This window comes from Marinobacter sp. (assembly GCF_041984545.1).
GTDB lineage: Bacteria > Pseudomonadota > Gammaproteobacteria > Pseudomonadales > Oleiphilaceae > Marinobacter.
Map to the genome: position 1 here is coordinate 1 of NZ_JBHIXV010000011.1, position 57,671 is coordinate 57,671.

The window sequence follows — 57,671 nt, forward strand, 5'->3', positions numbered from 1 at the left end:
CCAGATTGCGATGGCATTCCTTCTCCAGTCGCCGGGTGCTGCTGGTCTGATTAAGGTAGGCGTAGATATAGAGCTTGAGCAGGTCGCCGGGATGATAAGGACGGCGGCCTGTGTGAGCGGTCTGCGCTTTCCTGAATCCCATGTCCGACAGATCCAGTGAATCCACAAAGGCATCAATTACGCGCACCGGGTGATCTTCGGGAACATAATCTTCAACGCTGGGTGGGAGCAGCAGCGTCTGATTGCGAGGAGTACCTTCCAGATGTCTCATAAAAAATAACCGCGAGCCATGTCGCGGTTATTTTGCCAACTTCGGAGGCTGTTTTCACACAGCCTCCCTATCCCGGCTTTTTTCATTTCAGCGGCTGCTTTTTCAATGCCGGCTCTTCGTCAGGGCGAGCTTCCAGCCACCAGACATTCTGATCCCAGTCACCCAGGACAATCCGTTGTGCAGGCTGCCCGTTGGCGATGAGTTCGTGCACCGCCGGCCGGTGGGTGTGGCCGTGGATCATTCGTTGAACACCATGGTGCTCCATGTCTTTGACCACCTCTTCGGGCGTGACATCCATGATGAATTCTTCCTTGCCCTGGTTCTTGGCCATGCTGATTTCCCGAAGCTGACGGGCCATCTGCTGGCGGTCCTTCAGAGGGCGCTGCAGAATCATCTGCTGCCACTGCGGATTGCGCATGTTGGCCCGGAACTTCTGGTATTCCACATCGGCGGTGCACAGGCTGTCACCGTGCATCAGCAGGGTGGGGGAGCCATAAAGGTCGATAACGGTCGGGTCGTCCAACAGGGTGGCACCGGCACGGGCACAGAAATCCTCGCCAATCAGAAAATCCCGGTTGCCATGCATGAGGAACACGCGGGTACCGCTGTCGCTGAGCTGGCGCAGGGCGCCCGCCACCTGCTCCTGAAGAGGGGTACGTTCATCATCGCCAATCCAGGCCTCGAAGAAATCGCCCAGGATGTAGAGGCTTTCAACGCCTGTCGCTTTCTCTTCCAGAAAGGCCAGGAAGGCCCGGGTAATGTCAGGGCGCGATTCTTCCAGGTGCAGGTCGGAAATAAACAGCGTGGTCACGCGTCCTCCAGAACCTCGGCTTTCTCGATGACCACATCGTCTGCCGGTACGTCCTGGTGGCCGGCGCGCATGGTGGTACGGACTGCGCGAATGGCGTTGACCGTATCCATGCCTTCCACCACTTTGCCGAATACGCAGTAGCCCCAGCCTTCGGCGTTCTTGGCGGTGTGGTCCAGGAAACCATTGTTCTCGACATTGATGAAGAACTGCGCCGTGGCGGAGTGCGGATCCATGGTCCGGGCCATGGCGATGGTGCCCTGCATGTTGCTCAGGCCGTTGTCGGCCTCGTTCTGGATGGGCTCGCGGGTTTTACGTGGGGTCATGCCCGGCTCGAAGCCGCCGCCCTGAATCATGAAGTTGCTGATGACGCGATGGAAAATGAGGCCGTCGTAAAAGCCGTCGCGGACGTACTGTTCAAAGTTTTTCGCGGTTTCCGGAGCCTTGTCGTAATCCAGTTCCAGCTTGATGTCGCCAAGATTGGTCGTCAGCAGAATCATCAGGGTTTCCTGTTCAGAGGTGTTTGGAAAGATGGGTTGTGTCAAAACCCGTATTGTACTGAAGAGTTTGCCCCGATGCATGAGTCCGGAAAGGATTTGTGAGTATAATAGGCGGTTTAAGATTCACCCCTTTTAACAGAGATTGTATGAGCGCCGAGTCGAAGAAAGCCCATAACTTCATCCAGAGCCTGATCGAGGACGCCATCGCCGGCGGTGAACATACCGGCAAGGTGGTGACCCGCTTCCCACCAGAGCCCAACGGCTATCTGCACATTGGCCATGCCAAATCGATCTGCCTCAATTTCGGAATTGCTGAAACCTTTTCGGGCGAGTGCAACCTGCGCTTCGACGACACCAACCCCGAGAAGGAAAACCAGGAATACATCGATGCGATCAAGCAGGACGTGGAGTGGCTCGGCTACGAGTGGGCCGGCGATGCGCGCTACGCCTCTGACTACTTTGACGCCCTCTACGATTTTGCTGAGGAGCTGATCGAGCGGGACAAGGCCTATGTTTGTGCCCTGTCTGCCGACGAGATGGCTGAATACCGCGGCAGCCTCAAGGAGCCGGGCCGGAACAGTCCCTACCGGGATCGTCCGGTGGAGGAGAGCCTGAAACTGTTCCGGGACATGCGCGATGGCAAGTTCCAGAACGGTGAGCTGGTGCTGCGGGCAAAGATTGACATGGCATCCCCGAACATCAACCTGCGCGATCCGATTCTCTACCGGATTCGCTACGCCGACCACCATCAGACCGGCAACAAGTGGTGCATCTACCCGATGTACGACTACACCCATCCGATTTCGGACGCGCTGGAGGGGATCACCCACTCCCTGTGTACGCTTGAGTTTGAGGATCATCGACCACTCTACGACTGGGTTCTGGACAACATTTCGGTGCCCTGTCACCCCAGGCAGATCGAGTTCGCGCGCCTTAACCTCAACTACACCATCACCTCCAAGCGCAAGCTCAAGCGCCTGGTGGATGAGGGCTTTGTGGATGGCTGGAACGATCCGCGTATGCCCACCATCTCCGGTATGCGCCGTCGCGGCTACACGCCTGAATCGATCCGCAATTTCTGCGACATGATTGGTGTGAACAAGGCCGGCGGCACGGTTGACGTGGGTATGCTCGAACACGCCATCCGTGAGGACCTGAACAACCGGGCGCCCCGTGCCATGTGCGTGATGCGTCCGCTCAAGGTCACGCTCACCAACTACCCCGAGGGCCAGACCGAAACCCTGAGCCTGCCGGTACATCCTCAAAACCCGGACATGGGCGAGCGGGAAGTCACCTGGAGCCAGACCCTGTTCATCGATCGGGAAGACTTTGAAGTAGATCCTCCCCGGAAATGGAAGCGGCTGGCGCCGGATCAGGCGGTGCGTCTGCGGGGCGGCTATGTAATGACCTGTCGGGAAATCATCCGGGACGACAGCGGCGAGATCGTGGAGCTCAAGTGCGAATACGATCCGGCCACCCTGGGCGTGAACCCGGAGGGCTACAAGCCCAACGGTGTGATTCACTGGGTATCCGCGACCGACAGCGTTGAGACCGATATCAACGTCTACGACCGTCTGTTCAACCACGAATCCCCGGACAGCGACAAGGACGGGGATTTCATGGACCACCTGAACCCGGAATCCCTGGTTGTCCTGCGTGGCGCCCGGGTGGAGAAGAGTCTGGCCCAGCCCCGCACGGATCTGCCGTATCAGTTCGAGCGGGAAGGCTATTTCTTCTGCGATCAGGAGCAGACGGCGGCTGCAGGTCGGCCGGTGTTCAATCGCACGGTGACGCTGCGTGACTCCTGGGGCAAGGGGGGCAAATGATCCGTATCCACAACACCCTGACCCAGCAGAAGGAAGAATTCCGACCCATCGAGCCTGGCAAGGTACGGATGTACGTGTGCGGCATGACCGTGTACGACTACTGCCACCTGGGCCATGCCCGGGTGCTGGTGGCGTTCGATGTGATCACCCGTTACCTGCGTCATCGCGGGTACGAGGTGCACTACGTTCGCAACATCACCGATATTGACGACAAGATCCTGCGCCGGGCCGACGAAAACGGCGAACCCTACACCGAGCTTACCGAGCGCATGATTCGCGCCATGCATGAGGATGAGGCACGCCTTGGTGTGCTGTCGCCTGATGAGGAGCCGCGGGCAACCGCGTATATCGACGAAATCATCGCCATGATCCACAAGCTGATCGCCACCGGCCATGCCTATGCGGCGGACAACGGCGACGTGTATTTTGCCGTGGATTCCTTCGAGGGCTATGGCAAGCTCAGCAAGAAAAAGCTGGAAGACCTGCTGGCCGGTGCCCGGGTCGATGTGCAGGAAGCCAAGCGCAGTCCTGCGGACTTTGCGTTGTGGAAGGCGGCGAAGGAAGGGGAGGTCAGCTGGCCCTCTCCCTGGGGCGACGGTCGTCCCGGTTGGCACATCGAGTGCTCTGCCATGTCCACCTGCTGCCTGGGCGACACCTTCGACATCCATGGCGGCGGTCCGGACCTGCTGTTTCCGCACCATGAGAACGAGATTGCGCAATCCGAGTGCGCCACCGGCCATACCTTTGTGAATACCTGGATGCACGCCGGCGCCATTCGCGTGAACAAGGAGAAGATGTCCAAGTCCCTGGGTAATTTCTTCACCATCCGGGAGATCATGGAGACCTATCCGGCGGAGGTGGTTCGCTACTTCCTGGTGTCGAGCCATTACCGCAGCCAGGTGGATTATTCCGAGGACAACCTGGCCGAAGCGGGTCGCACCCTGACCCGGCTCTACCATGCGCTGCGGGGTATCGTGCCGGCAAAGGCGGGCGACGTGCCCGAAGGCGAGCACGATGTGCGTTTCGCCGAGGCCATGGACGACGATTTCAACACCGCCGGCGCCATTGCCGTGCTCCATGCCGTGGCCAATGAGATCAACCAGTTCCGTCGTGATGGTCGGGAAGAAGACGCCAAGCGCAGCGCCGCGGTGCTCGTGCGCCTCGGTGGTGTGCTCGGGCTGCTGCAGCAGGACCCGGAGGCATTCTTCAAGGCCGGCGGCAGTGCTGAACTCTCCGCGGAGGAGATCGAGGCGATGATCCAGGCCCGGGCCGACGCCCGCAAGGCAAAAGATTTTGCCGAGGCGGATCGCATTCGGGATGCACTTGCGGAAAAGGGCATCATCCTGGATGACTCCCGGCAAGGCACGAGCTGGCGCAAGGCCTGACTGGCATGCCAGAGCGCTTGGTCTGACCAGTTTTATGCTCGCGGGCATGATCTTGTAAGGATTTTCCCTTACAATGCGGCGCTCAAATTAGAATGCCCTCTCGTTCGTGAGAAGAGGGAGTCGGGAAACAACCCACTGAGGCAGACAACGATGACAGAACGCGTACAAATCGGCGGCATTCAGGTCGCCAAGAATCTGTATGATTTCGTGAACAACGAGGCGATTCCGGGCACCGGAGTCGATGCCGACAAATTCTGGGCCGAGTTCGACAAGATCGTGAACGAGCTGGCGCCGCGTAACCGCGAACTGCTGGCCAAGCGCGACGCGATCCAGGAAAAGATGGACAGCTGGAACCGCGATCACAAGGGCCAGAAGATCGACATGGCCGAATACAAGGCGTTCCTCAAGGAAATCGGCTACCTGGTGGATGAGCCTGCGGAGTTCAAGATCTCCACGTCGAACGTGGATCCGGAAGTGGCCACCCAGGCCGGTCCGCAGCTGGTGGTGCCGATTATGAACGCGCGCTTCGCGCTGAACGCGGCCAACGCCCGCTGGGGTAGCCTGTACGATGCGCTCTACGGCACCGATGCCATCTCTGAAGAAGGCGGCGCTGACAAAGGCCCGGGCTACAACCCGGTTCGTGGCGCCAAGGTCATCGAGTGGGCCCGCAACCTGCTGGACAGCTCCGCGCCGCTGGCGTCCGGAAGCCACAAGGATGCCGCCAAATACCTGGTTGAGGGCGGCAAGCTCGTGGTCAAGCTGCAGAACGGTGAGACCACCGGCCTGAAAGATGAAGCCGGTTTTGTGGGCTATACCGGCGCCGCCGACGCCCCCACCGGTGTGCTGCTGGTCAAAAACGGCATGCATTTCGAGATCCAGATCGACGCCAGCCATCCCATCGGGAAGAGTGACGGCGCCAACGTCAAGGACGTGCTGATGGAGTCTGCCCTGACCACCATCATGGACTGCGAAGACTCGGTTGCAGCGGTCGATGCCGACGACAAGGCACTGGCCTACCGCAACTGGCTCGGCCTGATGAAGGGCGACCTGGAAGAGACCTTCGAGAAGGGCGGCAAGCAGCTGACCCGCAAGATGAACGCCGACCGCATCTACACGGCCGCTGACGGCAGCGAACTGGCGCTCAAGGGTCGCAGCCTGATGTTCATCCGTAACGTTGGTCACCTGATGACCAACCCGGCCATCCTGCTGAAAGACGGCAACGAGATCCCGGAAGGTTTGATGGACGGCCTGATCACCTCCCTGATTGCCATCCACGATCTCAAGGGCAACAGCCAGTTCCAGAACAGCACCAAGGGTTCAATGTATATCGTTAAGCCCAAGCAGCACGGTCCGGAGGAAGTGGCCTTCACCAACGAGTTCTTCGGACGTGTTGAGGATGCTCTTGGTCTGCCGCGCTTCACCCTGAAGGTCGGCATCATGGACGAGGAGCGTCGTACCACGGTCAACCTGAAGGCGTGCATCCATGCCGCGAAAGAGCGGGCGGTATTTATCAACACCGGCTTCCTCGATCGTACCGGCGACGAAATCCACACCTCCATGGAGCTCGGGCCGTTCATCCGCAAGGGCCCGATGAAGCAGGCGACCTGGATCAACGCTTACGAGCAGTGGAACGTGGATATCGGCCTTGAGACCGGTTTCTCCGGTGTTGCCCAGATTGGTAAGGGCATGTGGGCCATGCCCGACCTGATGGCCGGCATGCTGGAAGCCAAGATCGGTCATCCGAAATCCGGCGCCAACACCGCCTGGGTTCCGTCTCCGACTGCGGCTACGCTGCACGCCACCCATTACCACCAGGTGAACGTGTTTGATGTCCAGAAAGAGCTGTCCAAGCGTCAGCGTGCGGCCCTTGAGGACATCCTGACCGTGCCGGTGATGGACGATCCCTCTTCCCTGAGCGCTGAGGATATCCAGCAGGAGCTGGACAACAACGCGCAGGGCATCCTGGGCTACGTGGTGCGCTGGATCGACCAGGGCGTTGGTTGTTCCAAGGTTCCGGATATCAACAACGTTGGCCTGATGGAAGACCGCGCCACCCTGCGGATCTCCTCCCAGTTGCTGGCCAACTGGCTGCGTCATGGCATCTGCACCGAGGCGCAGATTGAAGAGACCATGAAGCGCATGGCCGCCGTTGTGGACAAGCAGAACGCCGGCGATCCGGCCTACCGCAACATGGCGCCGAACTTCGATGACAGCGTTGCCTTCGAAGCTGCCATGGCGCTGGTCCTGAAGGGCTGCGAGCAGCCAAATGGCTACACCGAGCCGCTGCTGCACGCCTACCGCCTGAAGGCCAAGGCTAAGTTCGGGCAGTAAACCGGACACATAAAAAACCCCGCTTCGGCGGGGTTTTTTATGCTTGTCGGATTACGGCTTTGCCTAATCCGACCTACCGGAAAACCTGCACTCTCTCGTAGGTTGGATTAGGCGAAGCCGTAATCCAACACTCGGTGAGTTCAGTCTTTGTGCAATACGTCAGCGGCGTACAGGGTATTCTGCAGCAGGGTGGCAATGGTCATCGGACCCACGCCGCCGGGCACCGGCGTGATGTAGGCCGCTCGTTCCGACGCCGTTGCGAAATCCACGTCGCCGTGCAGTTTGCCGTCGTCCATCCGGTTGATGCCGACATCAATCACCGTGGCCCCGGGCTTGACCCATTCTCCCCTGATCAGTCCCGGTTTGCCCGCAGCCGCCACAAGAATGTCCGCTTCTGATACGAACTTTGGCAGGTCCGGAGTAAAGCGATGGCAGACGGTCGTGGTAGCCCCCTTGAGCAGCAGCTCCATGCTCATGGGGCGGCCGACGATGTTGGAGGCGCCGACAATGACCGCGTGCTGGCCCTTGTAGGGCGTACCGATGCTGTCGAGCAGGGTGATGATACCCGCCGGTGTGCAGGGCCTCAGCGTTGGTTTGCGCTGCATCAGCCGGCCAATGTTGTAGGGGTGGAATCCGTCCACGTCCTTGTCGGGCCGTATCTTGACCAGAATGGGGTCGGCATCCAGATGGTGGGGCAGGGGCAACTGAACCAGAATGCCGTCGACGGAGGGATTCTCGTTCAGTTCATCAATCAGTGCTTCCAGTGCCTCCTGGGAGGTGTCTTCCGGCAGGTCGTAGGACAGGGACAGGATTCCGGCCTGCTCGCAGGCCTTGCGCTTGTTGCCCACGTATACCTGTGAGGCGGGATCGTTGCCGACCAGTACCACAGCCAGGCCGGGCGCGCGCAGCCCCTGCTGCCGACGGGCTTCCACGCCGGCGGCAACCTGCTGTCTCACCTCGGCGGCAATCTCTTTTCCGTTGATCAGTTTGGCGGTCATGTCTCGTCTTTTCGGTTGGACATCAAAAAATGAAGGCCGGGCATTGTCTCATGCTTCCGGCGTAACTCCAATTCGCAGGCCGGGGCCAGCGCCGGAACTTTCCTCGCCCCGACCGGTCAGCTTACATGCCCGCATAGGGGGAAATTGGAAATCCGTGTTGACGGAGCACGCCGGCGCCGGTAATATGCGCGCCAACTTTGCTGAGGCACTTGTTGTTCAGTTGCAACGGGGTATAGCGCAGTCTGGTAGCGCGCCTGCTTTGGGAGCAGGATGTCGGGAGTTCGAATCTCTCTACCCCGACCACTTACTGTACGAGTCCGGATTCCGGACACGTTCGAGCAGGAGTGGTGGACAGCCAGGTGGGCGAACGGTCAAGCGCCCGTAGCTCAGCTGGATAGAGCATCCGCCTTCTAAGCGGATGGTCGCAGGTTCGAGTCCTGCCGGGCGCGCCATTAAACGCTGGCACCCGCGCCGGAGCGACCGTAACCAGCAAAGTTGAAAGCTTCACGCTGTTGCGTGGTGCTTGAGGAAAGGCAAGTCCCTATGTGGTGGACGTAGCTCAGTTGGTAGAGCTCAGGATTGTGACTCCTGCGGTCGAGGGTTCGAACCCCTTCGTCCACCCCACTTTTCCCTCTTGTTTGATTCCGCGTGTGATGAATCCATTGATGGCAGGCTGGTCATCAGGCACTCTTCATCCTGTTGTGCGCGAGTGGCGGAACTGGTAGACGCGCTGGATTTAGGTTCCAGTGGGGCAACCCGTGAGAGTTCGAGTCTCTCCTCGCGCACCACCCCTTTCTTTTCCATGTTATGCCCCCATAAATCACACCAGACCTCAGGGTCGTCGCTGACGTTGGCCAATGCCGCGTAGAGTGATTCTCTCGGCGGGTCAAAGCATGATAAACTACCGGCTTTTAATTTTCGGTCCTTTTGCGGGCAGGCTCCCGTAACCGGACTTTTAGTATTAATTTCATTCACCTACAGAATCTGTAATTTGAGGATCTTCCATGCAAGTGTCTGTTGAAACGACCTCCAACATCGAGCGTCGCATGACGATTGGTGTGCCCGCCCAGGAAATCGACCAGGCGGTTCAGAAACGCCTGCAGGAAACCGCGCGTACCGTTCGTCTTAACGGTTTCCGTCCGGGTAAGGTGCCCATGAGCGTGGTGAAGCGTCGTTTCGGTGACAGTGTTCGTCAGGAAGTTGTGGGCGAGGTCATGCGCGACAACTACATCAAGGCACTGCAGGAGCAGGACATCAGCCCGGCGGGCTGGCCGAAGTTCGAGCCGAAAACCATGGAAGAGGGCAAGGATCTGGAGTTCGTTGCCACTTTCGAAGTGCTGCCGGAAATCGAGCTGGGCGACCTGAGCAAGATCTCCGTTGAGAAACTGACCTCCGAGATCACCGACAAAGACGTCGACAACATGATCGACAACCTGCGTCGGCAGCAGGCCACCATGAAGGAAGTCAAGCGCAAGTCCAAGAACAAGGACGTGCTGACCATTGACTTCAAAGGCTTCATCGATGGTGAGGAGTTCGAGGGCGGTGCCGCCGAAGGCCATCGTCTGACCCTCGGTTCCGGCCAGATGATTCCGGGCTTTGAGAAGGCCATTCAGGGCGGCAAGGCCGGCGAGGACATGGAAATCGAGGTAACCTTCCCGGAGGATTACCACAACGAAGAACTGGCGGGTAAGCCGGCCAAGTTCGAGATCAAGATCCACAAGGTGGAAGAGCCGCAGTTGCCGGAACTGGATTCCGAGTTCTTCAAGAAGTTCGGAATCGACGCCGAAGACGAAGCCGCTTTCCGCGAAGAAGTGAAGAAGAACATGGAGCGTGAGCTCAAGCAGGCCATCTCCAACAAGGTCAAGAACGACGTGGTCGACGGGCTGGTGGAGAACACCGAGCTGGACGTACCGGCCGCTCTGGTCGACCAGGAAATTGATCGTCTGCGCCAGGATGCGGTTCAGCGCTTCGGTGGCCAGGTTGACTTCCAGCAGCTGCCCAAGGAGATCTTCGAAGAGCAGGCCAAGCGCCGCGTGAAGACAGGCCTGCTGTTCCAGGAAGTGGTCAAGCAGAACGACCTGAAGGCCGACCCGGCGAAGGTAGATGAGAAGATCCAGGAAATCGCGTCTACGTATGAACAGCCGGAGGAAGTGATCGCGCACTTCAACAGCAACCCCGAGCAGAAGGCCCAGATCGAGTCCTCGGTGCTGGAAGATGCGGTGGTTGACCACGTGCTGGCCCAGGCCAAGGTCAAGGAAAAGAAGGTCAAGTACGAAGAGGCCGTACAGGCTGGTCAGCCGCAGCGCTGATTTGCCGCGGGGGCAGATTTTCCGCCCCCGAGCGCCGTCCCACGAAACAGCCGGCATGTCCGGCTGTTTTCATCTGGGGCCGCTGCTGGCAAAGTAACGGGTGCAACACCAATGAAACTGCCGTGGCCCATGGCCACGACCCATTGTCCATAAGGAGTTCAGGCGCATCATGACGCAGAAACCAATTGATGGTCCCGCAATGGTTACCAATTCCGGGCTGGTACCGATCGTTATCGAGCAGACGGCCCGTGGTGAGCGGTCTTTTGACATCTACTCCCGCCTGCTCAAGGAGCGGGTAATCTTTCTGGTGGGCCCGGTTGAGGACCACATGGCGAACCTGATCGTGGCGCAGCTCCTGTTCCTGGAATCAGAGAACCCGGACAAGGACATTCACCTGTACATCAATAGTCCGGGCGGTTCGGTGACGGCCGGCATGTCGATCTACGACACCATGCAGTTCATCAAGCCTGACGTGGCTACCCTGTGTGTTGGCCAGGCCGCCAGTATGGGCGCCTTCCTTCTGGCTGGTGGCGCTGCCGGCAAGCGGGCGTGTCTACCCAATTCACGGGTGATGATTCATCAGCCGCTGGGCGGCTATCAGGGGCAGGCCACGGATATCGAGATCCACACCCGTGAGATCCTTAAGATCCGTCACACCCTGAACTCCATCCTGGCCCACCACACCGGGCAGGATCTGGACACCATCGCCAAGGATACGGATCGGGATAACTTCATGGATCCGGCCCAGGCGAAAGAGTACGGGCTGATCGATTCAATACTTGATAAGCGCGTACCGAATAAATAATACTGGAAGTAATCGCATCATATATGGCCGGCGTAATGCAGGTATGACGCCGGCAGAACGAGATCAGAGGTATTTCAATGGCAGATGAAAGAAACGGCAGGGGCGACGATAACGGCAAGTTGCTCTACTGCTCGTTTTGCGGAAAGAGCCAGCATGAAGTCCGTAAGCTCATTGCAGGGCCCTCGGTGTTCATCTGCGACGAGTGCGTCGACCTGTGCAACGATATTATCCGGGAAGAAATCCAGGAAAATGCCCAGGAGGAGCCGAGCGATCGCCTCCCGACGCCGTCCGAAATCCGGCACACGCTGGACGAGTATGTGATCGGCCAGGATCGCGCCAAGGTCGTTTTGTCGGTCGCGGTTTACAACCATTACAAGCGTCTGCGCTATGGTGAAGGCAAGGGCGATGTCGAGCTAGGCAAGAGCAACATCCTGCTCATCGGGCCCACCGGCAGCGGCAAGACCCTGCTGGCGGAAACCCTGGCGCGCATGCTCAACGTGCCCTTTACCATCGCCGATGCCACCACGCTGACCGAAGCGGGCTACGTGGGTGAGGACGTCGAGAATATCATCCAGAAGCTGCTGCAGAAATGCGATTACGATGTCGACAAGGCCCAGCGGGGCATCGTTTACATCGACGAGATCGACAAGATCTCCCGCAAATCGGACAACCCGTCCATCACCCGGGATGTCTCCGGTGAGGGCGTGCAGCAGGCGTTGCTGAAACTGATCGAGGGCACGGTGGCTTCGGTGCCGCCCCAGGGCGGGCGCAAGCACCCCCAGCAGGAGTTCCTGCAGGTGGACACCGGCAATATGCTGTTCATCTGTGGCGGTGCCTTTGCCGGTCTGGACAAGGTCATCCGCGAGCGCACGGAAAAGAACAGCATCGGCTTTTCGGCCTCGGTTGCCAGCCAGGATGATTCGAAGAACACCGGCGACATCATCAAGGATGTGGAAACCGAAGATCTGGTGAAGTACGGTCTGATTCCGGAGTTCGTGGGTCGTCTGCCTGTGGTTGCGACCCTCAACGAACTGGACGAGGAAGCACTGGTTCAGATCCTGACCGAGCCCAAGAACTCCCTGACCAAGCAGTACCAGAAGCTGTTTGACATGGAAGGTGTGGAGCTTGATTTCCGGGATGACGCGTTGCGTGCCGTTGCCCGGAAAGCCATGGACCGGAAAACCGGTGCTCGCGGCCTGCGTTCCATCATGGAGGCGACCCTGCTGGACACCATGTACCAGATACCGTCTGAGCATGATGTGACCAAGGTGGTGATTGATGAGAGCGTGATCAGCGGGGACTCCGAGCCCTTCAAGATCTACGCGAGCAGCGATCACGCCAAGGCCGTGCCGGAAGATTGAGCCGGCGGTTTCCGGTCACACAAAAAAAGGGGCGGCAACGCCCCTTTTTTGCTTTCCTGTATCCCGATATTCCTACCTTGTTTCGTTTGGTAAAAAGATTGCAATTTTTACGGGCGCCCCAATGAAGGGTGATATGCTGAAAGAAATACCGTCAGAGGACTCCCTATGACCCGGATATCCGAAAATACCGTGCAAGAATACCCGCTGCTTCCACTGCGTGACGTGGTGGTGTTCCCGCACATGGTGGTCCCGCTGTTTGTGGGCCGTGAAAAATCCATCCAGGCGCTGGAAGCCGCGATGGAAGGAAGCAAGGAGATTCTTCTGGTAGCCCAGAAGGACGCTTCCACCGATGAGCCGGGCCCAAAGGACGTGTTTGGCATGGGAACGCTGGCAACGGTTCTGCAGATGCTCCGTTTGCCTGATGGCACAGTCAAGGTGCTGGTGGAGGGCAACGCACGCGCCACAATCAGTGATATCACCGAGGGTGAATACCTGTCTGGCAGCGCCATGCTGATGGACGAGGAGTCTCTGCCGGATCGCGAGAAAGACGTTCTCGTGAAGACCCTGATGGACGAGTTCGAGAAGTATGTGAAGCTCTCCAAGAAGGTGCCCTCGGAAGTCTCCAATGCCCTGACCGGTATCGAAGAGCTGGAGCGACTGGCGGACACCATGGCGGCGCACCTGGAAATGCGCATCCCCGAGAAACAGGAGTTGCTGGAAGCCCTGGATATCCGCAAGCGTGTCGACCTGTTGCTTGGCAAGCTGGATGGCGAGATCGACCTGATCGAGGTGGAGAAGCGTATCCGCGGCCGCGTCAAAAAGCAGATGGAGCGCAGCCAGCGCGAGTACTACCTGAACGAACAGATGAAGGCTATCCAGAAGGAAATGGGTAACCTGGGCGAAGGCAACAACGACTTCGAGGAGCTTGAGCAGAAGCTCGAGGAAGCCGGATTGCCGGAAGAAGCCCGCAAGAAAACCGAAACAGAGCTTAACAAGCTCAAGATGATGTCGCCCATGTCGGCAGAAGCCACCGTGGTGCGCGGGTACATCGACTGGATGCTGGCGGTGCCCTGGAAAAAGCGCAGCCGTGTGCGTCACGACATCGAGAAGGCCCGTGAGATCCTCGACCGGGATCATTATGGCCTGGATGAGGTCAAGAAGCGGATCCTGGAATACCTGGCAGTTCAGAGCCGGGTGAAGAAGGTGAAGGGTCCGGTGCTTTGCCTGGTAGGGCCCCCTGGGGTGGGTAAGACTTCCCTGGGGCAGTCCATTGCCCGGGCCACCAACCGCAAGTACACACGCATGGCCCTGGGCGGCGTTCGTGACGAAGCCGAGATCCGCGGCCATCGCAAAACCTACATTGGCGCACTGCCCGGCAAGCTGCTGCAGAAGCTGTCCAAGGTGGGCGTGAAAAACCCCCTGTTCCTGTTCGACGAAATCGACAAGATGGGCATGGACCACCGTGGCGATCCGGCCTCTGCGCTTCTGGAAGTGCTTGACCCGGAGCAGAACCACACCTTCAACGACCATTACCTGGAGGTTGATTACGACCTGTCCGACGTGATGTTCGTGTGCACCTCCAACTCCATGGATATTCCGCCGGCGCTGCTGGACCGGATGGAGATCATACGGATTCCCGGGTACACCGAGGACGAGAAGGTAAACATCGCCCTGCGTTATCTGCTGCCGAAGCAGATCAAGGCCAACGGCCTGCGCAAGGACGAGCTGGAGCTGCCCGAGGAAACCCTGCGGGATCTGATTCGCTACTACACCCGTGAGGCGGGTGTGCGTGGCCTGGAGCGCGAGATTGCCAAGATCTGCCGTAAGGTCGTTCGGGACCACGTCGAGAGCGGTGACAAGGCCTCTGTGGTGCTCAAGCCAGACATGCTCGAAGACTATTCCGGCGTGAAGAAGTTCAAGTACGGCCTCGCCGAGGAAACCAACCAGATCGGTCAGGTGACCGGGCTGGCCTGGACTCAGGTCGGTGGTGAATTGCTGACCATCGAATGCGCCCTGACCCCCGGCAAGGGCCGGGTGGTGAAAACCGGGTCCCTGGGTGATGTCATGCAGGAATCCATCCAGACCGCCCTGACGGTCGTTCGCAGTCGTGCTCCGGGCCTGGGCCTGGCGGACGATTTTCACGAAAAACACGATCTGCACATTCACGTTCCGGAGGGCGCCACGCCCAAGGACGGTCCCAGTGCGGGTATCGGGATGTGCACGGCGCTGGTATCGGCACTCACCAAGATTCCGGTGCGGGCCGATGTCGCCATGACCGGTGAAATCACTCTGCGTGGTCGTGTTCTTGCCATTGGCGGGCTCAAGGAAAAGCTGCTGGCGGCGCACCGCGGCGGCATCAAGACGGTTCTGATTCCAGACGATAATGTCAGGGATCTCAAGGAGATACCCGAGAATATCAAGGAGTCTCTGGAGATCCGTCCGGTGAAGTGGATCGACGAAGTGCTGGACATTGCCCTGGCGTATCCGCCGGAACCGCGGACCGAAGAGCCGGCCACCGAGACCGGATCGGGCAAACCTCGTGACGACGAGGGTGATGCCTCGGAACGCATAAATACACATTAAACACTTGATGAGTTGTTGACATGCCAGAGAGCCCATTGGTATAACTGTTTCGCCGTGAAGCAGCCAATACCAAGGGCTCCCGCGCAGTTAGTGCCTATTCCGATCACCGGTATAAAGCCGCAAGGAATAAGAAAACTGAAGAATGGAATTCTCTGACCGCTTATGCGATAGTCGAGAACGTCCGAGAAAAAACAAACCAACCTATAACATCTTCAACCTGAAATCGAAGGGGTTTAGTGTGAACAAGTCCGAACTTATCGATGCAATTGCAGAGTCCGCAGATATCTCCAAAGCCGCCGCTGGCCGTGCTCTGGATGCCATGACCAACTCCATCACCGGTGCCCTCAAGAAAGGCGATCAGGTTACTCTGATCGGTTTCGGTACCTTCTCCGTTAAAGAGCGTGCCGCTCGTACCGGTCGCAACCCGCAGACTGGTGCCGAGATCAAGATTCCGGCCTCCAAAGTGCCTGGCTTCAAGGCAGGCAAGGCCCTGAAAGACGCCGTTAAGTAACGGTTCTTTCTCAGGTGGTTCCCCTTGACGGGGGCCACCCAAGAAGAATTCAAGGCGCATTCCGAACAGGGTGCGCCTTTTTACGTTAGGCCCGTCCATGCCAGCGCGCTGAAACGAATTACACTGAACGACCTTGAACAGGGATTCGGGAGACACATGCTTCAAGACATTCGGGAAAATGCCCAGGGCACGATCGCCAAGATCATCATCGGCCTGCTCATCGTGTCGCTTTCTATCTGGGGAATGGACGCCATTGTTGGCGGTTTCTCCGGTGAGCCGGAAGTGGCCACGGTAAACGGAGAGGACATTACCGAGCGGGAATTCCTCCGACTGGTCCAGATGGAGAGCCAGCGCAGGCTGTCCAGCATGGAAACCCCGGACCCGTCGATGCTTAACGAGGACCAGATTCGTGCGGACGTTCTGGATTCCCTGATTCAGCAACAGGTGCTGATCCAGGATGCCAACGCCCAGGGCCTTGAGCTCAACGACGCGGATATCGATTCTCTGATTACCCAGATGCCCCAGTTCCAGGTAGACGGTCAGTTCAATCGGGACCGGTTTTTGGCTACCGTCCGCAACATGGGCATGGGCGTGGGTGAGTTCCGTGAAGCCATGCGCAAGCAGTATGTGGTCAATCAGATACGGGCCGGCATCGCCCAGAGCGGTGTGGTTGCCGATCAGAACGCCCGGCAGTTGCTGCAGATCCAGAACCAGACCCGTACCTTCCGGGTGCTGGGCATTCCGGCGGCCGAGGTTGCCGACAGTGTTGAGGTATCCGCCAACGAAGTCGAAACCTTCTACCAGGAGAACTCCGGGCTGTTCCAGCAACCGGAGCGGGTCGATGCGGCGTACATTACCCAGTCACTTGGTGCCCTGGCAGAAACCATCGACATCACCGACGAGGAAGTCCGGGCCTACTACGAGGAACGGGCGGCGGACCTCGCCAGTGAAGAGCGACGCGCATCCCACATCCTCATAGAAGAAGGCAGTGACGCGGACGAGACCATGGCGACCATTCAGGAACGCCTCGAAGCTGGCGAGTCCTTCGAAGATCTGGCCCGTGAATACTCCATTGATACTGTATCCGCAGAAGAGGGTGGCGATCTTGGCTATGCCGGTCGCGGGATTTACGATGAGGCCTTTGAGGAGGCCCTGTTCGCCCTGGAAGAGGGTGAAATCTCCGAGCCGGTGCGCAGCTCGTTCGGTGTCCATCTGATTCGTCTGGAGGACATCCGGCAGTCAGAAGTGCCGGCACTGGCGGAAATGGAAGACCAGCTGCGTCGCGAGCTGGCCCGTGACCGGGCTCGGGAGAAGTTTGCCGAGATTCGCTCACAGCTCGCCGACTCGGCGTATGCCGCCGATGATCTGACGGGGCCTGCTGAAGAGCTTGGCCTTGAGGTACGCGAGGCGACCGGTATTACCCGCGACGGCGGCCAGGCGCCCTTTGATCATGCCGGTCTGGTGCGCCAGCTGTTCTCTGAAGACGTACTGGAGGCCGGCTACAACACCGAGCTGATTGACGTGGGCGACAATGTGTCGGTGGTGGCGCGGGTGCGTGAGTACCATCCGGCCGAGCAACTGCCCCTGGACGAGGTGCGCGAAGATATCCGGGGTACACTGATGGCCCGTAAGACCCGGGAGGCTTTGGCCGAGCGGGCGGATGCCCTGATTGCCGATCTCGAGGCCGACGGAAAGCTTGAAGGCGAGGGCGAGTGGACCCGCTACGAATCGCTGTCACGCAATGCGTCGGACGTAGCTCCGGCTGTTATGCAGCAGGTGTTCTCGATGGCGCGCCCGAACGAGGGCCAGACCGCTTACGCCAAGGCCGTTTCTGACACTACGGCGTCGGTCATTGCGCTTGAGCAGGTCACCGATGGCGAGGTTGCCGAGGACAGCACCGAGCTGGAGCAGCTGCAGCAGTTCCTGGCGTCTCTCGAAGGTCAGCGTGAATACGCGGCCTATCAGCAATACCTCAGGAACCGCGCCGAGATAGAGCGGCCCTGAGCTGAGTGAAGGATCGACAAAAGCCCGGTGCGAATGCCCGGGCTTTTTGTTATTCGGCCTTCTGGATATACACCTGGGGTACTTCACCTCGGGTGTCAAAGTAGAATCCGTACACCGCCGTTTCCGGTGGCGTGAATCGGAAGTTCTCGAACACCGCCGAACAGTTGGCGTTCACCGGTTGGTTCAGTTCCACCACCTCGTCCTCCTTTTCGGAAAGGTAGCCGCAATTGGTGCCGCTGCTCCAGTTGGCGTCCCCAAACTTGAATTCGTAGGGCTGGCCGTCGGCTTTCAGCTCTACCTGCGTCCGGTACAGGCCGGCTTCCACCTTCTTGACCTTGTATTCTGGCAGGGCATCCCACCAGGCAAACTGGCCTCTGAGGTAGAGAGAGTCACTGTAGTCCCTGCCGCCGCCCATAGAAGCGCAGCCAGAGATGGCGAGCACAGAGGCAAGGGCCAGGGTGGTGAATTTCATGTTCATGGTGTTCTCCTTGGTTGTTGTTAGAGCCATCGGCATGGCCGATGTCGGGGTGTTACTCAATGAATGGCCAGATCACCGGGCAAAGACCGCGACAGACAGCGCAGGCACCGTGAAGTCGCCTCCCGAAACGTTTGCGGTGGTGCCCGGAGAAGTGTCGGCGGCGACGAGGAACGGGCCGGCCAGTGAGGTGCCCAGTGTCTGTTCGGTGTTGCTGGCATTGATCACGACAACGAGTTCATCGTTGGCGGCATCCAGCTCTGCCAGGTTGCCGCTGCCATCATCGAGCAGGCTGAATGCGATCAGGCCGGGAATCTGGTCTGAGCCAGTGTTCAGGAAGCTGAGGCGGTCCTGGACGTCCTTTGCCGTTTGCAGTCGGAACAGGGGGCTGCTGCGGCGAAGCGCCAGGAGCTCCTTGATCTGGGCATCGGTGTAGGCAATGGCGGCCGGAGTCGGATTGGCGTTGGCTCCGGCCGACTGGATGACTTCAGTGATCAGGTCCCAGTTGGCGCCATCCTTGTCCTGGCGGGGCAGGCCGCGGTTCCAGGCCGATGTCTGGTAGCTGAAATCCACTTCGTTGTACCAGTCCCCGGAATCGTAACTGTCGCGTTCCATGGACTTCGAACGCAGCAGCTCCGAGCCCATGTGCAGGAACGGAATGCCTTGGCTCAGGATGGGCACCGCCAGGCTGACCACCTGCATCTGCGCTCGCTGCTGGGTGGTTGCCGCATAGTCGGTCTTGTACTGGTTGTTGTCCCACAGGGTCTGGTTGTCGTGCTTGGACACGTAGTTGATGATTTCCTGGGGATCGGCGGTGTAGCCGGCGCTTTGCCCGTTGTAGTCGATCTCAGCACCCGTGGTGAGCTGGTCGTTGACCGCAACAAAGCTGTAGTCCTTCAGGCTTCCGGCAATGCCTACGCGGATCCAGTCGCTCACCTGCAGTAGACGGGCTTTTTCCCCGGCGCTGCCGCTGTTTCGATCATTGGGAAAGGTGAACAAGCCGTTGCCGAAGCCCTGGTTGGCACGGATGGCATCGCCTCCGTCGAAGGGCCCGCCGCCGCGTACAGCGTCCCGCAGCCGATCATTGAACGAGCCAATTCCGGTGCCGGCCATATTGGGCTGGATGGCGTTTACACCCCGGGCGTTGTTAGCCACCTCGCCGAAGTTCCAGGCCTCGCCGTAGAAGTAGGTGTCCGGATCGACCGCCTGCACTGCCGTCAGTGCCTTGTCCATGTTGGCCAGCATGTGATGACCCATGAGGTCGAAACGGAAACCGGAAATCTTGTACTGGTCGGCCCAGGTCACCAGCGAGTCCACCATCAGCTTCTCCATCATGGCGTGTTCGCTGGCGGTGTTCTCGCAGCAGGTGGACTGCTCCACCGCGCCGGTTTCCGGATTCTGTCGGTGGTAGTAGCCCGGCACCAGCTTGTCGAGTACCGAATTGGCGGCGAGGCCAGAGGCATTGGTGTGGTTGTACACCACGTCCATGACCACGTTCAGGCCCAGGTTGGTGGCTGCCTGCACCATCTCCCGGAACTCCAGAATCCGTTGCGTGCCATTGGCATCAGAGGCATAGCTGCCTTCCGGGACGGTGTAGTGAACCGGGTCATAGCCCCAGTTAAAGCTGTCCAGGCTCCGGAAGGTGCTATAGAGGGCCTGGGCATCGCCGGTGAGCGGATCGAAGCTTGCCAGAACGTCGCGTATGGGTTGGCCACTGTTGCAGTACGAGGCGTAGGTGTCGGCGGCCTCGGACGAGAGGTCACACAGGCGACTGAACGGATCGTCGATATCGACGACTTCCGACGGGTCCTCATTGACGGTGGCCATGTCGAACGCCGGCAGCAGGTGCAGGTGAGTGATTCCGGCATCCGCCAGGGACTTCAGGTGTGCCACGCCATCCACACTGCCGTCGGACGGTGCCGCGAAGGCGCGGTACTTGCCGCGTACGGCAGGATCCTGGGTTTCGTCGGTGGCGCTGAAGTCACGGATATGGACTTCATAGACAACCACGTTCTCGGGCGCCTCTACCGTGGGTGGCTCAACCGAATCCCAGCCCGCCGGCTTGTAGCCGGAGTCCAGGTCGACCACCTGGGCATACTGACCATTGGTAGAGAGGCTCAGGGCATAGGGGTCCGATACCATCGTGGTTTCGATGGCGTCCGTCCGCGGGTGATAGACGGTGACCTCGTACTGGTAGAACTGCTCGTTCAGTTCGGCGAGGTTGCCGGCGAAGCGCCAGACCCCATCGGACTCCGACATGGCGGCCGGATAACCGGGCAGCAGGGTACCGGTGGCGTCAAAGGCGTGAAGTCTGACATTCTGGGCTGTGGGTGCCCAGACGGCAAAATCGACGTCGGTGCCGTTAATCACCGCGCCCAGTTCGCCCTCATAGGCGTAGAGATCATCCAGTACGCCTGGAATCTGCACCCGAGTCGCCATCACCAGCTCATCGCTGCCGTTATACCCGGCCACGATGATTTGCTCTTTCAGGGCCGAGCGGATGTCGCCGGTGGCGGCCTGAACTTCGAAAGCGGGCCAACCGGCCAGATGGGGAAACGCTTCAGCCAGTGCCGGTGCCAGGGTGGTGGCGGACAGGGCGATCGACTCTCCTCCCGCCATGGTTTCCTCCGGTGTTACCCGGATGTCGGCCTGGGCATCATGGCGTAATTCTAGGCGAGCCAGGTTGTCGCCGTTCTTGACCACCAGGGTGCGTTCGTCCAGCCAGTGGGCGCTGGCTCCGGCAATAGTAACGGCCTCGGCCTCAATCGGGCTTTGGGAGAGCAGCTGACTGCCGCTCAGTGTGAAGATCCGGTTGCCAAGGGCACCGAAATGCCAGCGGTGGTCCACGCCACCCAGATCTTTCTCATCCCCTTTGTGCATGATGAAGTTCAGGCATTCGCCCGCCTCGCGCATGGGGATCCGGTAATAGGCACCGTAGGTGTCGTTGATGCCGTCGGGGAGGCGCGGGGTGCTCCATTCGGTGGCAACGCCCTCGGCCAGTCCATCACAGCCATCGGCGGGAGTGTTCCACAGATGCAGGCCCCAGCCACTGTAGTTCTCATCGGTGCGTTTGTAGTAAAGCAGGGCTTCATTCTCACCGGGTTCGAGCAGCGGCTCGGCCTGGCCGCCTCCGCCGGTTACCGGGTCGTCGCTTGCGGAGTTGCAGCCAGTCAATGCCAGCGATAAGGCCAGCATCAGGCCGCCTGCAACCAATCGTTGCTCAGGCATGGGAAATCCTCTTTTCCATTGTTTTTGTTGGCTTTGAGCCCTTTTCGGGCAACTTCATGGTTGCTCGACGGGGTCGCAAGGACATCCTTCAGCGAGGAATTTTTCGGGGCGTAGGCGCAGCGGTCGGAGGGGTAGTAGAAATGGCGCAGGAATGGAAAAAAAGGGCCGGCAAAGGCCGGCCCAGGAGGTCCAACGAGAGTGTGGCGTTTAGAGCCTTACCACCAGGCTTCGATCTGGGCACCGATCTGGATATCGCCATCAATGCCTTCACCGCCGCGAGCAGACTCAGCTTCGTCTCCGAAGAAAGTGGCGGCATAGGCGCGAATAACCGGGCGGGCCCAGTAGCCAGGACCGGCCTGCCATTGCTGGGCGATGGCAAACTTGCCGAGGTCCTGGGATTCAGTGAACCAGGGGCGGTCGGTATCGCTGTAGCCGACTTCGATGGCCGTGCTCATCACCGGCGACCAGTTATAGATCGGTCGGGCAACGATGCTCAGGCGCTCGCCGTCCTTTGCAGATGGATCGTGGGATTCCGCCTGCTCGTAGACCACAGAGTGGCCGAGATCCCAGCCTTTACCCAGTTTGATGACACCGTGGTTCAGCACGCGCCAGCTGGATTCGAAATAACCGGCCACATTACCATTGTCGACACGGCCGCCACTGGCATTCTCCGCCAGGGCGAAGCCCATGGAATCGGCACCGTACTGAACGGCAAACTTGTTAAAGCCACCCATAACGCCTGAGGAAAGCTCTGCAGTGAAGAAATAGCCGTTCTCATCCTCAATGCCTGCTGCTTCCTGGGCGTCGGTCAGATCCGCCATGGCGTAGATGCCGATCAGCTCAAGGTTGTTGCCGCCTGCCAGGGGAAAGGAGTAGCGGACATCGACCTTGTTGTTCTGCACAAAGTCTTCACCGTCACTGGTGTCTGAGTTGGTGTAGGCCAGGGACAGCTGACCGGAGCCGGCAGTGATGTTCTCGATGCCTGCGCCGTAGCCGGCATTGCTGACATAAAAGAGGTCGAGCTGGTGGATGTCTTTCCGCTTATAGAATCGCTTGCCTGCCCAGAGCGTGGCACCCGGCAGTGATTCAATCACGTTGTTGGCAGATACATACAGCTGGCGCAACGCGATGTCGCCACCGCCGTAGGGGTCAGAGCCGTTGGCAGTGGTTTCCTGGTTGGTGAAATCCACGTTGTTGATATTGTTGAAGCCGTTCAGGGCCTGGTAGTTGTTGCCCTGGCGATTGGCACTGTAGGCGAGCATGGAATCGAAGCGGAAGGTCTTGCCGTCCTGGCTGAACAGTTCATCACCCAGGGCAAGTTCGGCGTAGGTGTCGCACTCATCGGCCAGCCGTCCCACGTAGTGGCCGGTGGCGCCACTGCCGAAACAGGTCTGCTCACCACCGCTGCCAATGTTGGTGGATACGCCGGCCCGTGCGTAACCGTGAAAGTCCACGGCCAGTGTCGGGGTTGCCAGCACGGCGGCAGTGACGGCTGCGGCCAGTGGAAGCTTGTTCAGGGTAAAGCGCTTATTGTTTTGCATCATCTGTGTCCTGTGCTTCTTGTGATTTTTAATGCCAGGGAAGCGGGATCTCCGATCACTGAACGGGGTTCAGCGACTGCCGGATCAGGCTTCCGGTTCCCGCGATAGCAGCTTCTGCCAATCAGACATTGGGAAACCGGATTTCATAGTGTTGTAACGTAGGGGTTCGTACATCCTCCGCCCTGAAAATTTTGGCGGGTGAGTTTTCAGGGGGAGGAGGGGCGTAGGAGGAGGAGTCCCCGGGGTAGATCGCTCTGCTATCGTTTTCCCGCTGGTTCAGCTATTGGGGAATCGGGTCGGTTTGAGGCTTTCCTTGATTTTTTTCAGGTGCCCGAGAAAATCCGCGCCCCGCTTGAGGGTGACTCCGGTGGCTAGTATGTCGATGACGGTCAGATGAATGATGCGCGACGACATCGGCATGTACACCTCGGTGTCCTCCGGAGCGGTGACGCCGAGTACAACGGTACAGATCTCCGCCAGGGGCGAGTCCGGGTTGGTGATGCCGATGACCGTGGCGCCATTGGCGCGGGCAAGCTGGGCAATATCGACGGTTTCGCGCGTACGCCCGGTGTAGGAGATAAGCACGATCACGTCGCCAACGTTGGAGCCTGCTGCCACCATCCGCTGCATCAGGGCGTCGTCATAGGACATCACCGGGATATTGAAGCGGAAGAACTTGTGCTGCGCGTCGAGGGCCACGGAGGCCGAACCACCCATGCCAAAGAAATTGATCTGCTTGGCCTGGATCAGGTAGTCAATGGCAGTCGCCAGGGCCTTGGGGTCCAGCGCCTGGCGCGCTTTGTCGAGGCTGGCAATGGTGCTGAGCATGATCTTGTCGGCGAATTCGGCAACGGTGTCATCCGGCTCTACGTTCTGACCGATGTAGGGCGTGCCGGTGGCAATACTCTGGGCCAGACGAATCTTGAAATCCGGGAAGCCGGTCGCCGAGAAGCCCCGGCAAAAGCGGTTGACGGTCGGTTCGCTGACGTCCGCGGCCCGGGCCAGGGCGGCTATGCTGTATCGGGTAGCCGCGGTTGGGTCCCGAAGAATCGCCTCGGCCACTTTCCGTTCGGATTTGTTGAGACTGTCCAGCCGGGACTGGATGTCCTCAAGCAGGTTGTCGTCACGGTGCGCCTGGTTCGCGGCCATTAATGCTACTCCCTGAATCTTGGGCGGTCATTGTTGTAAAACGCGCTGATTATACCGCTTTTTTGCCGGTTTTGGGGTAGTAAAAGTATCATTAAGAGGAGTTTTTTCTTGGAATATTGATTTTTGGATGTCATTATTTGTTTAAAATTACTACATCAGTCCGGTCCTCGGCACGTTCGAGGGCTTGCCCACCAGAGAGAAGGAACCAATGGTCAACAAGATCAATACCCGTTGTGACCTGATGCTATTCGGAGCCCTGGGCGATTTGGCCCAGCGTAAACTGTTTCCCGCCCTGTACCAGCTTGAGCGCGCCAAACTGCTGGCCGACGGCAGCCGAATCCTGGCCATCGCCCGTACCGACGCCGACACTGCCGCTGTGCGCAAGCAGCTTCTGGAGAAGCTCAAACAGTACGTGAAGCCGGAGGAGTTCGACAAGCAGGTGGCAGACGCCTTTCTGTCCCGGGTCGATTATCAGATCCTCGACTTCAACGACCCGGACAAGTTCGGTGTGCTGAACGAGTGGCGGGACGACGCCAACAACGAACTGATCGTCTACATGGCCACGCCCCCCTCCATGTACGGGGTGATTGCCCGTAACCTGCGAGCGGCCAGTTGCTGTACCGAACAGACTCGGGTGGTGGTGGAAAAGCCCATCGGCCACGACCTCGAATCCTCGAAGGTGATCAATGACGAGCTGGGCGAAGTCTACAACGAGAACCAGCTGTTCCGGATCGATCACTACCTTGGTAAGGAAACCGTCCAGAACCTGATTGCCCTGCGCTTTGCCAATAACCTGTTTGCCTCCCAGTGGGACCAGAACCACATCTCCCACGTGGAGATCACGGTGGCCGAGAGCGTTGGCATCGAGGGCCGCTGGGGCTATTTCGACAAAGCCGGCCAGATTCGCGACATGATTCAGAACCACCTGTTGCAACTGCTGTGCCTGATTGCGATGGACCCGCCGTCGGACCTGTCCGCCGACAGCATTCGGGATGAGAAGGTGAAGGTGCTCAAGGCCCTCAAGCGAATCACGCCGGACATGATGGACAGCTACGTGGTGCGCGGCCAGTACACCGCCGGCACCAGCAACGGCAAGCCGGTGCCCGGCTATCTGGAAGAAGAGGGCGCCAACAAGGGCAGTGCCACCGAAACCTTTGTGGCCCTGAAGGCGGAAATCGACAACTGGCGCTGGTCCGGGGTCCCGTTCTACATCCGGACCGGCAAGCGTCTGCCCGAGAAGCTGTCGCAGATCATTATTCACTTCAAGCCGGCGCCCCACTACATCTTTGATCCGGACCAGAAGCATCTGGCCAATAACAAGCTGATCATCCGCCTGCAGCCGGATGAAGGCATGGCCCTGAAAATCCTGACCAAGGACCAGGGCCTGGACAAGGGCATGCGCCTGCGGCAGGGCCCGCTGGAGCTGACGTTTTCCGAGACGTTTGCCACCGACCGCATACCCGACGCCTACGAGCGTCTGCTGTGGGAGGTAATGAAAGGCAACCAGTACCTGTTTGTGCGCCGGGATGAGGTGGAATATGCCTGGCGCTGGGTCGACCAGGTCATCCAGAACTGGAAAGACGGCGGCGAGCCCCCCAAGCGCTACGCCGCCGGCACCTGGGGCCCGGTTGCCTCCATCGCCATGATTACCCGGGATGGAAGGAGCTGGTATGAAGATGTCTGACCTGCGATTGCCTGACGGCGTTGCCGACCGCTCCGGCGAGACCGCCAATGACGTCGCCCTGGCGCTGGCCGACGCGGTTGCCGGTTTCCTCGATGCCCGTCTGAAGGAGGCGCCGAGGGCGAGCCTGGTGGTTTCGGGGGGCTCGACGCCCCTGCCGTTCTTTCAGGCGCTCTCCGGCAAGGCACTGGACTGGAGCCGGGTGGACGTGCTGCTGGCGGACGAACGCTGGGTTGATGAAGCCAGCGATGCCAGCAATACCCGTCTCGTGCGGGAACACCTGTTGCAGAACAATGCCGCGGCAGCCCGATTTCTGTCGCTCAAGCAGCCGGGGGCGACACCGGCCGAGGGTCTTGATCGGGTGAGGGCGGAGCTGGCGGACTTAGGGCTGCCTATTGATGTGCTGATTCTCGGTATGGGCAATGATGGCCACACGGCCTCGCTGTTCCCGGATGCGCCGGAGCTCGAGGCGGCTATGAGCCCCCAATGCCAGGACATCGTGGCGGCAACAACACCGGCATCGCAGCCCCAGAAGCGCATCACTCTGACCTGGCCACCGCTGCGCGATGCCCGTTTCACAGCCCTGCACCTGAAGGGCGAGGACAAGCTGCATACCCTGGATAAGGCACTTTCCGATCCGGACCAGGTTCTGGAGATGCCGATCCGCGCGTTCCTCAAGCCCGGCCTGCAGGTGTTCTGGAGCCCCTGAATTCGCCCGACTTTTGCTACGGAGAAAACCATGAACCAGTTATCCGACTTCCATCGCGAGCGCGTCAGGGCAGTACTGAATGCTTCCCCCCTGGTGCCGGTGATTGCTATTCACGATCTTGCAGACGCCGTTCCCCTGTGTCGCGCCCTCGTAGATGGCGGCATCAACGTTCTGGAAATCACCCTGCGCACCGAACACGGCGTAAAGGCCATCGAAAAGGTTCGCGAAGCCATTCCCGAAGCCTGGGTAGGTGCCGGAACGGTTACCAGCATTGCCCAGTACCGCCAGGTGGAAGCGGCCGGCGCCCAGTTTGTGATCACCCCGGGCGTCACCGAGTCCATCCTCCAGTTCGGCGTGACCTCCGAGGCGCCGCTGCTGCCGGGCATTGCCACCATTTCCGAGATGATGGTGGGCTATAATCTGGGCTACCGGGAATTCAAGTTCTTCCCGGCCGAAGTTGCTGGCGGCATCCCGGCCCTCAAGGCCTTCAACGGCCCCTTCCCGGACGTCACCTTCTGCCCAACCGGCGGCATCCGCCGCAACACCGCCGCAGACTACCTGGCCTTGAGCAACGTGCAGGCCGTCGGCGGCACCTGGCTGACGCCACCTGAGGTGGTAGCCGCCAAAGACTGGGCCCAGATTGCCGAGATCGCCCGCGGCAGTCTTGCTGATCTCTGACTTCGGTTGATTGTCCGTGTAGCCTGATTTCTGGGAGTTTTCGCCCTTTGGGGCACGGCTTCCGGGAAACGCTACGAGCACATCCCTGTGCGCTTGGCGCTGGCCATCCCTGGCCAGCGACATTCCCGGAAGCCGCGCCCCAAAGGGCTTGTTAAATCTCACGATATCGCCAGTTCGCGTTGAGATGTCGTCACGCTGTCGTTTGGTTAGACCTGAAGCCCTTAATCATGAACTGACGGCCCTTTTTCCAGGCCTGAATGTGTTGTTTAAGTGTTTGGGGTAACGAATCCGGTTGCTCCATTCCATCTCTGGCATTCGAAAAGCTGTCACATCGGAATAACTGAAAGATCTTGAAGGAGGGAGTGGGGTTCCCCTTTCCAAAAATGTCTGTGGCCAAGGATGGCCACAGCCAAGCGCACATGGGTGAGACGGAGCGTTTATGAAGCGAAGCTTCATGCGACAGGCGAACGACAGCAATCTGTGATTGCTGGCTGGACCCCGCAGGGGTGCTCGTAGCGTTTTTTGGAAAGGGGAACCCCACTGCCGCCCTGCACATAGCCTCAGGCTACACGGCCATGCACGACAGGCAGCGGGCTAACAAAAAAAGAATCAGCGAATATCCGACCCAACGCGAACAATCTTCATGGTATTGGTCCCACCCTGGGCATTCACATAATCGCCCTTGGTGATCACCACCAGATCGCCATCCTTCACCGCACCACGGCTCACCAACTCCGAGACCGCCAGTGAGTTGGTCCGCTCATTGGGAATCTTCGCGGAATCGAACGGCACCGTCTGCACGCCCCGGAACAGAGCTACCCGGTGCTGTGTGGTGTGGTGCCGGGAGAAGGCGAAGATCGGCAGGCTGGACTTGATGCGGGACATCAACCGGGGCGTGGCGCCGGTTTCGGTCATACAGATGATCGCGGAGACACCTTCCAGGTGGTTGGCCGCGTACATGGCTGACAGGGCAATCGCCTCGTCCACGGCTTCCATGCTCTCGTGAATGCGGTGCTTGGACTGGTGCATGGACGGGTGTTTCTCCGCGCCCAGGCAGATGCGCACCATGGCCTCCACCGCCTCTTTCGGGTAATCGCCCACGGCAGTTTCGGCAGAGAGCATCACCGCGTCCGTGTAATCCATCACCGCGTTGGCCACGTCCGACACCTCGGCACGGGTGGGCATGGGGCTGGTGATCATGGATTCCATCATCTGGGTAGCCGTGATCACCGCCCGATTGAGTACCCGGGCCCGGGAGATGATGTGCTTCTGCACGCCCACCAGCTCGGCGTCGCCGATTTCCACCGCCAGGTCACCGCGAGCCACCATGACCGCGTCGGAGGCTTCGATCACGGCATCGAGAGCTTCCACGTCGTGAGCCAGTTCGGCCCGCTCGATCTTGGCCACGAGGCCCGCGTTGGAGCCGGCATCCCTCAACAGGCGTCGGGCGATGTGCATGTCCTCGGCGGTGCGAACGAAAGACACGGCCACGTAGTCCGCGCCCAGTTTGGCGGCGGTCACGATGTCCTGTTTGTCCTTTTCAGTCAGCGCCTCGGCGGAAAGACCGCCCCCGCGCTTGTTCAGGCCCTTGTTGTTGGACAGGGGGCCGCCGATCAGCACGGTGGAGGTGATGCTGTGGTCGTCTACCGACTGCACTTCCATTTCAATGCGGCCGTCGTCCAGTACCAGAATGTCGCCGGGTTTGACGTCGTCAATCAACTGCTCGTAGTCGATGCCGACACGCTCTTGGGTGCCGGCTTCCTTGTCCATCGCGGCATCCAGCACGAAGGTCTGGCCGGCATTGAGGGTGACCTTGTTGTCGGCGAAGCGGGCGATCCGCAGCTTCGGGCCCTGAAGGTCGGCCAGCAGGGCAACAAAGCGGCCCTGGGCGGCTGCAGCCTCCCGTACCCGTTGGGCGCGGCCAATGTGCTCCTCCGCGCTGCCGTGGGAAAAATTCAGCCGGGTAACATCAACGCCCGCGCCGATGATGGCGGCCAGGGACTCTGGCGAGTCGGTAGCGGGGCCGAGGGTGGCGACAATTTTGGTACGCCTGAGCATGGTTGTTGTCCTTTGGTTCTTCAAAATGATCACTGACCGGCCTGGATCAGGGCGATGGCGTTGTCCAGCATGCGGTTCGAGAAGCCCCACTCATTGTCGTACCAGGCCATGACCTTTACGTGACGGCCCAGAACGCGGGTGTGATTGGCATCGAATACGCTTGAAAGCGCGTTGTGGTTGAAATCCACGCTGACCAGCTTTTCGATATTGTAGCCCAGAACCGGGTTGCCTTCGGCCGCCGCTTTCACCGCCTGGTTCACCTCCTCCACGGTGGTGTCGCGCTTGGCAATAAAACCGAAATCCACCAGGGACACATTGATGGTGGGTACCCGGACGGCCAGGCCATCAAGCTTGCCGTTCAGCTCCGGAATCACCTTGCCAATGGCAGCAGCAGCGCCGGTCTTGGTGGGGATCATCGACTGGGTGGCGGAACGGGCGCGATAGAGGTCGGAGTGGTAAACGTCGCTGAGCTTCTGGTCGTTGGTGTAGGAGTGGATGGTGGTCATCAGGCCGCTTTCGATGCCGATCGCGTTATGCAGCGCTTCCACTACCGGTGCCAGGCAGTTGGTGGTACAGGAGGCGTTGGAGATGATCTGATGGTCAGCGGTCAGGGTGTCGTGGTTTACGCCATAAACCACCATGGCATCGGCATCCGGGCTTGGTGCCGAAATGATCACCTTGTGGGCGCCGGCGGTCAGGTGCGCTGCGGCCTTGTCGCGCTTGGTGAACAGGCCGGTGCATTCGAACACCACATCCACCTTGTGGTCTTTCCAGGGCAGTTCCTCGGGATTGCGCAGGGCGGTTATGGCAATGCGGTCACCGTTAACGGTCAGGGATTCGGCGTCGTGGCTGACGTCGGCATCAAATCGGCCGTGAACACTGTCATACTTGAGCAGGTGAGCGTTGGTTTCGGCATCGCCCAGGTCGTTGATGGCCACGACTTGAAGCTGGTTCCGGTAGTTATTTTCATACAACGCCCGGAGCACATTGCGGCCGATACGGCCAAAACCGTTAATTGCGATACGGATAGTCATCGTTCGACTCCTTGTTTGGTTGTTTTTTGTTCGATATGTCTGTGCAATGTAGTAAATATAACAACAAAAAAAGAAGAAATGAACGATATAACGGTGGAAATACCAAAAAAAGGAGGTAAAATTACGTCTAAAAGCGATCACTCTAATAATGTACGCAATGGAGCCCACCATGCACCCGACCGTTGACAAGGTTACCCAGCGAATTATCGAGCGTAGTCGCTCCACCCGGCAGGACTACCTGAACCGGATGAATGCCCTGAAGGCCCAGTCTCCCCATCGCAGCTCGCTGTCCTGCGGCAATCTGGCCCATGGCTTTGCGGCCTGTAACCAGGGCGACAAAGACGCCCTGAAGTTTATGAACAAGGCCAATGTGGCCATCGTGACCGCATACAACGATATGCTTTCGGCCCACCAGCCCTATGAAAAGTTCCCGGATCAGATTCGCGAAGCGGCCCGGGGTATGGGGTCGGTGGCGCAGGTGGCGGGCGGTACGCCGGCCATGTGCGACGGTGTCACTCAGGGCCAGCCCGGCATGGAGCTGTCGCTGTTTTCCAGGGACACCATTGCCATGAGCACTGCCGTGGCACTCAGCCACAACATGTTTGATGCCACGCTGCTGCTGGGCATCTGTGACAAGATCGTTCCCGGCCTGCTGATTGGTTCCCTGAGCTTCGGCTACCTGCCTACGATCCTGGTGCCGGCAGGGCCCATGCCATCGGGCCTGCCGAACAAGGAAAAGCAGCGGATTCGCCAGCTGTACGCCGAGGGCAAGGTGGGCAAGGAGGAGCTGCTGGAGGCCGAGAGCAAGTCCTACCACAGCCCGGGCACCTGCACCTTCTATGGCACCGCGAACAGTAACCAGCTGCTCGTGGAGGTGATGGGCCTCCATCTGCCGGGTGCGGCATTTGTGAACCCCGGCACCCCGCTGCGTGACAAGCTGACCCAGGCAGCCACCGAGCAGGTCATCAAGCTCTCCAAGCCCCACGGCGGCGAGCTGGGTCTGGGGGACATGGTGGATGAGAAGAGCATTGTTAACGCCCTGGTGGCGCTGCTGGTGACCGGTGGTTCCACCAACCACACCATTCACTGGATCGCGATCGCCCGGGCGGCCGGCATTATTATCGACTGGAATGACTACGCCGAGCTGTCTTCCGTGGTGCCCTCGATGACCCGCATCTACCCCAACGGTCAGGAAGATGTGAATGCATTCCATGAGGCCGGCGGCACGCCCTTCCTGATCCGGGAACTGCTCAATGGCGGCTTCCTGCACAACGATGTGAATACCGTGGCCGGTTACGGGCTGGAACGCTACACCGAAATGCCGGAGCTGGAGGGCGACCGGCTGGTCTGGAAGCCGGCGCCCGAGAAAAGCCTGCGCCCGGATGTATTGAGTACGGTGGCCGAGCCTTTCGCGCCTGACGGTGGGCTGCGGGTGCTGGACGGCAATCTGGGTCGCGGTGTGATCAAGGTCTCTGCCGTGGCTCCGGAGCATCGCACCGTTGAGGCGCCGGCGGTGGTATTCAACGACCAGAACGAGCTCAAGGCGGCCTTTGAATCCGGGGATCTGGACCGGGACTGTATCGTGATCGTGCGCTTCCAGGGGCCCAAGAGCAATGGCATGCCCGAGCTGCACAAGCTCACGCCTTATCTTGGTGTGCTGCAGGATCGCGGCTTCAAGGTGGGGCTGGTAACCGACGGTCGAATGTCCGGGGCCTCCGGCAAGGTGCCGGCTGCCATCCACGTCTATCCGGAAGCGCTCGATGGCGGCCCGCTAGCCCGGGTTCGCAACGGTGACCTGGTGCGTCTGGATGCCGGGTCCGGTGAACTATCGGTGCAGGTGGATGAGCAGGAATTTGCCAGCCGCGAGTCGGAAAAAGCCGATCTGAACGGGTATCATCACGGTTACGGTCGGGAGCTGTTCGGCTGGATGCGCCGTGCCGCCAGCAACCCCGAGGAAGGTGCCAGCTTTTTCTGGAATCACGACGCATGACCACAACTCATTACTCGCTGGTGGGCGACATCGGCGGTACCAACGCCCGGCTGGCCCTGGTAGAGCAGGGCAGCGTGCAGCCGCAGGCCATCGAGATTCTGCCCTGTGGCGATTACGACAATCTGGACGACGCTGTTCGGGATTATCTCGCCCGGGTTGGCGTTACCGAGGTGGGTGAGGCCTGCCTGGCGGTGGCCTCGCCGGTCCGTGGTACCCAGGTGCGCATGACCAACAACCACTGGCGATTTGATACCGAAGAGGTGCGCGCACAGTTCGGCTGGTCTGCGTTCAAGGTGATCAACGATTTCACCGCCATGGCCCTGGGTGTTCCCCATGTGGCAGAGGACCGCCTGGTCCATGTGTGTGGTGGCCCGGGCGACGGACACCGGCCCAGGCTGGTGATTGGTCCCGGCACGGGCCTCGGCGTCTCAGGGTTGGTACCGATCAAGAACGGCTGGGTGCCCCTGATGACCGAAGGCGGTCATGTGGATTTTGCACCCACCGACGACACCGAAATGGCGGTGCTGAGAATTCTCAAGGCCAGGTTCGGACGGGTGTCGGTGGAGCGGATCCTGTGCGGCCAGGGTCTGTTGAACCTCTATCAGGCCCACGCGGAGATCCAGGGTGTGGCAGCGCCTCTGGATGCACCGGAAAAGATCACCGCCGCGGCGGTAGAGAATACTGACGCGTTGGCTCGCCACACGCTTCGTCATTTCTGCGAGCTGCTCGGCCGGGTGGCCGGAAATGGCGTTCTGACCCTGGGTAGCACCGGCGGTGTTTACCTGTGCGGGGGCATTCTGCCCAGATTCCTGGATTTCTTCCTGGAGAGTCCGTTCCAGAGCGGGTTCGAGGACAAGGGCCGAATGCGCCCGTTGCTGGAATTCACGCCCGTTTATGTGGTCACTGAGCCATACACAGGCCTGCTAGGGGCTGCCGAGGCGCTGGCCAACCCCGAAGTGTGAGTGCCTGTTACAGGTAGTGCACCAGTTGGCGTTGATCAAACCGGTACTGGCGGTTGTACACGCCATTTTCGGCACGACGACCGGCGGCGACCACCATGGTAACCAGGTTCTTGGCGGGCAATTTGAGCAGTTTGCGCACCCGGCATTCGTCGAATCCCTCCATCGGGCAGGAATCGAAGCCGTGAGCCCGCAACGCCAGCATGAGATTCTGGGCCGCCAGGGCGGTTGACTTGGTGGCCCAGATTTTCATCTCGCAGGGTGAGTAGGGGCCCCGCGGCACCGGCCGAGTGAGTCCAACAGCCAGGCCCGCCGCCTTCTTGGCCAGACCCAGTACGCCCAGCGGGCCCTGGTTGTAATGAATCGGGGCGACCTTGCGGTAATACTTCTCGACGATAGGTGGCATGGCCTCTTCAGGCCAGTCTTCGAGAGCCTGGCGGGCGTGGTCGCGCCAGGAATCGGGCCGTGCCACTACCACAATCAGCACCGGGGCGGATTTTGCGGCGTTCTGGCCCAGACAGGCGTGGGCTACCTTGGCCTTCAACTCCGGTGTTTGCACCACGTAAAACGCCCAGGGCTGGAGGTTGCTGGAGTTGGGCGCCAATGTCGCAAGCTCCAGGCAGTCCTCTAGCACCTGCCCGGGAATGGGCTCATCGGTAAACCGGCGGATGGATCGGCGCGAACGGACGACTTTGCGGAATTCTTCAACGTCGATCTCCGGAAGGCTGGTCGGGCCGGCTTTTGCGTTCATGGTGCGTCCTCGGGTACTTGTTACGAGTGAGAAGTGCTCCTATCGTTACGGGATTCGCGAGATGATGCAATCGCCGGGGAAGCCAATAACCGATGACTGACGAGCTTGCACACCTTAGTTTTGGTCAACTGGTCCGCCGGGTGCGGGCCTGTACGATCTGCGCGGACTATCTGCCCCTGGGCCCGAGGCCGGTCATCCAGATGGCCGAAAGCGCCCGTATTCTGGTGGTAGGGCAGGCCCCAGGCCGACGCGTACATGAGACCGGGCTGCCGTTCAACGACCCCAGCGGCGACCGGCTCCGGCAATGGATGGGCGTTACCCGGGACACCTTTTACGACGAACAGAAAATGGCCATCCTGCCCATGGGCTTCTGTTATCCGGGCACCGGCAAGTCCGGCGATCTGCCTCCCAGGCCCGAGTGTGCCCCGGCCTGGCGACAGGTGCTGCTGGATCGCTTGCCCCATATTGAGCTGACCCTGGTCATCGGCCAGTACGCCCACGCCTGGCACCTGCCCGGACCGCGGCGATCGGTCACAGAGTCGGTTCGGCAGTGGCGGGAGCATTGGCCCGCCGTGCTGCCCATGCCGCACCCAAGCCCCCGAAACAATCTGTGGTTGCGACGTAATCCCTGGTTTGAGGCCGACGTAATCCCCGCACTGCAGAAGCGGGTGGCGCGATTACTGGGGCCCGGCGAAGAGGACTAACCGCCTGCCACTTCCCACTGCCTCAGCAGGTCCTCGTAGCGAATGGTGACGCCTTTTGGCTTTTCGTTGGCAAGCCTTGGTTTAGGGGCGCCAGGTTGAGCCAGCCACCACTCGGCTCCCCGAACGTCGGCGCCTTCCGCCATCTTCGGCCCACAGTCACCGGCCAGAAAGTTTCGCTCGATAACCGAGAGTGTACGGTCCTGGGCGGCAGCCAGGTTGTCTAGCGCCTGCTGAGGGCTCACCCTGCCGGTTACTGCGTCTGCGATGTTGGGCCACCAGAGCTTGGCGAGGCGCGGGTAGTCCGGCACATTAACCCCGGTTGGAGACCAGGCAAGTCGCGCCGGGCTGCGGTAAAACTCTACCAGCCCGCCCAGGGCCGGCGCCTTCTGCTGCATTTGTGGAGACTCCAGGTCAGACAGACGGATCGGAGTCAGTCCGTAAAGCGTTTTCTGCAGCGAGACCGTTCTTGCAACTGTGAACTGGGCATACAACCAGGCCGCTTTCTGGCGCTCTGCGCCCATGGCGCGAGGTATGGTCCAGGCGCCAACGTCCTGGTAGCCCAGCTTCATGCCGTCCTCCCAGTAGGCACCGCGCGGAGAGGGTGCCATACGCCATTTCGGCGTGCCATCCTCGTTAACCACTGGCAGTCCCTCACGGGTCATATCGGAGGTAAATGCCGTGTACCAGAAGATCTGTTGTGCAACCTGGCCCTGTGCCGGAACGGGGCCGGCCTCGGAGAAAGTCATGTCACGGGCTTCAGGCGGGGCAAAGCGATCAAGCCAGTCAATGTATTTCTCGAGGGCATAGACCGCAGCCGGACTATTGGTGGCGCCACCACGACTGACCGATGATCCGACCGGATGGCACCCTTCCATGCGAATGCCCCATTCGTCCACGGGCAGCCCGTTGGGAATGCCCCTGTCGCCAGCGCCTGCCATGGAGAACCAGGCATCGGTGAAGCGCCAGCCAAGGGAAGGATCCCGTTTGCCGTAGTCCATATGGCCGTAGACGCGTTGCCCGTCGATTTCCCTGACGTGAACGCTGAAAAACTCGGCGATGTCCTCATAAGCGGACCAGTTCACCGGTACGCCGAGCTCATAACCGTAGCGATCCCGGAACTGCGCCCGTAATTCCGGACGCTGGAACCAGTCGTAGCGGAACCAGTAAAGGTTGGCGAACTGCTGGTCGGGCAGTTGATAGAGTTTGCCATCCGGGCCGGTCACAAAGTCCAGGCCGATAAAATCCTCAAGCGCCAGACTCGGCAGTGTGAACGCCTTGCCCTCGCCCTCCATGTAATCGCTCAGCGCGAGCGCCCAGCCGCTGCGAGCGTGTGTTCCGATCATGTCGGAGTCATTCACGAACGCATCATAGCGACCCTTGGCCGCCATGATGCGCTGCAGGTTGATCTGCCGGATCACTTCACCCTCGGGCTTGCGGTCATGGGTAACGGCAATACCGGTCAGTTGGGAGAAGGCCGGGGCCAGTACCTCGGCTTCGTAATCGTGGGTAGGTAGTTGCTCGGAAAGAACCGATATCTCCCGGTTCTGCAGGCCGCTGGCGGCATGAACAAACCACGCCAGTTCCTCGGCCTGTTCTTCCGGCGACAGAGTGGAGTCCGGGAAGTGGTCCGCAATCAGTGCGCGAATAAGCGATTGTTTTTCCGGTGACAGTCCGTCGAACAGGGGACCGGCCAGAGTGGTGCGACCGAGCAGGAGCGTCAGGATAACCAGAGCGGTGAATGTTTTCATGATCGCCTCTTGTTTTTGTTGGTTTTCGTACAAAAACCGATCATAGAGTTCGCGAAAAGGTTCGTCAACGAAAATAATTCATAGTCGATTCGTAGGTGTTAAAAATAAATAAAACAGGTATTTACGTGTATTTTTGTGGATTCCAGCAATACTGAAATCTCACTAAACGAAAATTTTTTCGATCATAAACTTTTCATTTAAAGTTTTCGGCGCTAGATTTGTTCTGTTTCGAACTGTCTGATCTTCGAACGAAAGCGAATCGCAGTTCGTTAACGGTGCTGACAAGCGGCCCCGGTGTCGGTGGTCAGTGCGACTCAAGCGCTAACAAAAACAGGAAGCTACCATGATCGAAAACAACAAAGTTCCCATGTCGTCCAACTCCCGCTCTTTCCGCAAGGCGCCCCTGGCAGCCGCGCTGCTTCTGGCTGCTGGCGTTGCCACGCCGGCCATGGCCGAGGTTTCCCTCGAATCCGACAATGGTTGGAAGGTAGGTTTCAACGGCCACATTCCGATCTTTGCCGTATTCGGAAACTATGATGAGCCGACCGACGAAGACTCCTTCACAATCACAACCGGCTTCAACCCGGCGACTCTTCAGACCAACATCTACGCACCGACCCAGAACGGCCTGCAGGTCTCCGGTCACTTCCAGATGAACGCTGACATTGCCCCCGGAGACGCGGAGGCCAATTTCCGCAGCCGGGTGTCCGAAATTGCCGTTGCTGGTGGTTTTGGTACGGTGAACATCGGTAAGGGCTTTGGTATCTATGGCGTGCCTGCCATCGGCGACAATGGCAGCGCCCTGGGTGTGGGCCTGATCGGCGGGCCGGACCAGGTTGCCGCGACGGCTGGCCGAATTGGCAACGGTTACTTCTATGCCAACTTCACCCCGCGGGTAATGTACACCTCCAACGACCTGGGTGGCCTTCAGTTCAAGGTGGGTCTGTTCAGCCCCTCCAAGGTGGACGGCGTGGCCGACGCGGAGTACACCATGCCCCGGATCGAAGCCAACGTGGTTTATTCCGGCAGCAACTTCTCTCTCTGGTCCAGCGGTTTCACCCAGGACGTGGATTCCAAAACCGGAGCCTTTGATGACTACACCATGTCCGGTGTCGACTTCGGTGGCTCGGTCTCCCTGGGCGATCTGACGGTTCGCGGCAACTACGGCATAACCAAAGGCACCGGCAACTACGTGTTCGCTGCACGCCTTGACCCGAACGAAGAAGAAGCCAGCCAGTGGTACGTCGAAACCACGTACAAGCTCAACCGCACCACCCTGGGTGTCAGCTACGGTGAAGGGGAGGACGATTTTGTTGCCGGTGATGGCGACGATACCGATCTGACTATGCTGTTCGCCCGCTACGCGGCAACCGACAACCTGACCCTGATGGCCGAATACACCACCCTTGGTACCGGTAACGGCCAGGGAGAGTACGACGCAATCATCTTCGGTTCGCAGCTGACGTTCTGATTGGTGCGTTCTGGGGCCAGTACCCTGATAACTCGAAGCAAAAAAGGTTGGGGTTAACGCCTCAACCTTTTTTTTCAGATTCCGGGGATGTCTGGGAGGAGCCTCTGCCTGCCCGACTTCTCCACAGCCCGGAATCTACGGTTTTGGCACCAAAAAAGCTCCGGGCGGAGATCATCCGGCCGGAGCAAAGATGCCTGAGAGAGCGTCAGGCGCTGTGGTGGAGAGCGGTTCTGTGAGTCTGTGGCGTGACCGTTTTCATCAGGTAACGGTCCAGGGCTTCGACATCGGACTCCAAGGCGTACAGTCCCTGCTTGGTCCGGCGCCAGAGGATATCCTCGGAGGTCATCGCCCACTCGTTGCAGACCAGGTAGCCAACCTCCCGTTCATAGAGCGTGCCCGCGAAGTGCTTGCCCAGGTCCTCCATGGCGTTGCAATCCCTGAGGATCTCGTAGCTGCTGGTACCGTAAGTGCGAACGTAGCGTTCGATCACCTTCTGCTCCAGCCACGGAAAATCCCGCTTCAGAGTAGCCTCGAGTTCCTCGTGGTTGGAGAAGTCACCACCCGGCAGCACGCCGGTCTTGGTCCAGCGCCCACCGGCTTCCGGGAAGAACTGGCAAAGCTTGTCGGTGGCGGCCTCGGCCAGTTTTCGATAGGTCGTGATCTTGCCGCCGAATACCGAAATCAGCGGCGCCTTGCCTTTCTCGCTGTTCACCTCGAAGGAGTAGTCCCTCGACGCTTTCTGGGCATTCTCTTCCTCGTCATCCATAAGGGGGCGGACCCCGCTGTAGGACCAGACCACATCCGACGGCGCCAGTTGACGCTTGAAGTGGGAGTTCACGATGTCCAGCAGGTAGTCTGTTTCCTCCGGGGAGATTTTTGCCTTCTTCGGATCACCCTCGTAATCCACGTCTGTGGTGCCCACCAGGGAGAATTCGTCCTCGTAGGGAATTACGAACACAATCCGCTCATCCTCGTTCTGGAGAATGTAGGCCTCATCCCCCTTGTTCAGTCGTGGCACCACAATGTGGCTGCCCTTGACCATGCGGATCATCTTGGGCGCCGGCATGGACAGCGTCTCGCCGAACAGTTTGCTGACCCAGGGGCCCGACGCATTGACGATTGCCTTGGCCGTGACGGTGGTTTCGCGCTCACTGGTCATGTCACGCAGGGTGATCTTCCAGTGTGTGTTGCCCTGTTCGGCCTTGACGCACTTGGTGCGGGTGCGGATCTGCGCGCCGAACTGCTGGGCTTTTTTCGCGGTTAACACCACCAGCCGGGCGTCGTCTACCCAGCCATCCGAGTATTCGAAGCCTTTGGTGATATCCGGCTTCAGGGGGTCGGAACTGTCAAAACGGATCGAACGGGAGCCCGGGAGAATTTCCCGCTTGGCCAGGTGGTCGTACAGGAACAGGCCGGTGCGGATCATCCAGGCCGGGCGCAGGTGAGGGCGGTGGGGCAGACGGAAGCGCATGGGCCACATAATGTGTGGTGAGTTCCGCAACAATGATTCCCGCTCGGCCAGGGCTTCACGCACCAGACGGAATTCGTAGTGCTCCAGATACCGGAGGCCGCCGTGTATCAGCTTGCTGCTGCTCGATGAGGTCGCCGATGCGAGGTCATTCATTTCGCACAGTAGGACTTTCAGTCCCCGTCCTGCTGCATCCATGGCAATGCCGGTGCCGTTGACCCCACCGCCAACGACAACAACGTCAAACTGGTCGTGCTCCATAGTCATTGTTGGTCATCTCCTGACGCCAATTTGGATAAGACGCACGGTTCTTTCGCGCGCATCTCAAAGTTCTTAACGCGGTCTGCCTATCATTATGCGAAAGGCATGCATCTTCGTAAAGGAAAAATTAGAAAAAAAGCGAAAATATGTGGGCGATCACATTTTCGAAAAGGGAGGGAATCGAAAAAACGCTGTCAGATCAGACGAGGTGCAGCTGAACGTTGTGTTCGGTGAGGAGCTGACGAATTTCCACTGGCGGCTGCTGGTCGGTAAACACGTGGTCGGCCTGGGTGATGCTGCCCAGCCGGACCATGGCGTTGCGGCCGAACTTGGAGTGGTCCGCCGCGAGCAGCACCTGCTGAGAGTTGGCGATGATGGCCTGGGCTACCCGCACTTCGCGGTAGTCGAAATCCAGCAGCGAGCCGTCGTTGTGGATGCCGCTGATGCCAATGATGCCGAAGTCCATTTTGAACTGGTTGATGAAATCCCGGGTAGCTTCGCCAACGATACCGCCGTCCCGGTTGCGCACCTCCCCGCCGGCGATGATGACATGGAAGTCTTCCTTGGCGGAGAGTATGGAGGCAACGTGCAGGTTGTTGGTAACCACCTGCAGATTGTTCTTTTCCAGTAACGCCTTGGCGATGGTTTCGGTGGTGGTGCCAATGTTGATAAACATGGAGGAGTTGTCGGGGATCATCTCCACCAGAGCTTCGGCAATGCGTTCCTTGGCCTCCAGGTCCATGATCTTGCGCGCCTGGTAGGCGGTATTGACCGTGCTCGAGTCAATGCCCGCGCCGCCATGGTGTCGGCGGAGTTTTTTCTGTTTGGCCAGCTCGTTGAGGTCTCGGCGGATCGTCTGAGGCGTGACCTTGAACTGGTCCACCAGCTGTTCAGTGGTCACAAATCCATTCTGCTGGATCAGCTCCATGATCAGATCCTGTCGACGACGCTGTGCCATTCAAACCCCCTGTGCCTGAGTGATCGTTCTCATTCGAAATGCTGCATTGGCGAAAATATTCTGAAGTTTAGTTGTTTTCAGCGGCTTATGCAGCTCTTTTGGTGCGCTCTGGCCCGTCAGTGCGCGATTGTCGTGAAAATGACTTGGCTTTGATGTTCAAAAAGGTAAAAATGCGAAAAAATAAGAAAGCGAGGTCGAACAAACCATGAGCCAATACATACTTTCCATCGATCAGGGCACCACCAGTTCCCGAGCTATCCTTTTTGACCTGCAGGGCAACATTCACGCCACCCGTCAGCAGGAATTCCCCCAGCAGTTCCCCGCCAGCGGCTGGGTTGAGCACGACCCGGAAGCCATCTGGTCCTCGGTAACGCAGACCTGTGATGCGGTGATGTCGGAAGAATGCGGCGAGCGGGGCGAGGTGGTGGCTGTGGGCATTACCAACCAGCGGGAAACCACCCTGATCTGGGACCGCAAGACCGGCGAACCGGTCTACAACGCCATTGTCTGGCAGGATCGGCGTACCGCCTCCTACTGCGAATCCCTGAAGGCCGAGGGCCTGGAATCCTGGGTCAACGGCAAAACCGGTCTGCTGATCGATCCCTATTTCTCGGCAACCAAGATCCGTTGGATCCTGGAGAACGTTGCCGGCGTGCGCGAACGAGCGGAGCGCGGCGAGCTGGCTTTTGGAACCGTAGACAGCTTCCTGCTCTGGCGGCTGACTGGAGGCCGGGAGCACCGCACGGATGCCACCAACGCCAGCCGTACCCTGCTGTTCAATATCCACACCCAGAAATGGGACCCGGAGTTGCTGGAGCTTTTCGGCATACCCGAGTCCCTGCTGCCTGAAGTTATGGACTCGGCGGACGATTTTGGCCAGATCACCCACGGCGGTGCTCTCAACGGCACCTCGGTCCTGGGCATTGCCGGCGACCAGCAGGCCGCGCTGTTCGGACAGACCTGTTTCGGGATCGGCATGGCAAAGAGCACCTACGGTACCGGCTGTTTCCTGATGCTGAACACCGGCGATAAAGCCCTGCAGTCCAAACACCGGTTACTGACCACCGTGGCCTATCGGGTGAACGGCAAGCCGACCTACGCCCTGGAGGGCAGCATCTTTATTGCCGGTGCCACCATTCAGTGGCTGCGTGACGGTCTTCAGCTCATCCGTGACGCCTGTGAGACCGAGCCGCTGGCGGAGGGGACGCCGGTGGATCACGGTGTCTATCTCGTACCGGCGTTCACCGGCCTGGGTGCGCCCTACTGGGACCCCAACGCGCGCGGGGCCATTTTCGGGCTCACGCGGGATACCGGGATCAAGGAAATCGTGACCGCCGGTTTGCAGTCGGTGTGCTACCAGACCAAGGATCTGCAGAAGGCCATGGAGAAGGACGGCATTCGTCCCGTTACCCTGAGAGTTGATGGAGGCATGGTGGCCAACAACTGGGTACTGCAGTTCCTGGCCGACATCCTGGGCGCGCGGGTAGACCGGCCTTCGCTGGTGGAGACCACCGCCCTGGGTGCTGCCTACCTGGCCGGCCTGAAAGCTGGTGTCTACAGCTCTCTGGAACAACTCTCCGACCTGTGGCGGTGCAACCGGAGTTTTGAGCCGGTCATGACCAAGGAGCATCGGGACAGCCTTTACGAGGGTTGGATTCAGGCGGTCCAGAAACTGTAACAACGGCCTGCGGTTTATCCCGCCCCGCGGGAACCAGGGTTAGCGAACGCCCAGTTCCCGCAGGCGCTTGTAGAGCGTATTGCGACTGATGGCCAGTTCGCGGGCCGCCTGCGAAATGTTGCCGGTGCACTTGTGGTAAACCTGAAGAGTCCGCGCCAACGGGTCCGCTGGCTGCATGCCGTTCGCAGGATCCACCGTGTCAGGGACGGGCTCCTGCGTTACTTCAACAGCACTGGCTTCAAATTCGGCCAGGAAATCTTCTGGCAGGTGCCAGATCTGCAAATCCTCTCCGTCTGCAATCGCGATCGCAACCCGCAGAACGTTGACCAGTTGCCGGATGTTGCCGGGCCAGGGATGGTTCTCGAGAGCGGAAAGCACACGTGGCGATAACGTGTCACTCTGGCCAGGGTCCCGATGCCGATCGTAGATCGCCTGAATCAGCTGCCGTCGGTCGGCACGGTGCCGGAGGGCGGGGAGTTCCACGCACAGGCCGTTGATCCGGTAATACAGATCGGCCCGGAACTCGCCGTGGTCGATGCGGGTGGCAAGCGGTCGGTTGGTCGCCGTAACCAGCAGAATGTCTACCGGGACGCTCTCGGTGGAGCCAACGGGTGTCACCACCCTTTCCTGCAACACCCGCAGTAGCCGCGACTGTGCCGATAGCGGCATCTCGCCGATCTCATCCAGAAACAGAATGCCCTTGTGCGCTTTGCGGATGAAGCCGACGGAACCCTGGGCCCGGGCGCCGGTAAAGGCGCCGGCTTCGTACCCGAACAACTCCGATTCCACCAGTTCTGGCGGTATCGCCGCACAGTTCACGGCCACCAGAGGCTGATCTCGTCGCTGTGAGGCATGATGCAGGGCTTTCACCAGAACCTCTTTGCCGACGCCGGTCTCTCCGGTGATCAGCACCGGAACCCCCCGCTGAAGAACCTTCAGGCTCTGGCTGGCACAGCGTTTAACCGCCGAATCTCCGTATTCCAGGTGATTAATATCGAGCGGCTGGCTGCCGGGCTGATCCGTTGGCAGCGGCGCCGGAGCGCCCTGGGGTTTGGTGCCGGGCACGTTGGCGGGTCGCCGGACCCGGGCGTACAGCCTGACCCTGCTGCGGGTGGTCAGCTGAAGGGGGTCGGTTTCCGGATGGCCGAGAATGTGATTGCGGTGTGTTGTGAACAGCTCATCGAGCCGGGTATTGGCGGTCGCGGTGGCGAGCAGCTGGTCCGCCCGCTGATTGCCGGCAATCACATAGCCGGCATCATCGCAAACGAGAATGCCCGACCAGGGACTATCGAAGTTATCGGCTGTTGTGTTGAGCGTAATCTGGAAATGGTCCGCTCCGAACTGCCGACTGATCAATCGGTTTTCCACCGACTGCGAGAGCAGCCGGACCATGCCCAGGGTGTGAGCCTGTGGCAGATAGGCGTCACTGAACACACTCAGCACGCCGGCAATCTGTTTGTGGGCGTCAAAAATCGGGGCGGCAGACCCGATGATACTGCGATTGGATTTCAGAAAGTGCTCGTTGCGCTGGATCTGGACGGGAGCACCGATGGCGATGGCGGTGCCGATGGCGTTGGTGCCGCAATTCTGTTCCTGCCAGTTCGCGCCCGGCCGGAACCAGGGTTTCAGTCGCGCCTCGGTAATACGCTCATCGCCCCAGCTGTTCAGCACCGTGGCGTGCTGATCTGCCAGCAATATCAGGCAGCGGCTGTTGGACAGAACGTTCCGGTAGTAGGGCAGCACTTCGGCCTCGGTTACCGAGAGCAGTTCCTCGTATTTTCGTGTGATTTCCTCCAGACGAACCGGTTCCGGGCAGAGTGGGGTGGGCTCGTGATCCTGGTCGAGCCCCCAGGCAATGCAGCGATTCCAGGAATTGGCGATAACGTCTCGATCGTCCGAATATTCGTTTCTATCCATCAGCAAACACTCGACTGTTCGTTTGTTGTTCTGGGTCACGTCCCTGCGAAAAAAACAGGCCCAACGGCCCTGGATGGTTGCTCAATGATCTGTGCAATTGGTGTTCACGTCAATGTTCAATTTGAACAAAGTATTGCTAAACGAACATTCGTATTTTCGAATAAGAAATAATCGGTTTCAGAAAAAGGCATGCATTTCAGTGTTATAGGTAAGAGTACCTATGTCACGTGTGGATCTGGTACGGGCTTTGCGTACAAAGATTCGAAATCGAATTTCCAGGGCCCCGTTGAGTGGGCCCGGAGTGCGTTTCCACAAGAACAAAAAGGAAAACCTATGTCCTTAACACTGGAAAATATTTCCCGTGCTGTCGACGGTGTCGACTACATACGGGATGCCAGCCTCACCTTCGAGGCAGGTTCCTTTAATGTTCTGCTCGGCCGCACACTGGCCGGAAAAACCTCACTGATGCGTCTGATGGCCGGTCTGGACAAGCCCGACACCGGCCGGCTGATCTACAACGGCACAGACGTAACAGGGCAGAGCGTTCAGGACCGCAATATCTCGATGATCTACCAGCAGTTCATCAATTATCCCAATCTCACGGTGTACGAGAACATCGCCTCGCCACTGCGTCTGGCAAAGATGGCGGAATCGGAGATCGATCGGCGGGTCAAGGAGACGGCCGCCATGCTCCGGATCGATCCGCTGCTCAAACGTTACCCGCTGGAACTGTCCGGCGGCCAGCAGCAGCGCACGGCCATGGCCCGGGCCCTGGTGAAAGACGCCACCCTCGTGTTGTTCGACGAGCCCCTGGTGAACCTGGACTACAAACTCCGGGAAGAACTGCGGGCCGAACTGCGGGATCTGTTCCGGGAGCGCCAGTGCATTGCGGTGTACGCGACCACGGAAGCGAATGAAGCGCTGGCCCTGGGCGGCACCACCACGCTCCTGCACGAGGGTGGAGTGGTACAGACCGGGCCGGTCATGGACGTTTACCGCGCGCCGGTGAACACACTCGCTGCGCAGTTGTTCAGCGAGCCGCCCATGAACATGATCCGCGGTCGGGTTTCAGAAACCGAAGTGACCTTCGACGAGTATTCCCACCACGCTCTTACCAAGGAACTGTCGAAGCTCGCCCCGGGTGATTACTGGTTCGGTATCCGTCCCAGCCACATTGGCCTGGTGCCCACCGGAGACGACGATCTGGAAATGTCCATGGAGGTGGAACTGAGTGATATCAGTGGCTCGGAAACCTTCATGCACGTGGAGAACAGCCATTTCGAGATGGTGCTCCAGCTCATGGGCGTGCACCAGTACCACACGGGCGCGCCCATCAAGGTGTACCTGCCCATCAACAAGCTGTTTGTGTTTGATAGCAACGAGCAACTGGTGCACACGCCGGCCCGGGTTGCAGGAGGGTCTCAGTAATGGCTGAAATTCAGTTGAAATCACTTGCCCACAGCTATGTGAGCGCGCCAACGGGACCGGACGATTACGCCATCCGCCAGCTTGACCATGTCTGGCACAAGGGCGGCGCCTACGCCCTTCTCGGGCCCTCCGGCTGTGGTAAAAGCACCATGCTGAACATCATTTCCGGTCTGGTTCAGCCCTCGGAGGGGGATGTCCTGTTCGACGGCAAGCGCGTGAATGAGCTGTCGCCCCGGGACCGCAACATCGCCCAGGTGTTCCAGTTCCCGGTTATCTACGACTCGATGACAGTCTTCGATAACCTCGCGTTCCCCCTGAAGAACAACAAGATACCGGCGTCCAAGATCAAGGCCCGGGTGCACGAGATCGCCGAGGTTCTGGAAATCCAGGACAAGCTCTACAAGAAAGCCAAGAACCTCACCGCCGACGAAAAGCAGAAGGTGTCGATGGGGCGGGGGCTGGTACGGGAGGACGTGTCCGCCATCCTGTTCGACGAGCCTCTTACGGTCATTGATCCGCAGCTGAAGTGGAAGCTGCGGCGCAAGCTCAAGCAGATTCACGAGCAGTTCGACATCACCATGGTGTACGTGACCCACGACCAGCTGGAGGCGTCTACCTTCGCCGACAAGATCGCGGTGATGTACGGCGGCCAGATTGTTCAGTTTGGCACGCCCACGGAGCTGTTCGAGCGGCCGAACCACACCTTTGTTGGCTTTTTCATTGGCAGTCCGGGCATGAACCTCATTGAGGTCCAGCGCTGCCCCCGCGGAGTCTGCTTCGGCAGCATCGTGGTGCCCCTGGACAGCTGGAAGGTGGAGGCGCTCCAGCGCCTCAAGTCCGGCAATATCAAGATCGGTATCCGCCCGGAGTTTGTGGAAATCTCGGCGCAGCCCTCCGATGAAACCTTCGAAGCCGAAGTCCGGGACGTTGAAGACCTGGGCACCTACAAGATCGTGACTGTTCAACTGGGACCGGAGACCCTGAAAGTCCGCCAGAACGAGGACTTCTCGGCCGACATCGGCTCCCGGGTGCATCTGTCATTCCCCAGTCAGTGGCTGATGCTTTACGTGGACGAGTTTCTGATCAAGGAGCAGGAATAATGACCAAGACTCCCAATAATCGCGCCTGGTGGCTGGTGCTGCCGGTCTTCTTGCTGGTGGCCTTTTCGGCCCTGATTCCTCTGATGACTGTTGTGAACTATTCGGTTCAGGACATCTTCGGACCCGGCAGCGCCTACTACGTAGGCACCGAGTGGTTCGAAATCATTCTCCATGACGAGCGACTGCAGGAATCGCTGATCCGGCAGTTCATTTTCTCCGGCGCCGTTCTGCTGATCCAGATCCCGCTTGGCATCGGTGTTGCGCTGATGATGCCCAAGTCCGGCATCAAGGCGTCCCTGGCGCTGATCCTGCTGGCGATTCCGCTGCTGATTCCGTGGAACGTGGTGGGCACTATCTGGCAGATCTTCGGTCGTGGCGACATTGGCCTGTTTGGTTGGGCACTGAACTCCCTGGGTTTTGACTACAACTACACCGGGGACACCCTCGATGCATGGCTCACGGTATTGCTGATGGATGTCTGGCACTGGACCCCGCTGGTGGCGCTGCTCTGTTACTCCGGGCTTCGGGCCATTCCGGAGGCGTTCTACCAGGCTGCGGAGATAGACCGCGCCTCCCGGTGGGCGGTATTCCGTTACATCCAGCTCCCGCGCCTCAAGAACGTGCTGATCATCGCCGTGCTGCTGCGGTTCATGGACAGTTTCATGATCTACACCGAGCCCTTTGTACTGACCGGGGGCGGTCCGGGCAGCTCTACCACCTTTTTGAGCCAGACCCTGACCACCATGGCCATCGGCCAGTTCGACCTGGGGCGCGCAGCCGCGTTTTCACTGATCTACTTCCTGATCGTGCTGCTGATTTCATGGCTGTTCTTTACCGCCATCACCGCCGCCGACAAAGAAAAATAAGGAGACTGTGATGAAACAGACACGATCCAAGAACCTGGGAATCACGATCTTTATCGTGCTTCTGCTGACCCCGATCTACTGGCTCCTGAACATGTCGTTCAAAACCAACCAGGAGATCCTGAGCGGCCTGACTCTGTGGCCGGAAAAGTTCACCTTCGACAACTACGCGGTCATCTTCACCGACCCTAGCTGGTACAACGGCTACATCAATTCGATGATCTACGTGTCCATGAACGTGGTGATCACCCTGTTGGTGGCTTTGCCGGCGGCCTACGCCTTCAGTCGGTACAAGTTCATCGGCGACAAGCACCTGTTCTTCTGGCTGCTGAGTAACCGGATGGCACCGCCGGCGGTGTTCCTGCTGCCTTTCTTCCAGCTGTATTCGTCCATTGGCCTGTTTGACACCCACATTGCGGTTGCCCTCGCGCACTGTCTGTTCAATGTGCCGCTGGCGGTGTGGATCCTGGAAGGGTTTATGTCCGGTGTGCCTCGCGAATACGATGAGATGGCCTACATTGATGGGTACAGCTTCCCGCGCTTTTTCGTGAAGATTTTCCTGCCGATGATCCGGTCAGGCATCGGGGTGACGGCTTTCTTTGCCTTCATGTTTTCCTGGGTTGAGCTTCTGCTGGCGCGGACCCTGACGTCGGTGGATGCCCAGCCCATCGGCGCGATCATGACACGGACCGTCGGTGCCAGTGGTATTGACTGGGGCGTTCTGGCTGCGGCCGGCGTGCTGACCATTATTCCCGGCATTCTGGTGATCTGGTTCGTTCGCAACCATGTTGCCACCGGGTTCGCCCTCGGACGCGTTTAAAGGAGAAACAACATGCTTGCGTGGATGAACTGGACTCCGTCGGTGGCGATCTTCTTCGCTGTCATTGCCACCATTCTTGCCGTCATGACCGTTTACGAAATTGTGTCGCCCTGTGTGGAACGCAAAGGCTTTCTGCCGATATCCACCACCCGTGGTGACCGCCTGTTTATTGGTCTGTTGTCGGCCGCTTATATCCACCTGACCTTCCTGGCGGTGAGTGACATCACGCTCTGGATTGCCCTGGCCGTCTCGGTGGTCTGGCTCCTGGTGCTGCTGCGGTGGGGGTGATTGGAGAGGGCGGCTGGAGGTTGTGTTAAATCGAACATCCGGCCGCAAAAAAACCGACAAAACTGCTTGTAATGATTTCGAAAACGAACTATTTTTTATGGAATGATCGGAATCGATCATTGATCGGTTCCGGACTCAACGGATAGCGACCCGAAAGCGCTATGAAACCGGAACGGAACACCCGGTGATTCGTTCCACTCAAAACAAGACGAACGAGGTTGGATATGTTCAAGAACAATAAATATCCCCGAACCCTGTTTCTGAGCGCCGCGATCGGTGCGGCAGGACTGGGTTTGAGCCTGCAGGTCAGTGCGGATCAGTACACTGAGGCGGCTGAAAAGTGGGTGAATCAGGAGTTCAAGCGGTCAACCCTGACCAAAGAACAGCAGATGGAGGAAATGAAGTGGTTTATCGAAGCCGCGAAAGAGTTCCGCGGCATGGATATCAATGTTGTTTCTGAAACCATCGCAACCCATGAGTACGAGTCCAACGTTCTGGCCAAGGCGTTTTCCGAGATCACCGGCATCAACCTGACGCACACGCTGATCCAGGAAGGTGACGTGATCGAGAAGCTGCAGACCCAGATGCAGTCAGGCCGGAATATCTACGACGGCTGGGTGAACGACTCTGACCTGATCGGTACCCACTTCCGGTACGGAAAGGTCTTCCCGGTTGAAGACATCATGAAGGGTGAAGGCAAGGACCTCACGCTTCCGACCCTGGACCTGGACGATTTCATTGGCCTCGACTTCACCACAGGCCCGGATGGCAAGCTCTATCAACTGCCGGATCAGCAGTTTGCCAACCTCTACTGGTTCCGCGCCGACTGGTTCGAGCGCGAAGACCTGAAAAAGCAGTTCAAGGACATCTACGGCTATGAGCTGGGTGTGCCGGTGAACTGGTCCGCCTATGAGGACATTGCCGAATTCTTCTCCGTGCACGTGAAGGAAATCGATGGCAAGCGCGTCTACGGTCACATGGATTACGGCAAGAAGGATCCGTCCCTCGGTTGGCGTTTCACTGACGCCTGGTTCTCCATGGCCGGTGCCGGTGACAAGGGCCTGCCCAACGGTTTGCCGGTGGACGAGTGGGGCATTCGGGTTGAGGAATGTCATCCGGTTGGTGCCAGCGTAAGCCGGGGTGGCGCCACCAACGGCCCGGCCGCCGTGTACGCAACCACCAAGTATGTTGACTGGCTGGAGAAGTATGCGCCGCCCGAAGCCCAGGGTATGACCTTCTCCGAGGCCGGCCCAGTGCCCGCCCAGGGCAACATCGCCCAGCAGATCTTCTGGTACACCGCCTTTACCGCAAGCATGATCAAAGACGGCCTGCCGGTAGTGAACGAGGACGGTACGCCCAAGTGGCGGATGGCGCCATCTCCCCGTGGACCCTACTGGGAAGAGGGCATGAAGCTGGGTTATCAGGACGTGGGTTCCTGGACCTTCATGAAGTCCACGCCGCAGAAGCGTCGTCTGGCCGCCTGGCTCTACGCCCAGTTCACCGTGTCCAAGACAGTATCCCTGGAGAAAACCATCGCTGGCCTGACCCCGATTCGCGAGTCTGATATCGAATCGGATGCCATGACCGAAATGGCGCCGAAACTCGGTGGTCTGGTTGAGTTCTACCGCAGCCCGGCCCGGGTGCAGTGGTCGCCGACCGGTACCAACGTGCCGGACTACCCCAAGCTGGCACAGCTGTGGTGGCAGTACATTGCCCAGGCAGCCAGTGGTGAGGCTACCCCGCAGAAGGCTCTCGACGGTCTGGCTGAAGCACAGGACCGCGTGATGGAACGTCTGCAGCGGGCCAACGTTCAGGAAACCTGTGGTCCCAAGCTGAACGAGCCGCGCGATCCGCAATACTGGCTGGACCAGCCGGGCGCTCCCAAGCCCAAGCTGGCCAATGAAAAGCCCCAGGGCAAGACCGTTGCCTATGACGAGCTGTTGAAAACCTGGGAACAGGCCCGCTAAGGCGCAGGTTCCCTGAAGAGCAATGCCTGCCGTAACAGGACCCGTTGGTTACGGCAGGCAGAGCACCGTTGTCACGGTGGGTTTTGGCCGGTTGCTTATAGTTCCCCCCCTTTAAAGCATTTCAAGGAAACCCCTCCCGGGGTGACCCTGCCGGCCCTTTTTTCCTCCGTTTTGCCCGCCTGAGCGTCCCGCCGGCGGGAAGGGGTCTGACAATGACAGGAATTTCCGTTATTCACCGTTTGTACGCGGGCTTTGGCCTGCTGTGCCTGATTATTGTGTGCTGGGGTGCATTCAATATCGGCATCATGTCGTCCTTCTCGGACACGACGGACAAACTCACAACGGACGTGTTTCCACTTAGCCGATTGGTTCAGGACATGGAGGCCCACCGGTCAGAGGCCGGCAAGATTGTGGTCGAGATTGTGGCGGCCGAAGATCAGATGTCTCTGGACGCGACATCCACAAAGCTGAATGCTGTACTGGGCGCGCTGGATACGCGCCTTGCAGAAATGCCGGACAGGCAACCACAGTTTAGCCAGGCAAAACAGGCTGCAGACGCCGAATTGTCTGGCCTGAGACGGGTCTCGGAAGATCTGGTGTCACTGCGGGGAGAGGTTCTGGCGGTTTCTGAATCGGTAAACAGTGGCCTGAGCGAGTTTCTTGCCAATAATGCGGAGATCAAGCGATTGCTGGTCCGGGAAGGAACTGAGCCGGCAGGCAGTGATATATACATTCGCGATCTGTTCACGACGGTGATGGAAAACCTGGCGAACATTGAACTGCTCATCATGCAGATGGTCAGCACGGAAGATGCCCGCAAGCTCGGCGCCATCGTCGAGAATCTCCGATTCAACACCCAGACCATCGAGCAGGATATCTCGGCACTGGTGGAAGAGGTGCCCCGGCTGGAAGCGTTGCCGGCGTTGGTGCAGTCTTTCCTGTCCGCGGTTAACGACGAGCGTGGCATCATCAGCCAGTTCTCTGGCTATCGACAGACCCGCCTTGAACTGGACCAGGCGGCCATGCAGGCGGAAGGCCGCCTGTCGACCCTGGCCTCTGTGCTGGACGAGGCCGGGATGAATGTTGCCGAGCGCGCCAGCGCCTCGGTATTCGCCCTCGATGAAACGGCCCGCAGCTCCGAGGCGCTGGTGTACGCCCTGCTGCCGGCTGTTCTGGTGCTTGCCGTTATCACTTCGTTTCTGCTGGGACGGATGATCAGCCGGCCTCTTCAGGCTACCCGTGAGCACCTGGCTGCCATGGCAGAGGGAGACTATTCACAAACCCTGGATTTCCCCGCACGCGGAGAGTTCATCCACCTTAAAGGGTCCGTCAATCAGCTATCAGAGGCCATGGCTACCGTACTGGGAAGCCTCCAGCAGGCGGGATCGGACATTTCCATCATTGCCTCCGGCAATGCGCGTTTTGCCCGGGACTTCAACGAGCGCATCCGCTCGCAGTCCGACGAGCTCGGTGCCATCGCCGCTGCCATGACCCAGATGGAGGCGTCGGCACGGGAGGTGGCCGGCTCGGTGCGAGAAACCCACGGGCTGGTGGGTGAGGTCAACGGGCAGGTAGCCGATAACCGGTCAGCGGCTGAGCGTGGCATGGACTGTGTCGCCGGTCTGGAAAACCAGGCCGAACAGACGGCCAGAAAGCTGCGCCAGCTTGAGCAGGCGTCGCTGGATATTGGCCGGATTACCCAGGCCATCGACGACATTGCCAACCAGACCAATCTGTTGGCGCTGAACGCGGCCATCGAATCGGCCCGCGCGGGAGAGGCCGGGCGGGGGTTTGCCGTGGTGGCCGATGAGGTGCGGGGCCTGGCACAGAAGACAACCGAAAGCACGGACACCATTCGAGGCCTGGTAGAGGATCTGCAGCGTGAAGCGTCGGAATCGGTGCAGTCGATGGACCACAGCGTGGAACAGTTGCGATCGGTCCGGGAAGTGATGGAGAGCGTCTCCGAAAACGCCGACCGTATCGGCGTGGCCATGGCCCAGATCCAGCAGGGCGCGGAGCACATTCGCCATGGTATGGATGAGCAGGAAAGTGTCAGTCAGTCTGTGGCACAGCAGGTTGGTGACATTAGCAGCGAGGCGGCCCAGAGCCTGGAAAGTATCGATGAGCTGGTCACCACCTGTGATCGCCTGGAGGATTCGGTTACCAGTATTGAAACACTGATGGCCCGATTCCGGATTCACTGAGCGTTAAACCGTCGCTAAGGATTGTTTGTTTGCATATAACAAACTCGTCTGAAGCGGCGGCTTTTTTGGGTTGATAATGTTCGTTTGCGAATATTAATATCGTTTTAAATGTTCGAAAAACAAATAACTGGTTCGAAAACAACAATGATGTAGCAGGAATGACTATGGAACGCATTCAATCAATCAGGGCCCGGGAAATTCTGGACTCCCGGGGATTTCCCACAGTGGAAGTGGACGTTGAACTGAGAAACGGCGTCCTCGGCCAGGGCCGTGTGCCCTCTGGAGCCTCCACGGGAACCCGGGAGGCCCTGGAGAAGCGTGACGGTGATGCCGGCCGCTACAATGGCAAGGGAGTTCTGCAGGCGGTGCAGGCAGTCAACGAGACGATCGCGCCGGCACTGACTGGCCGTGTGATCTTTGATCAGCTGGTGATGGATCGGCTGATGTGCGAAATGGATGGCACCCCCAACAAGGCGCGATTCGGGGCAAACGCTATCCTGGCGGTATCGCTGGCTATTGCCAATGCCGGGGCGAATTACCGCCAGCAGCCGCTCTACCGTTACCTGGCAGAACTCTACGGCTGCAACGGGCCAGGCATCCTGCCGGTGCCCATGATGAACATCATCAACGGCGGCGCCCACGCCGACAATAACGTGGATATTCAGGAGTTCATGATCCAGCCGGTGGGTGCACCAAGCTACAGCGAAGCGCTCCGGATGGGGGTTGAGACTTTCCACGCCCTGAAATCCCTGCTGCGCAAGAACGGGTTGTCTACCGCGGTGGGCGATGAGGGCGGATTCGCACCGGATCTTCGCTCCAGCGAGGAAGCCCTCGACCTGATTCTGGCCGCCGTGGAAAAGGCCGGATACCGCCCCGGGTCAGACGTGGTTCTGGCTCTGGACTGCGCTGCCTCGGAGTTTTTCGAGAACGGCCATTACCATCTCAAGGGCGCGGGTCAGCAGTACACCTCCGAAGGTTTCTCGGATTATCTGCTGGACCTGGCCATGCGCTACCCCATTGCCTCTATTGAGGACGGCATGGATGAGAGTGATTGGGACGGCTGGAAACTGCTGACCGAAAAACTCGGGGAGCGGGTGCAACTGGTGGGTGACGACCTCTTTGTGACCAACACCGCGATCATCTCGGAAGGCATTCGCATGGGCATCGCCAACTCTGTGCTGATCAAGTTCAACCAGATTGGCACGCTCACGGAAACCTTCGACGCCATCGGCATGGCCCAGGACGCCGGTTACACCACCGTGATCTCCCACCGCAGTGGGGAAACCGAAGATACCTTCATCTCCGACCTGGCGGTGGCCACGAGGTCCGGTCAGATCAAGACAGGCTCGCTGTGCCGATCAGACCGGGTGGCCAAGTACAACCGCCTGTTGCGCATCGAGCAGGACCTGGGCGCACACGCGTTCTACCCCGGCGTTGGTGCCATCCGCTGTGCCCTCGATACCTGATACCGCTTCCCGGAGAGACATCATGAGAAAACCCATCCTGATCGGAAACTGGAAGATGAACGGCAGCCTGCAGGCGAACCAGGCACTGATGGTGCGGGTACTGCCCCGGCTACGACTGTTCCGGAAATCGATTGATCTGGCCGTGTGCCCGCCGTTTCCCTATCTGTTCCAGGTGAGGGATCTGTTGGGCTACACCGGCATCATGCTGGGTGCCCAGAACGCCTCCAGCTTTGTCTCCGGCGCCTACACCGGCGAGGTAAGCGCCACCATGCTTCAGGAGATGGGCTGTCGCTATGTGCTGGTGGGGCATTCCGAGCGGCGGGCCCTGTTTGGTGAGAGTAACCAGGAGGTGGCCGCCCGCTATCGTTCGGTGCAGTCGGTGGGACTGACGCCGGTGCTGTGTGTGGGCGAAACCCTGGAGGAACGGGAGTCCGACCAGACTGCGCTGGTCATTGAACAGCAGTTGCAGGCGGTGATCGATGAAGTAGGTTTGGCCGCCATGGCCAGCGGAATCGTCGCCTATGAGCCGGTCTGGGCCATCGGCACCGGTCGCACCGCCACACCGGAGCAGGTGTCGGCGGTGCACCAGCAGATCCGGCGGTTCTTCGCCCGGAGCGCGCCGGAGGCCGCAGAGGACATCAGCGAGACGGTTCGGATTGTCTACGGGGGCAGTGTGAAGGCAGGCAATGCCTATGAGCTGTTCAGCCTGTCGGATGTGGATGGCGGGCTGATTGGCGGGGCATCCCTGCACGCCGATGAGTTCGGAACCATTGCGGGAGCTCTGGCAGAAGCGTCCGGCGTTCTCGAGGGGGAGTGTGAAACAGACTGACCGAATCGGCGGTCAGTCCTTCGAGAACACCGGGCGGCGCCGGTATCGGGATCTCAGAGCTGAAGCGGCTTGCCGGCCTCCCGGCGTCTGGCTTCCCATTCTTCCCGTGTCTGGGCGGCTTCGTCGCCCGACATGGAGTCGATGATACTGAAGTAGTCAGAGCTGTACTCGTCTGCAACCACGGTATTCCGGGGCTTGATCTTGACCACGTAGACCGTCTGCACGTTCTGATGGTCAAAGGCACGCCAGTACTGCTCGTCTTTCAGGAAGCTGTAGCGGTGGCCTTCGAGCGCACGGATCACGCTGGCGGTGTTGGTGGTGCCGGCCCGCTCTACGGCGTCCTTGTACTGGTACACAATGCTGTAGGCGGAGGCCGCCGCGGTGGACGGGCGCATCTCGTAGCGCTCCGAGAAGGCTTCCACAAACGCCTTGCCGCGGGGGTAGTTACGCTCATAGGGCAGGTTCCATACCCAGGGCGAACCACCCACGATGCCCTCCATGATGGTGGGGCCCACCTGTCTGGCCATGCCCAGAGTCAGGTTGGGCACCACAATCTGCATCTTCTCGGTCAGCCCCATTTCATAGGCAACGTTCAGGGCGCGGACCATGTCATCGCCAAACAACACCATCATCAGCACCTTGGCGCCGCTGGCGTCGGCTTTTTCCAGGGCCTCCCGGAAGTCGGTAATCAGGGCCCGTGGGAAGGGGGTTTTCACACCCTGGTGGCGGGTGGTGTCTTCCGTGCCGGAGAATTTCCGCACGGATTCCTCAACCGACCAGCCCCAGGTGTAGTCGGCGGTGATGTAGAAATAGTCGTCGTTGGCGTGGTTGGTGGTCAGGTACTGGCTGAGCGCCTTGGCGGCCATCCAGGCGTTGTAGGGCTCCCGGAACATATGGGAGTGGCCCTCGGCACCGGTGGTGGCGTTGGAGTAGGTGAGGGTGCCGAAATAGATCCGGTCCCGATCCCGGGCGGCCTTGCCGGAGGCAATGGCGACAGCGCTCGAGACACCGCCGAAGACCATCTGGACCCCTTCGCCATCAATCAGTTGGGCGGTGTTCTCTGCGCCACGGGCGGGTTCGCCCCGGGTATTGCGGATAACCAGTTCCACCTGGCGACCCAGGATGCCGCCCGCCTTGTTGATCTCGTCCACTGCGAGGAAAGCACCCAGGCGCTGCTGCAGTCCCTGATCCTTGTAGCGGCCGGTTTGCGGGTAATTGAGTCCGATTTTCAGGGTTTCGGCAGACACCGTGGTGGTAACGAGCAATAGCAGGAACGCAGAAAAGAGCACTTTTCTGATAGTCATTCGGGTTGGCCTCCAGGTATTCCGCGCCACTGGGGAAGTGCGCGTCTTTTTTTGATTATTTGTTGACCGCCTAAGTGTCGGCACTGGGGAGGACCGCAACAATGGGACTAAAGTGGAAGTTTGGGTAACAATTTGTAGGTTGGTGAACGCCGTCCCAGCGTTCACGCGACCGGCATCTTGCGCATGGCTTCGAGCAGTGCAAACCACAGGGGCCGTGACAGTCGGGCCCGGCTGCCACGAAGCGCTGCCTGAATCCGGTCTGCGCGAAGTGAGCCCAGCACCGGAATGGGCGCGCCGGGAATCTGACGCAGCCAGGCGATGGCAAGCCCGGTTTCGCACAGCCCGGTTTCAGCCCGGGCGGCTTCCAGCAGGGGCGCAGGCAGGGCATTCGGCAAGCTGCCGCCGGCCAGCGGCGACCAGGCCAGCCAGCGCAGGCCGTCGCTCAGGTGGGCTTCCAGGGTGCCGTCGAACAGGGCAGCGGTGTGGCTCAGGGAAAGTTCACTCTGGTTGCACACCAGGGGCAATCCCGTGTGCTGTTTGAGCCATCGCCATTGCTCAGGCAAGAAATTGGAGACGCCAATGTGGCGGATCTTCCCGGCGCTGACCGCCCGCTCCAGACAGGCCATCAGCGAATCCGCCTCAAGCAGCGGGTCAGGGCGGTGAATCAGGAACGTATCAATCTGCTCAACTCTCAAGCGGGCCAGGGAAGCGTCGATGGCCTCGGCCACGTGGTCGGCTTCGGCCCGATAGTGCTTGGTGCGCCAGCCGGCTGGGTCGCGGTGGGCGGGCACAATGCCGGTCTTGGTAATGATGCGAAGGTGGTTTCGCAACTCCGGCGCGGCTGCCAGCGCATCACCGAACCGTCGTTCGCACTCACCGTCGCCGTAGATGTCGGCATGATCGAAGGTATCCACGCCTTCGTCCAGGCGCTGTTCAATCCAGGCCGCGAGGTTGGCGGGGTGGCACAGGTCGGGATGGTCCTGCAGGCGCATCATGCCGGCAATCAGTGGGGTTTCCCCGAGAAAATCCGAATAGCTCATGATTGTTCACTTCTGTCCGAAGGCGATGACCACCGTGTCATCACCCTGAGTTCTTGAAAACACATAGGGTTGCTGGCTGATCAGCTTGTGCTTGCCGGCGCCCACGGCCGGGTGACGCTCCCGGAACTGTCCAAGTTTTCGCCAGTGCTGAAGGATGTCGCTCACCTCATTACCCTCGATGGCCGCCCAGTTCATGTCGGAACGGGTGCCCT

Annotated in this window: 44 protein-coding genes and 4 tRNA genes (1 of these 48 running past the window's edge); 30 read left to right on the top strand and 18 right to left on the bottom strand. The window is 59.4% G+C overall.

The genetic code is table 11. From position 1 onward, the window contains the following. The 3 genes from ACFC20_RS07120 to ACFC20_RS07130 all read right to left on the bottom strand — a co-directional run. Positions 1-271 (bottom strand): transposase (locus ACFC20_RS07120; RefSeq protein ID WP_375192394.1); only part of this gene is annotated, 271 nt, incomplete at its 3' end. An 82-nt stretch (positions 272-353) separates the two neighbouring features. Beyond that, the gene (lpxH, locus tag ACFC20_RS07125) at positions 354-1,082 is read right to left on the bottom strand and encodes a UDP-2,3-diacylglucosamine diphosphatase (RefSeq protein ID WP_375192395.1); all 729 of its coding nucleotides are present in this window, start codon (positions 1,080-1,082) and stop codon (positions 354-356) included. After that, positions 1,079-1,579 carry a peptidylprolyl isomerase gene (locus tag ACFC20_RS07130; protein ID WP_091986151.1) on the bottom strand — a complete coding sequence of 167 codons (501 nt, stop codon included), beginning with the start codon at positions 1,577-1,579 and terminating at the stop codon, positions 1,079-1,081. The genes lpxH and ACFC20_RS07130 overlap by 4 nt, the downstream gene beginning before the upstream one ends. A gap of 146 nt (positions 1,580-1,725) precedes the next feature. Between ACFC20_RS07130 and ACFC20_RS07135 the strand changes: the two genes are divergently transcribed. From ACFC20_RS07135 to ACFC20_RS07145, 3 genes are all read left to right on the top strand, one after another. Continuing rightward, positions 1,726-3,405 carry a glutamine--tRNA ligase/YqeY domain fusion protein gene (locus tag ACFC20_RS07135; protein WP_375192396.1) on the top strand — a complete coding sequence of 560 codons (1,680 nt, stop codon included), beginning with the start codon at positions 1,726-1,728 and terminating at the stop codon, positions 3,403-3,405. Then, on the top strand, positions 3,402-4,790 hold the full coding sequence (gene cysS, locus ACFC20_RS07140; RefSeq protein ID WP_375192397.1) for a cysteine--tRNA ligase: 1,389 nt from the start codon (positions 3,402-3,404) through the stop codon (positions 4,788-4,790). The genes ACFC20_RS07135 and cysS overlap by 4 nt, the downstream gene beginning before the upstream one ends. Positions 4,791-4,940: 150 nt before the next feature. Further along, positions 4,941-7,121 carry a malate synthase G gene (locus ACFC20_RS07145; RefSeq protein WP_375192398.1) on the top strand — a complete coding sequence of 727 codons (2,181 nt, stop codon included), beginning with the start codon at positions 4,941-4,943 and terminating at the stop codon, positions 7,119-7,121. A 140-nt stretch (positions 7,122-7,261) separates the two neighbouring features. Here ACFC20_RS07145 and folD read toward each other — a convergent pair whose 3' ends face one another. Continuing rightward, positions 7,262-8,119: a bifunctional methylenetetrahydrofolate dehydrogenase/methenyltetrahydrofolate cyclohydrolase FolD gene (gene folD / locus ACFC20_RS07150; RefSeq protein WP_375192399.1), complete on the bottom strand. Its 858-nt coding sequence runs from the start codon at positions 8,117-8,119 to the stop codon at positions 7,262-7,264. Positions 8,120-8,345: 226 nt separating this feature from the next. Between folD and ACFC20_RS07155 the strand changes: the two genes are divergently transcribed. The 10 genes from ACFC20_RS07155 to ACFC20_RS07200 all read left to right on the top strand — a co-directional run bounded on the left by ACFC20_RS07155 (position 8,346) and on the right by ACFC20_RS07200 (position 17,692). Continuing rightward, positions 8,346-8,422, top strand: a tRNA-Pro gene (locus ACFC20_RS07155). A gap of 72 nt (positions 8,423-8,494) precedes the next feature. Further along, positions 8,495-8,571, top strand: a tRNA-Arg gene (locus tag ACFC20_RS07160). A 96-nt stretch (positions 8,572-8,667) separates the two neighbouring features. Further along, a tRNA-His gene (locus ACFC20_RS07165) sits at positions 8,668-8,743 on the top strand. Between the two features lie 79 nt (positions 8,744-8,822). After that, positions 8,823-8,907, top strand: a tRNA-Leu gene (locus ACFC20_RS07170). Between the two features lie 216 nt (positions 8,908-9,123). Then, positions 9,124-10,428, top strand: a complete 1,305-nt coding sequence (tig, locus tag ACFC20_RS07175; RefSeq protein WP_375192400.1) for a trigger factor — start codon at positions 9,124-9,126, stop codon at positions 10,426-10,428. A gap of 169 nt (positions 10,429-10,597) precedes the next feature. Then, complete coding sequence (clpP, locus tag ACFC20_RS07180; RefSeq protein WP_375192401.1) at positions 10,598-11,233, top strand: ATP-dependent Clp endopeptidase proteolytic subunit ClpP; 636 nt, start codon at positions 10,598-10,600, stop codon at positions 11,231-11,233. Between the two features lie 77 nt (positions 11,234-11,310). After that, on the top strand, positions 11,311-12,594 hold the full coding sequence (clpX, locus tag ACFC20_RS07185; RefSeq protein ID WP_375192402.1) for an ATP-dependent Clp protease ATP-binding subunit ClpX: 1,284 nt from the start codon (positions 11,311-11,313) through the stop codon (positions 12,592-12,594). A 165-nt stretch (positions 12,595-12,759) separates the two neighbouring features. Then, positions 12,760-15,177 carry an endopeptidase La gene (lon, locus tag ACFC20_RS07190; protein WP_375192403.1) on the top strand — a complete coding sequence of 806 codons (2,418 nt, stop codon included), beginning with the start codon at positions 12,760-12,762 and terminating at the stop codon, positions 15,175-15,177. 238 nt (positions 15,178-15,415) lie between these two features. Beyond that, a complete protein-coding gene (locus ACFC20_RS07195) occupies positions 15,416-15,688 on the top strand; it encodes an HU family DNA-binding protein (RefSeq protein ID WP_008174603.1) in 273 nt (90 codons plus the stop codon). 156 nt (positions 15,689-15,844) lie between these two features. Next, complete coding sequence (locus ACFC20_RS07200; protein WP_375192404.1) at positions 15,845-17,692, top strand: SurA N-terminal domain-containing protein; 1,848 nt, start codon at positions 15,845-15,847, stop codon at positions 17,690-17,692. Between the two features lie 49 nt (positions 17,693-17,741). Here the strand turns inward: ACFC20_RS07200 and ACFC20_RS07205 are convergent, their stop codons facing one another. From ACFC20_RS07205 to ACFC20_RS07220, 4 genes are all read right to left on the bottom strand, one after another. Then, positions 17,742-18,170, bottom strand: coding sequence for a hypothetical protein (locus ACFC20_RS07205; protein WP_375192405.1), 429 nt, complete (start codon positions 18,168-18,170; stop codon positions 17,742-17,744). A gap of 72 nt (positions 18,171-18,242) precedes the next feature. Next, a complete protein-coding gene (gene pulA, locus ACFC20_RS07210) occupies positions 18,243-21,395 on the bottom strand; it encodes a pullulanase-type alpha-1,6-glucosidase (RefSeq protein WP_375192406.1) in 3,153 nt (1,050 codons plus the stop codon). A gap of 215 nt (positions 21,396-21,610) precedes the next feature. Then, positions 21,611-22,939: a carbohydrate porin gene (locus ACFC20_RS07215; protein ID WP_375192407.1), complete on the bottom strand. Its 1,329-nt coding sequence runs from the start codon at positions 22,937-22,939 to the stop codon at positions 21,611-21,613. Between the two features lie 273 nt (positions 22,940-23,212). Then, the gene (locus ACFC20_RS07220; RefSeq protein ID WP_375183500.1) at positions 23,213-24,085 is read right to left on the bottom strand and encodes a MurR/RpiR family transcriptional regulator; all 873 of its coding nucleotides are present in this window, start codon (positions 24,083-24,085) and stop codon (positions 23,213-23,215) included. 208 nt (positions 24,086-24,293) lie between these two features. Here ACFC20_RS07220 and zwf point away from each other — a divergent pair, with 208 nt between their 5' ends. Genes zwf through ACFC20_RS07235 form a run of 3 tightly spaced genes read left to right on the top strand, consistent with a single transcriptional unit; the run spans position 24,294 to position 27,153 of the window. Then, the gene (gene zwf / locus ACFC20_RS07225; protein ID WP_375192408.1) at positions 24,294-25,769 is read left to right on the top strand and encodes a glucose-6-phosphate dehydrogenase; all 1,476 of its coding nucleotides are present in this window, start codon (positions 24,294-24,296) and stop codon (positions 25,767-25,769) included. Then, the gene (gene pgl / locus ACFC20_RS07230) at positions 25,762-26,475 is read left to right on the top strand and encodes a 6-phosphogluconolactonase (protein WP_375192463.1); all 714 of its coding nucleotides are present in this window, start codon (positions 25,762-25,764) and stop codon (positions 26,473-26,475) included. The genes zwf and pgl overlap by 8 nt, the downstream gene beginning before the upstream one ends. A gap of 30 nt (positions 26,476-26,505) precedes the next feature. Further along, entirely contained in the window at positions 26,506-27,153 is a 648-nt protein-coding gene (locus ACFC20_RS07235) for a bifunctional 4-hydroxy-2-oxoglutarate aldolase/2-dehydro-3-deoxy-phosphogluconate aldolase (protein ID WP_375192409.1), read from the top strand. 609 nt (positions 27,154-27,762) lie between these two features. Here the strand turns inward: ACFC20_RS07235 and pyk are convergent. Beyond that, a complete protein-coding gene (pyk, locus tag ACFC20_RS07240; protein ID WP_375192410.1) occupies positions 27,763-29,211 on the bottom strand; it encodes a pyruvate kinase in 1,449 nt (482 codons plus the stop codon). 29 nt (positions 29,212-29,240) lie between these two features. Next, positions 29,241-30,245 (bottom strand): type I glyceraldehyde-3-phosphate dehydrogenase, encoded by a 1,005-nt coding sequence (gene gap, locus ACFC20_RS07245; protein ID WP_375192411.1) that lies wholly within the window; start codon positions 30,243-30,245, stop codon positions 29,241-29,243. Positions 30,246-30,414: 169 nt separating this feature from the next. Between gap and edd the strand changes: the two genes are divergently transcribed. After that, on the top strand, positions 30,415-32,235 hold the full coding sequence (gene edd, locus ACFC20_RS07250) for a phosphogluconate dehydratase (RefSeq protein WP_375192412.1): 1,821 nt from the start codon (positions 30,415-30,417) through the stop codon (positions 32,233-32,235). Then, complete coding sequence (locus ACFC20_RS07255) at positions 32,232-33,197, top strand: glucokinase (protein ID WP_375192413.1); 966 nt, start codon at positions 32,232-32,234, stop codon at positions 33,195-33,197. Before edd ends, ACFC20_RS07255 begins: the two co-directional genes overlap by 4 nt. Before the next feature lie 7 nt (positions 33,198-33,204). On the opposite strand, the gene ACFC20_RS07260 is transcribed toward ACFC20_RS07255, so the two are convergent. Further along, a complete protein-coding gene (locus ACFC20_RS07260) occupies positions 33,205-33,945 on the bottom strand; it encodes a nitroreductase family protein (RefSeq protein ID WP_375192414.1) in 741 nt (246 codons plus the stop codon). Positions 33,946-34,037: 92 nt separating this feature from the next. On the opposite strand from ACFC20_RS07260, the gene ACFC20_RS07265 reads away from it, so the two are divergent. Continuing rightward, on the top strand, positions 34,038-34,649 hold the full coding sequence (locus ACFC20_RS07265; RefSeq protein ID WP_375192415.1) for a uracil-DNA glycosylase family protein: 612 nt from the start codon (positions 34,038-34,040) through the stop codon (positions 34,647-34,649). On the opposite strand, the gene ACFC20_RS07270 is transcribed toward ACFC20_RS07265, so the two are convergent. Continuing rightward, the gene (locus tag ACFC20_RS07270; RefSeq protein ID WP_375192416.1) at positions 34,646-36,397 is read right to left on the bottom strand and encodes an ABC transporter substrate-binding protein; all 1,752 of its coding nucleotides are present in this window, start codon (positions 36,395-36,397) and stop codon (positions 34,646-34,648) included. The two genes, ACFC20_RS07265 and ACFC20_RS07270, sit on opposite strands and share 4 nt — an antisense overlap. A gap of 343 nt (positions 36,398-36,740) precedes the next feature. On the opposite strand from ACFC20_RS07270, the gene ACFC20_RS07275 reads away from it, so the two are divergent. Continuing rightward, complete coding sequence (locus tag ACFC20_RS07275; protein ID WP_375192417.1) at positions 36,741-37,868, top strand: porin; 1,128 nt, start codon at positions 36,741-36,743, stop codon at positions 37,866-37,868. A gap of 205 nt (positions 37,869-38,073) precedes the next feature. Here the strand turns inward: ACFC20_RS07275 and glpD are convergent, their stop codons facing one another. Both glpD and ACFC20_RS07285 read right to left on the bottom strand, forming a co-directional pair. After that, complete coding sequence (glpD, locus tag ACFC20_RS07280; protein WP_375192418.1) at positions 38,074-39,603, bottom strand: glycerol-3-phosphate dehydrogenase; 1,530 nt, start codon at positions 39,601-39,603, stop codon at positions 38,074-38,076. A gap of 193 nt (positions 39,604-39,796) precedes the next feature. Continuing rightward, a complete protein-coding gene (locus ACFC20_RS07285; RefSeq protein ID WP_091986100.1) occupies positions 39,797-40,555 on the bottom strand; it encodes a DeoR/GlpR family transcriptional regulator in 759 nt (252 codons plus the stop codon). A gap of 205 nt (positions 40,556-40,760) precedes the next feature. On the opposite strand from ACFC20_RS07285, the gene glpK reads away from it, so the two are divergent. Further along, positions 40,761-42,233, top strand: coding sequence for a glycerol kinase GlpK (gene glpK / locus ACFC20_RS07290; RefSeq protein ID WP_375192419.1), 1,473 nt, complete (start codon positions 40,761-40,763; stop codon positions 42,231-42,233). 39 nt (positions 42,234-42,272) lie between these two features. Here glpK and ACFC20_RS07295 read toward each other — a convergent pair whose 3' ends face one another. After that, positions 42,273-44,150 (bottom strand): sigma-54-dependent Fis family transcriptional regulator, encoded by a 1,878-nt coding sequence (locus tag ACFC20_RS07295; protein ID WP_375192420.1) that lies wholly within the window; start codon positions 44,148-44,150, stop codon positions 42,273-42,275. Positions 44,151-44,483: 333 nt separating this feature from the next. Here ACFC20_RS07295 and ACFC20_RS07300 point away from each other — a divergent pair, with 333 nt between their 5' ends. The 9 genes from ACFC20_RS07300 (at position 44,484) to tpiA (ending at position 55,115) form a co-directional block, all read left to right on the top strand. Then, the gene (locus ACFC20_RS07300; protein WP_375192421.1) at positions 44,484-45,578 is read left to right on the top strand and encodes an ABC transporter ATP-binding protein; all 1,095 of its coding nucleotides are present in this window, start codon (positions 44,484-44,486) and stop codon (positions 45,576-45,578) included. Beyond that, entirely contained in the window at positions 45,578-46,678 is a 1,101-nt protein-coding gene (locus tag ACFC20_RS07305; RefSeq protein WP_375192422.1) for an ABC transporter ATP-binding protein, read from the top strand. The genes ACFC20_RS07300 and ACFC20_RS07305 overlap by 1 nt, the downstream gene beginning before the upstream one ends. Then, complete coding sequence (locus tag ACFC20_RS07310; RefSeq protein WP_375192423.1) at positions 46,678-47,544, top strand: carbohydrate ABC transporter permease; 867 nt, start codon at positions 46,678-46,680, stop codon at positions 47,542-47,544. The genes ACFC20_RS07305 and ACFC20_RS07310 overlap by 1 nt, the downstream gene beginning before the upstream one ends. Positions 47,545-47,554: 10 nt before the next feature. Further along, complete coding sequence (locus ACFC20_RS07315) at positions 47,555-48,361, top strand: carbohydrate ABC transporter permease (RefSeq protein WP_091986086.1); 807 nt, start codon at positions 47,555-47,557, stop codon at positions 48,359-48,361. 12 nt (positions 48,362-48,373) lie between these two features. Next, complete coding sequence (locus ACFC20_RS07320) at positions 48,374-48,649, top strand: DUF2160 domain-containing protein (protein WP_375192424.1); 276 nt, start codon at positions 48,374-48,376, stop codon at positions 48,647-48,649. Positions 48,650-48,873: 224 nt separating this feature from the next. After that, entirely contained in the window at positions 48,874-50,616 is a 1,743-nt protein-coding gene (locus ACFC20_RS07325) for an ABC transporter substrate-binding protein (protein WP_375192425.1), read from the top strand. Between the two features lie 212 nt (positions 50,617-50,828). Then, positions 50,829-52,820 (top strand): methyl-accepting chemotaxis protein, encoded by a 1,992-nt coding sequence (locus ACFC20_RS07330; protein WP_375192426.1) that lies wholly within the window; start codon positions 50,829-50,831, stop codon positions 52,818-52,820. A 164-nt stretch (positions 52,821-52,984) separates the two neighbouring features. Continuing rightward, a complete protein-coding gene (eno, locus tag ACFC20_RS07335; protein ID WP_375192427.1) occupies positions 52,985-54,286 on the top strand; it encodes a phosphopyruvate hydratase in 1,302 nt (433 codons plus the stop codon). Positions 54,287-54,308: 22 nt separating this feature from the next. Next, positions 54,309-55,115, top strand: coding sequence for a triose-phosphate isomerase (tpiA, locus tag ACFC20_RS07340; RefSeq protein ID WP_375192428.1), 807 nt, complete (start codon positions 54,309-54,311; stop codon positions 55,113-55,115). A gap of 53 nt (positions 55,116-55,168) precedes the next feature. Here the strand turns inward: tpiA and ACFC20_RS07345 are convergent, their stop codons facing one another. The 3 genes from ACFC20_RS07345 to ACFC20_RS07355 form a co-directional block, all read right to left on the bottom strand. Next, positions 55,169-56,419, bottom strand: coding sequence for a substrate-binding protein (locus ACFC20_RS07345; RefSeq protein WP_375192429.1), 1,251 nt, complete (start codon positions 56,417-56,419; stop codon positions 55,169-55,171). 161 nt (positions 56,420-56,580) lie between these two features. Beyond that, complete coding sequence (locus tag ACFC20_RS07350) at positions 56,581-57,459, bottom strand: aldo/keto reductase (protein WP_375192430.1); 879 nt, start codon at positions 57,457-57,459, stop codon at positions 56,581-56,583. 6 nt (positions 57,460-57,465) lie between these two features. Then, positions 57,466-57,671, bottom strand: partial view of an alpha-amylase gene (locus tag ACFC20_RS07355; RefSeq protein WP_375192431.1) — the final stretch only. 1,654 nt of this gene lie beyond the right edge of the window; the window shows 206 of its 1,860 coding nt (coding positions 1,655-1,860); its start codon lies off the right edge, out of view; the stop codon is at positions 57,466-57,468.

Excerpts from the sequence above, each read along its gene's own strand:
- ACFC20_RS07130 (WP_091986151.1), bottom strand. The coding sequence starts at position 1,579 with ATGATTCTGCTGACGACCAATCTTGGCGACATCAAGCTGGAACTGGAT.
- ACFC20_RS07135 (WP_375192396.1), top strand. The coding sequence starts at position 1,726 with ATGAGCGCCGAGTCGAAGAAAGCCCATAACTTCATCCAGAGCCTGATC.
- cysS (WP_375192397.1), top strand. The coding sequence starts at position 3,402 with ATGATCCGTATCCACAACACCCTGACCCAGCAGAAGGAAGAATTCCGA.
- ACFC20_RS07145 (WP_375192398.1), top strand. The coding sequence starts at position 4,941 with ATGACAGAACGCGTACAAATCGGCGGCATTCAGGTCGCCAAGAATCTG.
- folD (WP_375192399.1), bottom strand. The coding sequence starts at position 8,119 with ATGACCGCCAAACTGATCAACGGAAAAGAGATTGCCGCCGAGGTGAGA.
- tig (WP_375192400.1), top strand. The coding sequence starts at position 9,124 with ATGCAAGTGTCTGTTGAAACGACCTCCAACATCGAGCGTCGCATGACG.
- clpP (WP_375192401.1), top strand. The coding sequence starts at position 10,598 with ATGACGCAGAAACCAATTGATGGTCCCGCAATGGTTACCAATTCCGGG.
- clpX (WP_375192402.1), top strand. The coding sequence starts at position 11,311 with ATGGCAGATGAAAGAAACGGCAGGGGCGACGATAACGGCAAGTTGCTC.
- lon (WP_375192403.1), top strand. The coding sequence starts at position 12,760 with ATGACCCGGATATCCGAAAATACCGTGCAAGAATACCCGCTGCTTCCA.
- ACFC20_RS07200 (WP_375192404.1), top strand. The coding sequence starts at position 15,845 with ATGCTTCAAGACATTCGGGAAAATGCCCAGGGCACGATCGCCAAGATC.
- ACFC20_RS07205 (WP_375192405.1), bottom strand. The coding sequence starts at position 18,170 with ATGAACATGAAATTCACCACCCTGGCCCTTGCCTCTGTGCTCGCCATC.
- pulA (WP_375192406.1), bottom strand. The coding sequence starts at position 21,395 with ATGCCTGAGCAACGATTGGTTGCAGGCGGCCTGATGCTGGCCTTATCG.
- ACFC20_RS07215 (WP_375192407.1), bottom strand. The coding sequence starts at position 22,939 with ATGATGCAAAACAATAAGCGCTTTACCCTGAACAAGCTTCCACTGGCC.
- ACFC20_RS07220 (WP_375183500.1), bottom strand. The coding sequence starts at position 24,085 with ATGGCCGCGAACCAGGCGCACCGTGACGACAACCTGCTTGAGGACATC.
- zwf (WP_375192408.1), top strand. The coding sequence starts at position 24,294 with ATGGTCAACAAGATCAATACCCGTTGTGACCTGATGCTATTCGGAGCC.
- pgl (WP_375192463.1), top strand. The coding sequence starts at position 25,762 with ATGTCTGACCTGCGATTGCCTGACGGCGTTGCCGACCGCTCCGGCGAG.
- ACFC20_RS07235 (WP_375192409.1), top strand. The coding sequence starts at position 26,506 with ATGAACCAGTTATCCGACTTCCATCGCGAGCGCGTCAGGGCAGTACTG.
- pyk (WP_375192410.1), bottom strand. The coding sequence starts at position 29,211 with ATGCTCAGGCGTACCAAAATTGTCGCCACCCTCGGCCCCGCTACCGAC.
- gap (WP_375192411.1), bottom strand. The coding sequence starts at position 30,245 with ATGACTATCCGTATCGCAATTAACGGTTTTGGCCGTATCGGCCGCAAT.
- edd (WP_375192412.1), top strand. The coding sequence starts at position 30,415 with ATGCACCCGACCGTTGACAAGGTTACCCAGCGAATTATCGAGCGTAGT.
- ACFC20_RS07255 (WP_375192413.1), top strand. The coding sequence starts at position 32,232 with ATGACCACAACTCATTACTCGCTGGTGGGCGACATCGGCGGTACCAAC.
- ACFC20_RS07260 (WP_375192414.1), bottom strand. The coding sequence starts at position 33,945 with ATGAACGCAAAAGCCGGCCCGACCAGCCTTCCGGAGATCGACGTTGAA.
- ACFC20_RS07265 (WP_375192415.1), top strand. The coding sequence starts at position 34,038 with ATGACTGACGAGCTTGCACACCTTAGTTTTGGTCAACTGGTCCGCCGG.
- ACFC20_RS07270 (WP_375192416.1), bottom strand. The coding sequence starts at position 36,397 with ATGAAAACATTCACCGCTCTGGTTATCCTGACGCTCCTGCTCGGTCGC.
- ACFC20_RS07275 (WP_375192417.1), top strand. The coding sequence starts at position 36,741 with ATGATCGAAAACAACAAAGTTCCCATGTCGTCCAACTCCCGCTCTTTC.
- glpD (WP_375192418.1), bottom strand. The coding sequence starts at position 39,603 with ATGACTATGGAGCACGACCAGTTTGACGTTGTTGTCGTTGGCGGTGGG.
- ACFC20_RS07285 (WP_091986100.1), bottom strand. The coding sequence starts at position 40,555 with ATGGCACAGCGTCGTCGACAGGATCTGATCATGGAGCTGATCCAGCAG.
- glpK (WP_375192419.1), top strand. The coding sequence starts at position 40,761 with ATGAGCCAATACATACTTTCCATCGATCAGGGCACCACCAGTTCCCGA.
- ACFC20_RS07295 (WP_375192420.1), bottom strand. The coding sequence starts at position 44,150 with ATGGATAGAAACGAATATTCGGACGATCGAGACGTTATCGCCAATTCC.
- ACFC20_RS07300 (WP_375192421.1), top strand. The coding sequence starts at position 44,484 with ATGTCCTTAACACTGGAAAATATTTCCCGTGCTGTCGACGGTGTCGAC.
- ACFC20_RS07305 (WP_375192422.1), top strand. The coding sequence starts at position 45,578 with ATGGCTGAAATTCAGTTGAAATCACTTGCCCACAGCTATGTGAGCGCG.
- ACFC20_RS07310 (WP_375192423.1), top strand. The coding sequence starts at position 46,678 with ATGACCAAGACTCCCAATAATCGCGCCTGGTGGCTGGTGCTGCCGGTC.
- ACFC20_RS07315 (WP_091986086.1), top strand. The coding sequence starts at position 47,555 with ATGAAACAGACACGATCCAAGAACCTGGGAATCACGATCTTTATCGTG.
- ACFC20_RS07320 (WP_375192424.1), top strand. The coding sequence starts at position 48,374 with ATGCTTGCGTGGATGAACTGGACTCCGTCGGTGGCGATCTTCTTCGCT.
- ACFC20_RS07325 (WP_375192425.1), top strand. The coding sequence starts at position 48,874 with ATGTTCAAGAACAATAAATATCCCCGAACCCTGTTTCTGAGCGCCGCG.
- ACFC20_RS07330 (WP_375192426.1), top strand. The coding sequence starts at position 50,829 with ATGACAGGAATTTCCGTTATTCACCGTTTGTACGCGGGCTTTGGCCTG.
- eno (WP_375192427.1), top strand. The coding sequence starts at position 52,985 with ATGGAACGCATTCAATCAATCAGGGCCCGGGAAATTCTGGACTCCCGG.
- tpiA (WP_375192428.1), top strand. The coding sequence starts at position 54,309 with ATGAGAAAACCCATCCTGATCGGAAACTGGAAGATGAACGGCAGCCTG.
- ACFC20_RS07345 (WP_375192429.1), bottom strand. The coding sequence starts at position 56,419 with ATGACTATCAGAAAAGTGCTCTTTTCTGCGTTCCTGCTATTGCTCGTT.
- ACFC20_RS07350 (WP_375192430.1), bottom strand. The coding sequence starts at position 57,459 with ATGAGCTATTCGGATTTTCTCGGGGAAACCCCACTGATTGCCGGCATG.